The sequence below is a fragment of the Pseudomonas sp. C 49-2 genome (assembly GCF_003970195.1).
Lineage (GTDB): Bacteria > Pseudomonadota > Gammaproteobacteria > Pseudomonadales > Pseudomonadaceae > Aquipseudomonas > Aquipseudomonas canadensis.
In genome coordinates, this window is record NZ_RXYG01000002.1 from 115,344 (window position 1) to 172,646 (window position 57,303).

At 60.6% G+C, this 57,303-nt stretch carries 51 protein-coding genes and 2 tRNA genes (2 of these 53 running past the window's edge); 17 read left to right on the plus strand and 36 right to left on the minus strand.

What is annotated here, in order from left to right; all coding sequences use genetic code 11:
• The 3 genes from EJ576_RS04090 to EJ576_RS04100 form a co-directional block, all read right to left on the minus strand.
• Positions 1–604, minus strand: partial view of an AI-2E family transporter gene (locus EJ576_RS04090; protein WP_016976954.1) — the 5' portion only. Its footprint begins 410 nt before the window's first position; the window shows 604 of its 1,014 coding nt (coding positions 1–604); the start codon lies at positions 602–604; its stop codon lies beyond the left edge, outside the window.
• Positions 605–745: 141 nt separating this feature from the next.
• Complete coding sequence (locus EJ576_RS04095) at positions 746–1,045, minus strand: PsiF family protein (RefSeq protein ID WP_016976953.1); 300 nt, start codon at positions 1,043–1,045, stop codon at positions 746–748.
• A gap of 71 nt (positions 1,046–1,116) precedes the next feature.
• Positions 1,117–1,905 carry a helix-turn-helix transcriptional regulator gene (locus tag EJ576_RS04100; RefSeq protein ID WP_126569618.1) on the minus strand — a complete coding sequence of 263 codons (789 nt, stop codon included), beginning with the start codon at positions 1,903–1,905 and terminating at the stop codon, positions 1,117–1,119.
• A gap of 97 nt (positions 1,906–2,002) precedes the next feature.
• On the opposite strand from EJ576_RS04100, the gene EJ576_RS04105 reads away from it, so the two are divergent.
• Positions 2,003–2,872 carry a DMT family transporter gene (locus tag EJ576_RS04105; protein WP_126569619.1) on the plus strand — a complete coding sequence of 290 codons (870 nt, stop codon included), beginning with the start codon at positions 2,003–2,005 and terminating at the stop codon, positions 2,870–2,872.
• Here EJ576_RS04105 and EJ576_RS04110 read toward each other — a convergent pair.
• Positions 2,869–3,759 (minus strand): triacylglycerol lipase, encoded by an 891-nt coding sequence (locus EJ576_RS04110; protein WP_122730619.1) that lies wholly within the window; start codon positions 3,757–3,759, stop codon positions 2,869–2,871. The two genes, EJ576_RS04105 and EJ576_RS04110, sit on opposite strands and share 4 nt — an antisense overlap.
• A 168-nt stretch (positions 3,760–3,927) precedes the next feature.
• Here EJ576_RS04110 and EJ576_RS04115 point away from each other — a divergent pair, with 168 nt between their 5' ends.
• The gene (locus EJ576_RS04115; protein WP_028615542.1) at positions 3,928–4,458 is read left to right on the plus strand and encodes a bacterioferritin; all 531 of its coding nucleotides are present in this window, start codon (positions 3,928–3,930) and stop codon (positions 4,456–4,458) included.
• A gap of 117 nt (positions 4,459–4,575) precedes the next feature.
• Here EJ576_RS04115 and EJ576_RS04120 read toward each other — a convergent pair whose 3' ends face one another.
• The gene (locus EJ576_RS04120) at positions 4,576–6,645 is read right to left on the minus strand and encodes an AsmA family protein (protein WP_126569620.1); all 2,070 of its coding nucleotides are present in this window, start codon (positions 6,643–6,645) and stop codon (positions 4,576–4,578) included.
• Positions 6,646–7,004: 359 nt separating this feature from the next.
• Here EJ576_RS04120 and EJ576_RS04125 point away from each other — a divergent pair, with 359 nt between their 5' ends.
• Positions 7,005–7,457, plus strand: coding sequence for a hypothetical protein (locus EJ576_RS04125; protein ID WP_068935285.1), 453 nt, complete (start codon positions 7,005–7,007; stop codon positions 7,455–7,457).
• A 151-nt stretch (positions 7,458–7,608) separates the two neighbouring features.
• Positions 7,609–8,241 carry a TetR family transcriptional regulator gene (locus EJ576_RS04130; RefSeq protein ID WP_025857330.1) on the plus strand — a complete coding sequence of 211 codons (633 nt, stop codon included), beginning with the start codon at positions 7,609–7,611 and terminating at the stop codon, positions 8,239–8,241.
• A 5-nt stretch (positions 8,242–8,246) separates the two neighbouring features.
• Here the strand turns inward: EJ576_RS04130 and EJ576_RS04135 are convergent, their stop codons facing one another.
• Positions 8,247–8,744: a C40 family peptidase gene (locus EJ576_RS04135; RefSeq protein ID WP_028615539.1), complete on the minus strand. Its 498-nt coding sequence runs from the start codon at positions 8,742–8,744 to the stop codon at positions 8,247–8,249.
• Between the two features lie 277 nt (positions 8,745–9,021).
• Between EJ576_RS04135 and ureE the strand changes: the two genes are divergently transcribed.
• From ureE to EJ576_RS04160, 5 genes are all read left to right on the plus strand, one after another.
• Entirely contained in the window at positions 9,022–9,522 is a 501-nt protein-coding gene (gene ureE, locus EJ576_RS04140) for an urease accessory protein UreE (protein WP_016976942.1), read from the plus strand.
• Entirely contained in the window at positions 9,519–10,193 is a 675-nt protein-coding gene (locus EJ576_RS04145) for an urease accessory protein UreF (protein ID WP_126569621.1), read from the plus strand. Before ureE ends, EJ576_RS04145 begins: the two co-directional genes overlap by 4 nt.
• A gap of 13 nt (positions 10,194–10,206) precedes the next feature.
• Positions 10,207–10,821: an urease accessory protein UreG gene (gene ureG / locus EJ576_RS04150; RefSeq protein ID WP_126569622.1), complete on the plus strand. Its 615-nt coding sequence runs from the start codon at positions 10,207–10,209 to the stop codon at positions 10,819–10,821.
• A gap of 22 nt (positions 10,822–10,843) precedes the next feature.
• Complete coding sequence (locus tag EJ576_RS04155) at positions 10,844–11,416, plus strand: HupE/UreJ family protein (protein ID WP_028615536.1); 573 nt, start codon at positions 10,844–10,846, stop codon at positions 11,414–11,416.
• Positions 11,417–11,585: 169 nt separating this feature from the next.
• Positions 11,586–12,704 carry an AGE family epimerase/isomerase gene (locus tag EJ576_RS04160; protein ID WP_122730613.1) on the plus strand — a complete coding sequence of 373 codons (1,119 nt, stop codon included), beginning with the start codon at positions 11,586–11,588 and terminating at the stop codon, positions 12,702–12,704.
• Here the strand turns inward: EJ576_RS04160 and EJ576_RS04165 are convergent.
• The 9 genes from EJ576_RS04165 to EJ576_RS04215 all read right to left on the minus strand — a co-directional run bounded on the left by EJ576_RS04165 (position 12,676) and on the right by EJ576_RS04215 (position 23,749).
• Positions 12,676–13,581, minus strand: a complete 906-nt coding sequence (locus EJ576_RS04165) for a cation diffusion facilitator family transporter (protein ID WP_122730611.1) — start codon at positions 13,579–13,581, stop codon at positions 12,676–12,678. The two genes, EJ576_RS04160 and EJ576_RS04165, sit on opposite strands and share 29 nt — an antisense overlap.
• A gap of 184 nt (positions 13,582–13,765) precedes the next feature.
• The gene (locus EJ576_RS04170) at positions 13,766–14,533 is read right to left on the minus strand and encodes an SDR family oxidoreductase (RefSeq protein ID WP_028615533.1); all 768 of its coding nucleotides are present in this window, start codon (positions 14,531–14,533) and stop codon (positions 13,766–13,768) included.
• A 743-nt stretch (positions 14,534–15,276) separates the two neighbouring features.
• Positions 15,277–15,993 (minus strand): ABC transporter ATP-binding protein, encoded by a 717-nt coding sequence (locus EJ576_RS04180; RefSeq protein ID WP_010213569.1) that lies wholly within the window; start codon positions 15,991–15,993, stop codon positions 15,277–15,279.
• A complete protein-coding gene (locus EJ576_RS04185) occupies positions 15,990–16,865 on the minus strand; it encodes an ABC transporter ATP-binding protein (protein ID WP_028615532.1) in 876 nt (291 codons plus the stop codon). The genes EJ576_RS04180 and EJ576_RS04185 overlap by 4 nt, the downstream gene beginning before the upstream one ends.
• Positions 16,862–18,139, minus strand: a complete 1,278-nt coding sequence (livM, locus tag EJ576_RS04190; protein WP_016976932.1) for a high-affinity branched-chain amino acid ABC transporter permease LivM — start codon at positions 18,137–18,139, stop codon at positions 16,862–16,864. The genes EJ576_RS04185 and livM overlap by 4 nt, the downstream gene beginning before the upstream one ends.
• 2 nt (positions 18,140–18,141) lie before the next feature.
• On the minus strand, positions 18,142–19,056 hold the full coding sequence (locus EJ576_RS04195; RefSeq protein ID WP_003188099.1) for a branched-chain amino acid ABC transporter permease: 915 nt from the start codon (positions 19,054–19,056) through the stop codon (positions 18,142–18,144).
• 234 nt (positions 19,057–19,290) lie between these two features.
• On the minus strand, positions 19,291–20,427 hold the full coding sequence (locus EJ576_RS04205; RefSeq protein WP_126569623.1) for a branched-chain amino acid ABC transporter substrate-binding protein: 1,137 nt from the start codon (positions 20,425–20,427) through the stop codon (positions 19,291–19,293).
• Between the two features lie 374 nt (positions 20,428–20,801).
• Positions 20,802–22,085 (minus strand): FAD-binding oxidoreductase, encoded by a 1,284-nt coding sequence (locus tag EJ576_RS04210; protein ID WP_126569624.1) that lies wholly within the window; start codon positions 22,083–22,085, stop codon positions 20,802–20,804.
• 173 nt (positions 22,086–22,258) lie between these two features.
• Entirely contained in the window at positions 22,259–23,749 is a 1,491-nt protein-coding gene (locus EJ576_RS04215) for an aldehyde dehydrogenase family protein (protein ID WP_126569625.1), read from the minus strand.
• 154 nt (positions 23,750–23,903) lie between these two features.
• On the opposite strand from EJ576_RS04215, the gene EJ576_RS04220 reads away from it, so the two are divergent.
• The 3 genes from EJ576_RS04220 to nadE all read left to right on the plus strand — a co-directional run bounded on the left by EJ576_RS04220 (position 23,904) and on the right by nadE (position 27,028).
• Entirely contained in the window at positions 23,904–24,797 is an 894-nt protein-coding gene (locus tag EJ576_RS04220; RefSeq protein ID WP_126569626.1) for a LysR family transcriptional regulator, read from the plus strand.
• A gap of 185 nt (positions 24,798–24,982) precedes the next feature.
• Positions 24,983–26,197, plus strand: a complete 1,215-nt coding sequence (gene pncB / locus EJ576_RS04225) for a nicotinate phosphoribosyltransferase (RefSeq protein WP_012721934.1) — start codon at positions 24,983–24,985, stop codon at positions 26,195–26,197.
• A 3-nt stretch (positions 26,198–26,200) separates the two neighbouring features.
• Positions 26,201–27,028 (plus strand): ammonia-dependent NAD(+) synthetase, encoded by an 828-nt coding sequence (gene nadE / locus EJ576_RS04230; protein ID WP_126569627.1) that lies wholly within the window; start codon positions 26,201–26,203, stop codon positions 27,026–27,028.
• A gap of 136 nt (positions 27,029–27,164) precedes the next feature.
• On the opposite strand, the gene azu is transcribed toward nadE, so the two are convergent.
• Complete coding sequence (gene azu / locus EJ576_RS04235; protein ID WP_126569628.1) at positions 27,165–27,611, minus strand: azurin; 447 nt, start codon at positions 27,609–27,611, stop codon at positions 27,165–27,167.
• Between the two features lie 332 nt (positions 27,612–27,943).
• Here azu and EJ576_RS04240 point away from each other — a divergent pair, with 332 nt between their 5' ends.
• A complete protein-coding gene (locus EJ576_RS04240; RefSeq protein ID WP_016976924.1) occupies positions 27,944–28,126 on the plus strand; it encodes a hypothetical protein in 183 nt (60 codons plus the stop codon).
• Between the two features lie 46 nt (positions 28,127–28,172).
• Here EJ576_RS04240 and EJ576_RS04245 read toward each other — a convergent pair whose 3' ends face one another.
• The 15 genes from EJ576_RS04245 to rnr form a co-directional block, all read right to left on the minus strand.
• On the minus strand, positions 28,173–29,063 hold the full coding sequence (locus EJ576_RS04245; RefSeq protein ID WP_016976923.1) for a transglutaminase family protein: 891 nt from the start codon (positions 29,061–29,063) through the stop codon (positions 28,173–28,175).
• Entirely contained in the window at positions 29,063–31,549 is a 2,487-nt protein-coding gene (locus EJ576_RS04250) for a circularly permuted type 2 ATP-grasp protein (RefSeq protein WP_033897400.1), read from the minus strand. The genes EJ576_RS04245 and EJ576_RS04250 overlap by 1 nt, the downstream gene beginning before the upstream one ends.
• A gap of 147 nt (positions 31,550–31,696) precedes the next feature.
• Positions 31,697–34,987, minus strand: coding sequence for a DUF2126 domain-containing protein (locus tag EJ576_RS04255; RefSeq protein WP_126569629.1), 3,291 nt, complete (start codon positions 34,985–34,987; stop codon positions 31,697–31,699).
• Positions 34,988–35,174: 187 nt separating this feature from the next.
• Positions 35,175–35,624 carry a hypothetical protein gene (locus EJ576_RS04260; protein ID WP_123474050.1) on the minus strand — a complete coding sequence of 150 codons (450 nt, stop codon included), beginning with the start codon at positions 35,622–35,624 and terminating at the stop codon, positions 35,175–35,177.
• Entirely contained in the window at positions 35,621–36,553 is a 933-nt protein-coding gene (locus EJ576_RS04265) for an NAD synthetase (RefSeq protein WP_126569630.1), read from the minus strand. The genes EJ576_RS04260 and EJ576_RS04265 overlap by 4 nt, the downstream gene beginning before the upstream one ends.
• Before the next feature lie 225 nt (positions 36,554–36,778).
• Positions 36,779–37,237: a hypothetical protein gene (locus tag EJ576_RS04270; RefSeq protein ID WP_100491617.1), complete on the minus strand. Its 459-nt coding sequence runs from the start codon at positions 37,235–37,237 to the stop codon at positions 36,779–36,781.
• Entirely contained in the window at positions 37,234–38,154 is a 921-nt protein-coding gene (locus tag EJ576_RS04275; protein ID WP_123474052.1) for an NAD synthetase, read from the minus strand. The genes EJ576_RS04270 and EJ576_RS04275 overlap by 4 nt, the downstream gene beginning before the upstream one ends.
• A gap of 211 nt (positions 38,155–38,365) precedes the next feature.
• Positions 38,366–40,669, minus strand: coding sequence for a YgiQ family radical SAM protein (locus EJ576_RS04280; protein WP_028615522.1), 2,304 nt, complete (start codon positions 40,667–40,669; stop codon positions 38,366–38,368).
• Between the two features lie 96 nt (positions 40,670–40,765).
• On the minus strand, positions 40,766–42,163 hold the full coding sequence (gene dnaB / locus EJ576_RS04285) for a replicative DNA helicase (protein WP_016976916.1): 1,398 nt from the start codon (positions 42,161–42,163) through the stop codon (positions 40,766–40,768).
• Positions 42,164–42,273: 110 nt separating this feature from the next.
• On the minus strand, positions 42,274–42,720 hold the full coding sequence (rplI, locus tag EJ576_RS04290) for a 50S ribosomal protein L9 (RefSeq protein WP_016976915.1): 447 nt from the start codon (positions 42,718–42,720) through the stop codon (positions 42,274–42,276).
• A gap of 18 nt (positions 42,721–42,738) precedes the next feature.
• Entirely contained in the window at positions 42,739–43,632 is an 894-nt protein-coding gene (locus tag EJ576_RS04295) for a hypothetical protein (RefSeq protein ID WP_028615521.1), read from the minus strand.
• Between the two features lie 36 nt (positions 43,633–43,668).
• Positions 43,669–43,899, minus strand: coding sequence for a 30S ribosomal protein S18 (gene rpsR / locus EJ576_RS04300; protein ID WP_002551829.1), 231 nt, complete (start codon positions 43,897–43,899; stop codon positions 43,669–43,671).
• 28 nt (positions 43,900–43,927) lie between these two features.
• The gene (gene rpsF, locus EJ576_RS04305; protein WP_003236224.1) at positions 43,928–44,350 is read right to left on the minus strand and encodes a 30S ribosomal protein S6; all 423 of its coding nucleotides are present in this window, start codon (positions 44,348–44,350) and stop codon (positions 43,928–43,930) included.
• A gap of 305 nt (positions 44,351–44,655) precedes the next feature.
• Positions 44,656–45,417 (minus strand): 23S rRNA (guanosine(2251)-2'-O)-methyltransferase RlmB, encoded by a 762-nt coding sequence (gene rlmB, locus EJ576_RS04310; protein WP_003188074.1) that lies wholly within the window; start codon positions 45,415–45,417, stop codon positions 44,656–44,658.
• A complete protein-coding gene (rnr, locus tag EJ576_RS04315; protein ID WP_126569631.1) occupies positions 45,414–48,041 on the minus strand; it encodes a ribonuclease R in 2,628 nt (875 codons plus the stop codon). Before rnr ends, rlmB begins: the two co-directional genes overlap by 4 nt.
• Before the next feature lie 225 nt (positions 48,042–48,266).
• On the opposite strand from rnr, the gene EJ576_RS04320 reads away from it, so the two are divergent.
• The 4 genes from EJ576_RS04320 to EJ576_RS04335 all read left to right on the plus strand — a co-directional run bounded on the left by EJ576_RS04320 (position 48,267) and on the right by EJ576_RS04335 (position 51,341).
• Positions 48,267–48,353 (plus strand) — tRNA-Leu (locus EJ576_RS04320).
• 152 nt (positions 48,354–48,505) lie between these two features.
• Positions 48,506–48,592, plus strand: a tRNA-Leu gene (locus tag EJ576_RS04325).
• A 158-nt stretch (positions 48,593–48,750) separates the two neighbouring features.
• The gene (locus EJ576_RS04330) at positions 48,751–49,776 is read left to right on the plus strand and encodes an iron ABC transporter substrate-binding protein (RefSeq protein ID WP_122730581.1); all 1,026 of its coding nucleotides are present in this window, start codon (positions 48,751–48,753) and stop codon (positions 49,774–49,776) included.
• Positions 49,776–51,341, plus strand: a complete 1,566-nt coding sequence (locus tag EJ576_RS04335) for an iron ABC transporter permease (protein ID WP_122730579.1) — start codon at positions 49,776–49,778, stop codon at positions 51,339–51,341. The genes EJ576_RS04330 and EJ576_RS04335 overlap by 1 nt, the downstream gene beginning before the upstream one ends.
• Positions 51,342–51,449: 108 nt before the next feature.
• Here EJ576_RS04335 and EJ576_RS04340 read toward each other — a convergent pair whose 3' ends face one another.
• The 5 genes from EJ576_RS04340 to hflK form a co-directional block, all read right to left on the minus strand.
• Complete coding sequence (locus tag EJ576_RS04340; protein WP_028615518.1) at positions 51,450–53,384, minus strand: methyl-accepting chemotaxis protein; 1,935 nt, start codon at positions 53,382–53,384, stop codon at positions 51,450–51,452.
• Positions 53,385–53,523: 139 nt separating this feature from the next.
• Positions 53,524–54,813 carry an adenylosuccinate synthase gene (locus EJ576_RS04345; RefSeq protein WP_003217505.1) on the minus strand — a complete coding sequence of 430 codons (1,290 nt, stop codon included), beginning with the start codon at positions 54,811–54,813 and terminating at the stop codon, positions 53,524–53,526.
• Between the two features lie 54 nt (positions 54,814–54,867).
• The gene (locus tag EJ576_RS04350; protein WP_028615516.1) at positions 54,868–56,055 is read right to left on the minus strand and encodes an ATP phosphoribosyltransferase regulatory subunit; all 1,188 of its coding nucleotides are present in this window, start codon (positions 56,053–56,055) and stop codon (positions 54,868–54,870) included.
• Between the two features lie 294 nt (positions 56,056–56,349).
• Positions 56,350–57,216 (minus strand): protease modulator HflC, encoded by an 867-nt coding sequence (gene hflC / locus EJ576_RS04355; RefSeq protein ID WP_010213607.1) that lies wholly within the window; start codon positions 57,214–57,216, stop codon positions 56,350–56,352.
• Positions 57,216–57,303, minus strand: partial view of an FtsH protease activity modulator HflK gene (gene hflK, locus EJ576_RS04360; RefSeq protein WP_028615515.1) — the end only. The gene runs 1,088 nt beyond the window's last position; 88 of the gene's 1,176 nt are visible here — the last part of the coding sequence; the start codon falls outside the window, past its right edge; the stop codon is at positions 57,216–57,218. Before hflK ends, hflC begins: the two co-directional genes overlap by 1 nt.

Here is a 57,303-nt window from a genome sequence, read left to right on the forward strand (position 1 = left end):
GGGCGAAAACGATATTGCGAAAGGCCTGGACCAGCAGGTGCAGGCGGTCGAACAGCGCGGCGGCCAAGGGTTTGCGTTTGGTCAGGTCGGGGACGCGTTGCAGAGCGATGATGGCGCCAAGCACCATGCCGATCAGCAGGGTGACGAACATGTGGGCGGCGTCTTTGCCGACCAACTGCAACTCGCTCAGGTGCTTGCTTAGCCAATCGCCGATGGCCACGCGGAACTCGGCGGCGCTGGCAGGCAGGTAAGCGTCGAGGAACGGCGGCAACTGGCCGCGCGCGCGATCAACCACACCCATGAATTTATCGAGAGAGGCCCCGGGATTTTCCGCTTCGTGGAGCAGAAAGCTGATGGCGCCGGCGAAGATCAGGGTCAGCACGCTGACGATCAGGGTGCCGAGCAAGGCGACCGCCAGCCAGCGCGCACGCCGTCCTTCGATCAGCCGTTGCAGTTGGGGGGTCAGCATGTTGACCAGCTCGAACACCAGCAGGCCAGCCAGCAAGCTGGGCAGCAATTTGAGCGGCAGTACCAGCAGCAGGCCGCCGAAAATGATGATGTAGCTGGCCAGCAATATCACATGACGCTGAGAAAACGTTGGCATACAGCCTCAAAACGAACGGCGTTAAAAGATGTGTAGGAGCCGGCTTGCTGTGGCGAGGGAGCTTGCTCCCTCGCCACACACTTGCCGCGCGCATACAGGGGGCTGTGTGCGAGTGTCGCAGCCTTCTATGGCCTGGGGCTATTATTTCTTCAGGCAGGTGCTCATAAAGGTTTTACGCGCGTCGCCGGTCAAGGCTTTGGTCTTGGCGTCCGCATTGCAATCCTTCATCTTCTGCTGCTGTGGCGTAAGCGTCTTGGCGTCATTGGCTGCTGGAGCAGACAGACAGGTCTTCATGAAGGCCTTGCGGTCATCACCTTTAAGCGTCTTGGTGGTGGCTTCGGCGTTACAGGTGGTCATTTTATTTTGCTGAGCGGTCGCAGCAAAGCCTTGGGAACACAGCAGCAGGCCCATCATCAACAGCGGGATTCGCAGCATCTTCATGGAGTTTTCTCCCTGTTACCGCACCGAAGGGCACGGACTACCCAGCAGTGTAGTCAAAGCCTGTTACAACTTCACCGGGTACGGACATGCGTCCGTCGATACTGCTCCGGCGTACAGCCCGCCTGGCGCTGGAACATGGCGATAAAGGCCGAGGCGGTGCTGTAGCCCAGGTCAAACGCCACATGTTGCACGCTGCGTGGGCTGTCGAGGGCTTCGATGGCCGCCAGGTAGCGCAGACGCTGGCGCCATTCGCCGAAGCTCATGCCCAGTTCCCGCACAAACAGGCGCGCCAGGGTGCGTTCGCTCACGTGGACTTGTTCGGCCCAGTGCGCCAAGGGGCGGTTGTCGGCGGGGTCGGCCTGCATGCCTTCGAGTACGCCGAGCAAGCCAGGGTGGCGGGCGTATGGCAGGAAGCATTCATGGATCGGCGCCTGCTTGAGCTGGTCTACCAGCACCTGGGCCAGGCGGATGTCGGACTCGGTCTGCGGCATGTTCACGTCACGCTGGGCAAAATCGCTGAGGATGGCCTTTAGAATGTCGCTGATGGCGAGGGTGCAAGGCTGCTGGGGCAGCTGCTCACAAAGTTCCGGCGCCAGCCCCACCGAGTGATAGACGATCGCCTCGGCATTGTAGGAGCTGTGTTCGGTGTGAGGTGGCACCCACACCGCGTATTGCGGCGGCGACATGAAGCGGTTGCCGGCCACTTCCATGCGCATCACGCCGCTGGCCGAGTAATCCAGCGAGCCCCAGAAATGCTGGTGCGGCGTGCATTCGGTGTCAGGCGCGAAATCCGAATAACGGAAGTACACCGGGCTCGGCAACCGGGGGAAATCCGCAAGACGTACGTTGTGCTTGGCCATATTGTCTGGATACAGAGGTGGTTTGTCTGGATCGCAGTATAGGCTTCGATCCAGACAATGGATAATCCTGCCTCATCAACACACTTGGTTACTTTCGATGCAATACGCTTATCCCTTGCTGGCCATTTTCATCTGGGCCGGCAACACCGTCGTCAACAAGCTGGCTGTGGGCGCACTGTTCCCGGCGGAAATTGGCTTTTACCGCTGGTTGCTGGCGGCGCTGCTGTTCACGCCGTTCATGATCAAGCCGGTGATCGCCAACTGGGCGCTGATCCGTCCGAACCTGGGCAAGGTGTTCATCCTCGGCGTGTTGGGCATGGCGGTTTACCAAAGCCTGGCGTATTACGCCGCGTCGCTCACCACCGCGACCAACATGGGCATCATCCTGTCGTTGATGCCATTGATGGCACTGACGGCGGCGATCATCAGCCTCGGCCAACGCCTCACCTACGGCGCGATGACCGGTGCCGTGCTGTCATTCGCTGGCGTGGTGGTGGTGGTTTCCGTCGGCAGCCTCGACGCACTGCTGCAGCACGGGGTCAACCTGGGGGACGGCATGATGCTGGTCGCGACCCTGGCCTACGCGGTCTACAGCACTCTGCTGAAAAAATGGCAGCTGCGCCTGCCGCCGCTGGTGTTGCTGTATCTGCAGGTGCTGGTGGCGGTGGTGGTGCTGTTCCCGCTGTTTCTGTTTTCGGCGAAGGCTGGCTTGGGTTGGGCGAACACTCCACTGGTGCTGTATGCGTGCCTGTTGGCCTCGATGGTCGCGCCGCTGGCGTGGATGCATTCGGTGAAGACCTTGGGCCCGAGCCGCACCACGCTGTTTTTCAACCTGCTGCCATTGATCACCGCGCTGATTGCGGCGGTGGTGTTGAAGGAAGAGTTGGCGCTATACCACCTGGTGGGCGGCCTACTGACCTTGGGCGGGGTAATTCTGTCGGAGCGTTGGACCACGCCGGTGCGTTAAACCCCGGCCTCCTTCAGGCGCCGGGCATGCTCGACAAACAGTCGGATCGGCTCGGCGCCCTTGCCCACCAGCCCCAGGGACTGGTTGACGATATCGAAGTGGTCCAGGGGGTAGTCATCGCCGATCACCAACCCCAGGTGTGAACTGTAGCGCCCGACCATGCCGTCACACTGGCCCTTTTCGCGCACGAAGCTGCGGGCGAACAGGCGGCAACTGCGGTTCGTACCGTCGAACAGGTTACGACCGCGGTCGGTAATGCCCGGCTGCAAGGTGCCGGACCATGAGTAATAACGCACGCCATTGACCTCTTCGGGCCCCTGCCCACCCCATGTCTGCGGCAGCCCCTGTGGATAATGCTGATTGAACAGCGCCACGCCCGCACTGGTCAGCGAGTGATGGGAGGCCTGCAGATCCGCCTTGAAGCGTGGCCCGCGATAGCCGGTTTCCAGCACGCCCATCAGCCAGGCGACTCCGTGAAACAGCGCGCTCATGATCCGCCCCTTCACGCCATCCACCGGGTAATTGAGGTGAATGTGGTCCGCCAACTCCGAGCCGTGGTTGGGCCCGGCCACGGACGTCACCGACGCCACCCATTCCGGGCGCTTGGCCGCCGCATACCTGGCGGTGAGCGAGCCCTGGCTGTGGCCGATCAAGTTGACCTTGTCGGCCCCCGTTTCACGGCGGATGCGCTCGATCTGCACCAGCAATTGCTCGCCGCGCACTTCGCTGGAATCCAGCGGCGCCACCTGCACGGGAAACACCTGCGCCCCGCCCGCCCGCAGCGCGGGGACGATACCGTACCAATAAGGAAACCACCCCAGGCGCACGAACCCGAGCATGCCAGGGACCAGCACCAGGGGGTAACGCGTGGCTAACGACTGCGGCATGGGCCGAACGTCCTTGATCAGGAAAGATTCACCAGAGGCTAGCCCAGTCCCGCGACGCAGTGATGACATAAATCCGATAAAACTTTTTGCGTGACGCAGGACTCACAACTTGGAGCGATCACGCCGGCAGAGCGTGGCGCAAAACCGGATTAGTACCAGGAGATTGAGATGACCGAAGCAAACTTGACTGACGTTGCGACCCTGCGCAGCCGCGCCCGCCAGAACGTGGAAAACGGTGCAGTGACCGAGGGTTATGACGCCGACCGCGAAGAAATTATCCGCCTGCTCAACGCATCGCTGGCCACCGAACTGGTCTGCGTGCTGCGCTACAAGCGCCACTACTTCATGGCCAGCGGCATTAAGGCTGCAGTCGCCGCGCAGGAATTCCTCGAGCACGCTACCCAGGAAGCCGAACACGCCGACAAGCTCGCAGAGCGCATCGTGCAGTTGGGCGGTGAGCCGGAGTTCAACCCGGACCTGCTGTCGAAGAATTCCCACGCACAGTACGTGGCAGGCAATAACTTGAAGGAAATGGTCTACGAAGACTTGGTAGCCGAGCGCATTGCCGTGGACAGCTACCGCGAAATCATCCAGTACATTGGCGATAAAGACCCGACCACGCGCCGCCTCTTCGAAGAAATCCTGGCCCAGGAAGAAGAGCATGCGGACGATATGGCTGACATCCTAGAAAGCCTGTAATCCCGCGACATGCAATCCCATGTGAGAGGGGGCTTGCCCCCGATAGCGGTGGATCAGTCAATTGAGATGTCGACTGGTCTGCCGCCATCGGGGGCAAGCCCCCTCCCACATTTGCAGTTAGCCTTTCACAGTCTTGGGCGCCTTGCCTTCCTTCATCTGCTGCAGCAACGGCGCACATTCATTCGGCTCACCGCCACTGGGCGCAACCAATGCCAGCAACCCGGCCGCCGGCCCGGCGATGACACCCAGCGCCACCATGCCAGCCCCCCGCAGCGCCAGCGGAATGGCTTTCACACCCGCATTCGGCTTGATAAACGGTCCATTGACGTACAGCGGTGAACGCAGGGAGAACAGGCGAAAGCCTTTCGATTCCGGGGTAATGGTCAGGTCCAACTGCTCTGTGGCCATGTTCGCCGTGCCGTCGATGTAGATGATGGCGTTCTCGGTGTCGAACAGAAACAACCGAGTGGTCGCCAGGCCTGTCTTGATGCCGAAGTCCGCCGCCGCGCAGTTGATCTTCACTTCCTTGTCACCGAACAGTCGGCCTACCACGTAGTTGCCCACGTTGAGCCCGGCGATTTCCATCAGGCTGCGGCTGATGGCACCGTCGTTGATCAGCATCTTCAGGTCACCGTTGGAGCTGCCCAACAGGGCCGCCACGGAGTTGCCGCGACCGGCAATATCCGCGTCGCCATTGAGCTCACCAAAGCTGGTTTTCATCGGTTCGAAGGTTGGGAACAGCTGCTTGAGCTTGAAGTTGCGCGCGGTAAGTTTGGCGCGGCCTTCCATTGGCGTGATGCGGCCGTTGAGGCGGATCTGCGCATCCAGCTTACCGCCGGCCACGCCGAAACGCAGGGGTTCGAGGCTCAGTTCGCCGTCATTCAGCACCAGGTGGGTGTAGAGGTCGGTAAACGGCAGATCGGCACTGTGCACGATGCGCTTGCCGGTGAATTCCACGTCGGCATCCATGACGCGCCAACGCTCGGTGCGGAATTCTTCCACCGGCAACACTTTGGTCGCCGGCTGTTTGCTGTCGCCGCCACGGGCTTTTTGTTTGGCGTTGGAGTCGGCGCCGATCAGCGGTGCGAGGTCGGTCATCAGCAGTTGGTTGGAGACCAGCGCGCCGCTGAGCTTGGGCCGTGGCTGGCTGGCGACGTAGGCAAGGTTGCCGTGGATATCGCTGTTGCCGATCTTGCCGTTGAAGTTGTCATAGCGGAAGGACGCGCCATTGGCTTCGTGCAGCTTGGCGATCAGATGACCATCGGTGGAGTAGGCCGGCGAATCCGGCAGGGTCACGCCAGTCAGGGGGTAGAGATTGCCCAGGCTGGAACCGGCGAGTTTCAGGCGCAGGTCGAGCGCGCCCAGGTTCAGCGGGTCGGTCAGGGTGCCGGCCAGGGCGATGCTGGTGTCGGCAATCTTGACCTGGGCTTGCAGCGGGAACGGCTTGGCCGCGTCCTGCAGGGCCAGCAGGCCACCGATCTTGCCGCTGCCGTCGAGTTTCTGGCCGTGATACTGGCCTTTGACCTTGAGGCCGAACGCATAATCCTGCGGTGCGGAGCCTTTCTCCAGGGCCTTCTTGGCATCGGCATCGCCGACGATTTCGCCGAACGGGATGGGTTTGCCCAGCGGGTCGATGATCACATCCAATTGGGTCTTGAGGGTTTGGTCGTCGAGGGTCACGTGGCCTTTGTCGAAGCCGATGGCACCGATGTCCACCACCCAGTTGGAAGGCTCGGCGTTCGGGTCCTTGGGGTCGAACGTGAAAGTCCAGTTGGCGCGGCCATCGGCCAGGCGCTGCAACTGCGCGCTCGGCTCGGTGAGGTCGATACGCGGGATCACCACGCGCTGCACCAGCAACGCCAGGGGCGAAATGCGCAGCTCCACCTTCTTGAGGGTGACCATTTGCGGGTTTTTCGACCAGTCCGGGTTGCCCAGGGTCAGGTCTTCGGCAATCACATGCGGCCACGGCACCCAAGCGCGCCAGCCGCCTTCATCGGGCTCACGCGCCCACACCACCGCCAGGTTGCCGTTGATGGCAAACGGTCGATGCAATTCTTCGGAGACCTTGGCATTGAGGGGCGGCTTGATGCGGTTCCAGTCAAAGAACACCAGGACCAACACCACCACGGCGATTAACACAACGAAGCTGGCGCAGCTCCAAGCGACGATTTTACGAGTGCGCGTCATTGCACAGGACTCCTGAATACGACTGGCTGGGTGACAGCCTTTAAGGACAGCTTATAGAACTACGACTGGCAAACCGCCTGGGGGTTTAACCCGATCCCCGATTTGCCTGGAAAAACCTCAATTTCTGACCACTTCGACAGATTCCTCCTACCACGGCGCACCATTGTTACCCACGCGCGTGTCGAAAATACCCACACCAGTGCAAAACCGCGTGCTTGAGAGGCCCGTTCTAGAGCCTCCGCCTAGAACAATCAATTCTGTTGATTATTACCATTGTGTTTATGAACTTTTATATCGACTTATCGAGAGTAGCATTAGTCCTGTACCCACTTTATCGCCCTCCCAAGGAGCAACCCATCATGAAACGCCAATTACTCGCTACCGCCCTGTTATCCATCCTGGCTTCCAGTGCCTTTGCCCTGCCAGCCGCCGAACAAGCCACTCCACAAGTCAAAGCTGACGCCGTTCCTTTCAGCCAGACCGTCGCTCGCAGCGGTTCGCAAGAAGAAGAGAACCGTGACTACGCCAAAGGCGCTGTAGCTGAAAATGGTTCGGAACAAGCTAACAAACGCGCTTACACCGAAGGCCTGACCGAAAACGGCCGTAACCGCCTGGAAGAAAAAGGCCTGGTTGAAGGTGGTGCTGATCGCCTGCTGGAACGCAACGCTGTTGCCGAAGGTGGCCGTGATCGTCTGGAACAGAAAGGTCTGGTCGAAGGCGGTGCTGAACAAGCCAACAAACGCGCCTACACCGAAGGCGTTGCTGAAGGCGGTGCTGACCGTCTGCAAGAACTGCATCAAGCACAGAGCTAACCCCGTGGTGGCCGAGAAAAAAGCCCGATCTGTCGATCGGGCTTTTGCTTTCCTGTAGATCGCGTCACGCCCGTCCCCCGCCAAGTTCGACGCCAACAGACCTGTTTTGCTAGAGTGCGTCGCTGTACTTGCCAACAAAGCCCGCCCGCCAATGCTGCCCCGCGCCGAACAGAAGCAACAGACCCGCCTCGCCCTGATGGACGCAGCCCGCCATTTGATGGAGTGTGGCCGTGGGTTTGGCAGCCTGAGTCTGCGTGAAGTGGCGAAGACCGCCGGTATCGTGCCCACCGGTTTCTATCGGCATTTTGCCGACATGGACCAGTTGGGGCTGGTGTTGGTGAGTGAAGTCGGCCAGACCTTCCGCGCCACCATCCGCCTGGTGCGCCATAACGAATTCGTGATGGGCGGCATTATCGATGCCTCCGTGCGGATCTTTCTCGATGTGGTCTCGGCCAACCGTTCGCAATTCCTGTTCCTGGCCCGCGAGCAATACGGCGGCTGCCTGGCGGTGCGCCAGGCGATCGGTGCTTTGCGTGAAGACATCACCCGCGACCTGGCGGCCGACCTGACGTTCATGCCAAAACTGCAGCACCTAGATGCCGAAGGCCTGCATGTGATGGCCGACCTAATCGTCAAAAGTGTGTTCGCCACCCTCCCCGACATCATCGATCCGCCGGCCCAGGCCCTGCCTGACCACCTCACGCCGCAGGCGAAAATCACCCAGCAATTGCGCTTTATCTTTATCGGCCTGAAGCACTGGCAAGGGCTTGGCAGCACCGAATAAAGCCATCAGCCTGCCGTGTGAAAACGTTTAGCAGTGGTGTAGTGCTTGTTCCAGTAGCTGTTGCTTAATGAATCGATGCGGATGTTCTTGCCCGTACGTGGCGAATGAATGAATTTGCCTTGGCCTATATAAAGCCCCACATGGCTGACTTGACCGCGCCCGTTTGCCTTGAAAAACACCGCATCGCCGGGCTTGAGTGCGTTGCGCTTGATGGTCGGAGCCGTGGAGCGGTGCATGGCGGCGGTGGTGCGTGGTATCTGGATATTGGCTTCGGTCTTGAACAGGTAAACCAGGAAGCTGCTGCAATCGAAGCCTTGCTGCACCGAAGAGCCACCCCACTTGTACGGCGTGCCGAGCAGTTCATGGGCACGGTCAACCACATCGTCAATGGCGGCTTCTTGGACTGAAGCGCTGAACGTGGGGCGGGGCTGCAGAGAGGCTGAAGCTGATGAAATGGCAAAAGACAGGCTGACAATGACTAAACAACACAATGATCTAAACATGATAAACGTCGCAGTGGGTTGAACACGGCGCACAGACTAAAGACACAGCAGGTAACTACTTGAACGGCGAATCCTCAACCTACGTAGGAAAAATCCGAAAACGCCCATAGCGAGTGCGTCAGCCCAGCCAGCGCACCATCTTTGCTCACACCAAAAATCTTCCTACGCCCTATTTAGTGGCGTTACCGTCCCTGCTGACAGGGAATTCCTACTCTCCCGCCGGGTTGGCAAGCCCCTTGCTCTAGCACTTGCATCGCTCATAGCTGGAAGCTTCCTGATGCTGGTGATCCACCGCCGAATCGCCCCCCAAGCCCTCTGGGCCGCCGAGTTGCTACTGAATTTCGAAGCACGCAGCAAAAGCCGCCTGCGCTGTTTCAGTGCCGACGGTGAAGACGTCGGCCTTTTCCTGGAGCGCGGTCAGCCACCGCTGCACGATGGCGAATTCCTACAGGCTGAAGACGGACGAGTCGTACGCGTGTGCGCCCGGCCTGAACAACTGCTGCATGTCACCTGCAGCAGCGCATTTGAACTGACGCGCGCGGCGTATCACCTGGGTAACCGGCACGTGGCGTTGCAGGTGGGCGATGGCTGGCTGCGCCTGCTCGATGACTATGTGCTCAAGGCCATGCTCGAACAGCTGGGCGCGCAGACGCAGACCATCGAAGCGCCGTTCCAGCCGGAACATGGCGCGTACGGCGGCGGGCATCATCACTCGCGCCATGGCGATGAAGATTTCAACTACCCGCCCAAGCTGCACCAGTTCGGCGTGCGCCTGTGAACCCAGCCTGGGCGCTGTTGCGTCTGGCCAGTCCGCAATTGCCGATTGGTGGCTACAGCTATTCCCAGGGCTTGGAAATGGCGGTGGAGAACGGTCGCGTCAACGACGCTGCCAGTGCGCGACGCTGGATCAGCGATCAGTTGCTGCTCAACCTGGCGCGCTTCGAAGCGCCGGTGTTGCTCGCCCATTGCCAAGCAGCCTGTGAGGCCGATTGGCCGCGCCTGACCCAGCTGTGCGAAGAACATCGCGCTAGCCGTGAGACCCGCGAGCTGTATCAAGAGAGCCGACAGATGGGCTACTCCCTGCAACAGTTGCTCAATGGTTTGCCGGAACTGGACGGCGGCGCCCGCGAATTTCTTGAGCAGTGCAGCGAGCCCCATCTCGCCCTGGGCTGGGCCCTCGCCGCACGCGCATGGAACATCAGCCCCGCCGACGCCCTCGCCGCCTGGCTGTGGAGCTGGCTGGAAAACCAATTGGCCGTGCTGATGAAAACCCTGCCCCTGGGCCAACAAGCCGCCCAACGCCTGACCAGTGAACTGCTGCCGTTGCTGCAACAAGCCCAGCAGGACGCCAGCCGCATCGAACCCCACCATTTCGGCAGCGCCGCGTTTGGCCTGTCCCTGGCCTGCATGGCCCACGAGCGCCAATACAGCCGCCTATTCCGTTCCTAGGAGAAAAGCACATATGAACACACAACCTTTGCGTGTCGGCATCGGCGGCCCGGTGGGCTCCGGCAAGACGGCCCTGACCCTGGCCCTGTGCCTCGCGCTGCGTGATCGCTACAACCTCGCGGTGGTCACCAACGACATCTACACCCGCGAAGACGCCGACTTCCTGGTGCGCAACCAGGCCCTCGCGCCGGAACGCATCATCGGCGTGGAAACTGGCGGCTGCCCGCACACCGCGATCCGCGAAGACGCCTCGATCAACCTGGAAGCCGTCGACCAGCTCAACCGCCGCTTCCCCGGCCTGGACCTGATTCTGGTGGAGTCCGGGGGCGACAACCTCTCGGCCACCTTCAGCCCGGAGTTGTCGGACCTGACTATCTACGTGATCGACGTGTCCGCCGGCGACAAGCTGCCGCGCAAGGGCGGGCCTGGCATCTGCAAGTCCGACCTGCTGGTGATCAACAAGATCGACCTGGCGCCCTTGGTCGGCGCGTCGCTGGAGCTGATGAACAGCGACACCACCCGCATGCGCAACGGCAAACCCTTTGTGTTCAGCAACCAGAAAACCGGTGTCGGCCTGGATGAAATCGTCGCCTTCATCGAACGCCAAGGCCTGCTGAGCGCCGCCTGATCAACCCATAAGGAACCTGTCCATGAGCCTCAAGAAACTCTTCACCGCCGCCGCCCTGCTGCTGGCCCCAGCCCTGGCTTTCGCTCACCCGGGCCATGGCGACAACGGCCTGGTGGCCGGCATCAGCCATCCCCTGGGCGGCATCGACCACTTGCTGGCCATGGTCGCCGTCGGTTTGTGGGCCGCCCAACAAAAAGGCGCCGCACGTTGGGCCCTGCCGTGCACCTTTGTCGGCACCATGTTGATTGGCGGCGTGTTGGGTTTTGAAGGCCTGGCGTTGCCGGCGCTGGAAAGCGGGATTGCCGCGTCGGTGTTGGCCCTGGGCCTGGCGGTGGCGCTGGCGGTGCGTCCGCCGTTGTTCATGGCGGTGGGGGCGACGGCCTTGTTCGCGCTGTTCCATGGTGTGGCGCATGGTCTGGAGCTGCCGGACATGTCCAGCCCGTGGGCGTATGCCGCGGGGTTTGTCGGTGCGACTGCCGTGCTGCACGCGGCCGGTTACGCGGTGGTGCGCTTCCTGCCGGCTGCGGCGGCGCCGTTGGTGCGGATTGCTGGGGCGGCTTCGGCGGCGACTGGGGTCTGGTTGTTGGCAGGCTGATTTGCGGCGTATTTGACGGCCTCATCGGGGGCAAGCCCCCTCCCACCTTTATTTGTGAACATGGTCGAATGTGGGAGGGGGCTTGCCCCCGATAGCGCTAGACCAGACACCACAGAACCCAAGCCTGATACCATGCGCGCCTACACCCCTGCCGTGACGACGCCAGCCAATGCCCAGCGCTTCCCAACCCTCCTTGAACACCGTGCTTACGCACTTCCACAGCCTGATCGTGCCGCTCTGGCAAGGCCCGGGCTGGAATGCCGACCTGGCATTGCCCTATGAAGCGCTGGACGCCGACCATCACCCGCTGCCCCCGCAACGCTACCGCGCCATGGCCTGCGCCCGGCAGTTGTACTTGTTTGCCAGCCTGATCGGCGAGCCCGGCGCAGCCTTCGCGCAAGAGCGCGCAGCGGCACTGTTCCGCTCCCTGCAACGGCACTTCCACGACGCCGAACACGGCGGCTGGTTCTACAGCATCGACCCGTCCGGCCAGCCGCTGGACAAGCGCAAAGACCTCTACACCCACGCCTTCATCATCTTTGCCTGCGCCCATTACTGGGCCAAGGTGCGCGAGCCATTGGTGGAGTCGGTCCTCAATGCCGCCCTGGAAGTGGTCGCCGAGCGATTTTCCACAGGCGACGGCCTGTACGAAGCCGTGCTGGAACGCAACTGGTCATCGCTCAAGTCAGGCCCGCTGCAAAACCCGCTGATGCACCTGGCCGAAGGTTTCCTTGCCACCCTCGCGGTGCGTGAAGACGCCAACGTGCAAGCCGCCCTGCTGACGCTGGCGACAGCCATGCAGCAGCGTTTCATCGACCGCCAGCACGGCGTGATGATGGAAAAACCGCTGGACGCTGTGGATAACTGGTTCGAGCCGGGGCACCAGTTCGAATGGTTCTTTTTGCTGGAGTCTTCGGATGTGCTGCACGGTACGCCGCTGCATGCGTCGCTGACCCGGGCTTTCGCCTACGCAGAACTCAAGGGTGTGGATAACCTCAGCGGTGCAGTCAGCGGCATGCTGGCGCTGGACGGTACGGTGCGCGACGGCACCCAACGCATCTGGGCACAGGCCGAATACCTGCGGGCACTGACCTTGCGACCCAACAGCGAAGCGGTGCTGCAACGCCAATTGCTGGCGCTGCAACAACATTTTCTGCATGCAAAAGGCTGGAATGAATGCCTGGATGCCAAGGGCGCCGTAAGCCGACGGGACATGCCGTCGACCACGCCGTATCACTTGGCAACCTGTTACCAGGGCCTTATGCGATCCACTTGCGATCTCCGGTAAAGCTGATCGTCAGCCAACGCGCTGCATCCGGAGCGCCGAGCCCTGTGGATATCTCTTCGCGCAGTCCGTCCAGCGTCGCGACGTTATCCACCGGGTAGTCCGCCGGCAACACCACATGAATCTCGATAAACCGCGCCCGCCCGTGCTTTTGCACGTACGACACATAGTCGTCGAAACCATGTTTGGCCTGCGCCGCTTCCATCACCTCGCGCACTTTGTCGTCCAACTGGTCCGGCGCGATTCCCAGCACCTCGCGCAACGCTGGGCGCAGGATCTTGAACGCCGGTGCCAGCATGCTCAGGGCCAGCAGGATCAGGATCAATGGGTCGACATACACCGCCCACTCGCCGTAGCCCTGGGACTTGAGCAACAGCGCCGCCAGGAAGCTGATCAGCAAGCCCACCGACAACATCGCGTCCACCAGCCAACTGATGTTGTCGAACTGGATCAGCGATGATTTCAGCCGGCGATTGCGATAACGCACGTAGAAGAAGTAGGCGAACTCGACGACGGTAAACACCGCCGCGTAGATGATCACCAACCCCAACTCGATCTCCCGGCCGCCATTGATAATGCCGAACACGCCGTTGAGGAACGCATAGATGGCGATCAGCAAGAGGAAACTGCCTTCAATCAGCAGCACCATCGGCTCCAAGTGCCAATAGCCGAACTGGAAACGCTCGTTGCTTTTCTTGGCGATCAGCTTTGCCGTGATCAGCATCAACACCTTGATGGCGGTGGCGATCAGCGAGAAAAAGCCGTCGAACAGAATGGATTGGGCGCCAGAAATCACACCCGTGACAATCCCGGCGATCGCTACGGCGAACATCAGGATGGTCGATTGTTTGAGCAGTGCCTGCTCACCTCGGTTACTCACATTTCCTCCCGTCAAAACCTTAAATCCGCACGGTGCGGAGGGGTTTTACCGGGTGGAGTGTACCTTATGTCGTGTTTTGGCCGATTTGCCGCATGATTACCGGTAAAAACCTGATCCTGTGGTGAGCGGGCTTGCCCCGCGCGAGGCAAGCTCGCTCACCACAAAAAAACAGCAGGACGGAGCGTCAGCCCTTGGCACCACGTTCAATCGCAAACCCGGCCCAGGTCTGGCTCACCGGCATCAACTCCAACCGATTGATATTCACATGCGCCGGCGTATTCATGACCCAGAAGATCGTGTCGGCAATATCCTGCGGCTGGATCGGCTCGGCACCCGCATAAGTCGCGTCATACCGCGCCTGGTCACCGCCAAAGCGCACCAGCGAGAACTCGCTCTCACACAGGCCCGGTTCGATGTTGGTCACGCGCACGCCTGTGCCTTGCAGGTCGCAACGCAGGTTCAGCGAGAACTGCTTCACGAATGCCTTGGAACCGCCATACACGTGGCTGCCCGGATAAGGGTAATTACCCGCGATTGAACCCAGGTTGATGATGCCCGCACCACGACCGTGAGCGATCAGGCGTGGCAGCAGCAGGTTAGTGGTGGTCAGCAGGCCCTTGATGTTGGTGTCGACCATGGTTTCCCAATCGTCGAGGTTGCATTTGGGCGCAGGGTCGGTGCCCACGGCCAGGCCGGCGTTGTTGATCAGCCCGCGCAGCTTGGCGAACGACGGAGGCAGGTTGGCGATGGCGTCTTCCATGCCTTTGCGATCCCGCACATCCACGACCAGGCCATGCACTTCAGTCTGCTTGGAAAGCTCTTCGACCAGCGCATTCAGGCGGTCGGCACGACGACCGGTGAGCACCAGTTTCCAGCCGGCTTCGGCAAAACGACGGGCGCAGGCTTCGCCGAAACCTGAGGTTGCGCCAGTAATAAACAACGTGTCGGACATGGTGTTCTCCTTGCGGGCATCGGAAAAAAATCAGCCAGCAGAATGCCCTTACGCCGCGATGGCGGCAACCGCTAAGCACACAACTTGATACACGCCTGATCATTTTTTAACCATATTCCGCAAAGCCATACAAACCGTGGCTTGTAGCCATATGCACGCAGGTTATCCACAAGTGCGCCCACAGTCTTTGGGGGCAAGTACACAATGCTTCAGGCCGCTATACACAAGGGCTGCAGGCAGTTTTAGAAAGTTTTTTGCTTGACCTTGGTCGGGACGTATGTAGGCCTGTCGCCGATCGCAAAATCAGAACGATGGCTCCAGGCCAGTCAATCCGGCCGCTGCGGCGGTCTTTCCAGAGTTTAGTCACAGACTTATCCACAGGCTGGCGGGACATATTTCGGTCATATACCTGTGTCTTTAAACAGGTTGACAAAGGGCCCGACTGGCAACCAAAAACCCACTGATCAAAAAACAACCACTGCGCTGCAAGCCACGGATTCATTGGCTTCCAGCCAGCTACTCCCACGTTACCCACAGCCGGTTCCACAGCGGATGGGGACAAGTCAAAACTGTGACAAAACAGGGATTTGCGGCGGCTATATGTCGCGCTTTGGAGGGAGGCTGGATTTGTTTTCCACAATTTGGCATCGGCCTTGTGAAACCCACAAAAACAAATGTGGGAGCAGGCAAGCCAGCTCCCACATACAGCAGGCACCTACAGCAGGCCTGCATCAAGTTTTACATCAATGCCCGCCGAGGTAGGCGTTGCGCACTTCCTCGTTCACCAGCAACTCCTTGCCGGTGCCGGTCAGGCGAATCTCGCCGTTAACCATCACATACGCGCGGTCCGACAAGCGCAGCGCATGGTTGGCATTCTGTTCCACCAGGAAGATGGTCATTCCGGTGGAGGCCAGCTCGCGCAACGTCGAAAAGATCTGCTTCACCACAATCGGCGCCAGGCCCAGGCTCGGTTCATCCAGCAGCAACAGCTTGGGCCGGCTCATCAGCGCGCGGGCGATGGCGAGCATTTGCTGCTCGCCGCCGGACATGGTCATGGCGCGCTGGTTACGCCGCTCCTTGAGCCGTGGGAACAGCTCGAACATGCGCTGCATGTCTTCCTGGGCAAACTTGTCGCCAATGGGGATGGTGCCCATCAACAGGTTTTCCTCGACGGTCATGTCGGGGAACACCCGCCGGCCTTCCGGCGACTGCGCGATGCCGTTGGACGCGATGTAGTGCGACGACTTGTGGGTAATGTCGACACCGTTGTAGAGAATCTGCCCCGACTCGGCACGTGGCTGGCCGAAGATCGACATCAGCAGCGTGGATTTGCCCGCGCCGTTGGAGCCAATCAGGCTGACAGTTTCGCCTTCATTGATGTGCAGCGAGACTTTTTTCAGGGCCTGGATCGGGCCGTAATACACGTCCAGGTCCTTCATTTCGAGGATAGGTGCACTCATACCAACTCCTCTTCGTCAGCGCCCAGGTAGGCGGCAATCACTTTCGGGTCGTTGCGGATCGCATCCGGGCCACCCTCGGCGATCACGTTGCCGTGGTCCAGCACCACGATGTGGTCGGAAATACTCATTACCATGCCCATGTCGTGTTCGATCAGCACCACCGTGAGGTCGTGTTCGTCGCGCAGCAGGCGAATCATCGCGCTGAGCGCTTCGGTTTCCTGGGGGTTGAGGCCCGCAGCGGGTTCGTCCAGACAGATGATCTGCGGCCGCGTGCACATGGCGCGGGCGATCTCCAGGCGGCGCTGCTGGCCGTAGGAGAGTTCACCAGCCAGGCGGTTGGCGCAGTCCACCAGGTCCACCACTTCGAGCCAGTAGAACGCGTGGTCCAACGCGTCGCTTTCGGCCTTGCGATAGCCCTTGGTATTGAGGATGCCCGCGAGCATGTTGCGGTTGACCCACATGTGCTGGGCCACCAGCAGGTTTTCCACCACCGACATTTCCTTGAACAGGCGAATGTTCTGGAATGTCCGCGCCAGTCCGGCGCGGTTCACCAGGTGGGTGCCGCCGAACATCTTGTAGTACACCCGGCTGAGGAAGCTTTTGGGCGACACGAAGTCGGTGGGCTGGAAGCGCTCGCCGAGCAACTGGATCACGTCGGTCTGCTTGCCGCGAAGGTTGAGTTGGATCTTGCCGCCGCTGGCTTTGTAGAAGCCGGTGAGGCAGTTGAACACCGTGGTCTTGCCGGCGCCGTTGGGGCCGATCAGCGCGAAGATCGAGTTGCGCTCGACCTTAAGGCTCACATCGCTCAAGGCCTTGATGCCACCGAAGTGCATCATCAGGTGCTCTACGGAAAGGACGACTTCCTTGCTCATGGCGCCACTCCTTTACGTGGGGTCACACCGGTACGGCTGATGCGGATCAGGCCGCGTGGTCGCCAAATCATCATCACCACCATCAACACGCCAAACAGCAATACGCGGTACTCGGAGAAGCTGCGCAGCAGTTCCGGGGCAACGGTCAATACGAATGCCGCAATCACCACACCCACCGTCGAACCCATACCGCCCAGGACCACGATGGCCAGGATCAACGCCGACTCGAAAAAGGTGAACGACGACGGGTTGACGAAGCCCTGGTAGCTGGCAAAGAACACCCCGGCCAAGCCCGCCGTCGAGGCACCGATGGTGAACGCCGAAAGCTTGACCAACACGTGGTTCAGGCCCATGGAGCGGCAGGCGATTTCATCTTCGCGCAAGGCTTCCCAGGCGCGGCCTACCGGCATGCGGGTCAGGCGATGCTTGATGTACAGCACGGCCAGCACCACCAGGAACAGCACGATGTAGATGAACAGGAATTTGATGTTGGGGTTGTAGTCGATGCCGAAGAACTCATGGAAGGGAACCCCGCCATCCTTCGCACGCTTGCCGAACTCCAGGCCGAGGAAGGTCGGCGAGGGCACCGGCATGCCGTTGGGGCCGCCGGTAAACGACAGCCAGTTGTTGAGCACCAGACGGATGATTTCACCAAAGCCCAGGGTCACGATGGCCAAATAGTCACCGTGCATTCGTAGCACCGGGAACCCGAGTATGCACCCCGCCAACGCTGCGGCAATGGCCGCCAGCGGCAGCACCGTCCAGAACCCCAGGCCGAGGTATTGATAACCCAATGCCAGGCCGTAGGCGCCGATGGCGTAGAACGCCACGTAACCCAGGTCGAGCAGGCCTGCCAGGCCGACCACGATGTTGAGGCCCAGGCCGAGCAACACGTAGATCAGCCCGAGGATCACCACGGTGAGCAGGTACTTGTTGGCGAAGATCGGGAACACGATGGCGATCACGATCAGTGCCGGGATGATCCAGCGCAACCGCGACTTGTAGTCCGGCGCCAGGACGTGCACGCCAGAGCCGGTGCTCTCAAAACCCTGCAGGATCTTCAGGCCCTTGGGCGTTTGCAGGAACAGGCTCATGGCAAAGCGGCCGACCATCACGATGGCCACCAACAGGGCCACGCGGGCCGGTTCCAGGTTGAAGCTGTAGCCGTCGAGGACCACGCCGACGATCGGACCGAACACGACCAGTGAAATCAGCCCGGCGAGGACTGTATCGACCACACTTTTCTTGATATCGATGGGTTTGGCAGCAGACATGTTTACACCTTCGCCACAAGTGGGCGACCAAGCAGGCCCTGGGGACGGAAAATCAGAATCACCACCAGCAGGGAGAAACTGAACACGTCTTTGTAATCAGAGTTGATCAACCCCGAGAACAACGACTCGGAGATACCGAGGATGATCCCGCCCAACATCGCCCCAGGCAGGGAGCCGATGCCGCCGAGTACCGCTGCGGTAAACGCCTTGATGCCGATGATGAAGCCGGCATAGAAGTCGAAGGTGCCGTAGTTGAGGGTGATCAACACGCCAGCCAATGCCGCCATGGCGGCGCCGATGACGAACACATAGGAGATCACCCGGTCGGTGTTGATGCCGAGGATCGACGCCATCTTGCGGTCTTGCTGGGTGGCGCGGCACATGCGGCCGAGCTTGGTGTATTTGATGATGTAAGTGAGCAACGCCATGCCGGCAAACGCCGCCACGAGGATGAACACCTTGGTGTACGTCAACTGAACGAAGCCTGTGCCGATATCGACACGCCAGGCCCCGGCCAGCAGGGTGGGAATGCCTTGTTGCTTGGCGCCCTGGGCGATCTGCGCGTAGTTCTGCAGGATCAGCGAGATACCGATGGCGCTGATCAGCGGTGCCAGTCGGGTGGAGTTGCGCAGCGGTTTGTAGGCGACACGCTCGATGACCCAGCCGTACACCCCAGTGACGACGACGGTGAAGATCAAGGTGCCGAGAATGAGCAGCGGGAAGGATTCGATGCCGAAGTAAGCCAGCAGTGCCAGACTGATCGCCGCGAGGTAAGCGGAAATCATATAAACCTCGCCGTGGGCGAAGTTGATCATGCCAATGATGCCATAGACCATTGTGTAGCCGATGGCGATCAGGCCATAGACCGACCCGAGGGTCAGGCCGTTGACCAGTTGCTGCAGGAAAATACCATCCATAACGCAATCTCACGCGGTGAGCACCTGCACACCGGTGGGTGTGCGGCGCTTCTGGAGGAAAAAACAGAGTCGTTGCTGGACACGATGCAGTTGGCAACCTCGATCCCCTGTGGGAGCTGGCTTGCCTGCGATAGCGGTTTCACATTCAACACAGGTGTCGACTGTCAGTCCGTCATCGCGGGCAAGCCCGGCTCCCACAGTGGCTCTGTGGTGCCTGCGTGGTCGCGTTAATGCTTACTTCTGTTTTTCCAGCTGGTGGTATTTGCCGTCTTTATCCCACTGGTAAACCACGTAGTCGGAGATCTTCAGGTCACCCTTCGAATCCCAGGCTTTTTCGCCCATGACGGTGTTTACCGGGTGAGCCTTGAGCCACTTGGCGGCGTCTTCGCCTTTGTTGGACTTGGCGCCGTTGAAGCCGGCGGCCAGGGCCTGGACCGACGCGTAGGCGTACAGGGTGTAGCCTTCCGGCTCGGTGCCGTTTTTGCGGAACTCTTCCACCACGGCCTTGCTGTCTGGTAGCAGGCGCGGGTCGGCGCCGAAGGTCATGTACACGCCATCGACGTATTGCTTGCCGCCAGCAGTGGCAACCAGTTCGTCGGTTACTACGCCGTCATCGGACATGAACTTGACGTCTTTCAAACCGGCTTCACGGATCTGGCGAACCAGTGGACCGGCTTCCGGGTGCAGGCCGCCGAAGTACACGACGTCAGCGCCAGTAGAACGGATCTTGGTGACCAGGGCGCTGAAGTCTTTCTCGCCACGGGTCAGGCCTTCTTCCAGCACCGGCTTGACGCCGCGCTTGGTCAACTGGGCAGCGGTGGCGTCAGCCAGGCCTTTGCCGTAGGTGTCCTTGTCGTTGATGACGGCGACTTTCTTGCCCTTGAGCACGTCAACGATGTAGTCACCGGCGACGATGCCTTGCTGGTCGTCACGCCCACACATGCGGAACATGGCGGCCAGGCCGCGTTCGGTCACTTGTGGGTTGGTGGAGCCTGGGGTGATAGCGATGATGCCAGCTTCGTCATACACCTCGGAGGCCGGGATGGTGTTGGAAGAGCAGAAGTGCCCGACCACGCCGATCACTTTGTCCTGGTCAGCCAGGCGGTTGGCCACGGCCACGGCTTGTTTGGGTTCGCAAGCATCGTCACCGGCCACCAGCACGATTTTTTCGCCGTTGATGCCGCCGGCCTTGTTGATCACATCGGCTGCCGCCTGGGCACCCTTCATGTACTGCTCACCGAAAGCGGCGTTGGCGCCCGTCATGGGCCCCGCGACGCCGATCTTCACATCAGCTTGAACAAACGTAGAAACACCCAGCGCCGCTGCAACGGCGAGGGCCAGAAAACCTTTCTTGTAAAACGTCTGGGACATGAGTGGTGCTCCGATATTTTTGATTTTTGGCACGACAACTTGCGTTCAAACTTTTCACTGAAAGCCCAGAGCAAGGCGCGTGCCATTACGTTTTTATTCTTCAAAAAGACACGGTGTCATTGTTATTGCAGGCGTTTCGCCTCCATTCGCCAGGACGTGCAACCCTCTAGCATCAGAAGGTGCAACCAATGGATCCAAAAAGTACAACCGCGACAGGTCGCACCTGCAACCAAAGCTATAAACGACAGTTCCTACAGCTGTAACAGACGGCGTAACGGAACTGCACATTTACAGTGCGTGATTGCTACGACTTGCACCAATACAGATTAGTAGCCTGCTAAGAAAATGCAGGCTTTTGAGCGGTATTTCGCTGATCAGATCACGATCCTCAGGCATTGGCCGGCGTGATACAGCGAGAAGCCGGCTTCATACAGACAGCTGCGCAGGCCCACTCCGGCCAGCGGTTGCATGGGAGCGAACGGAATCGGCAGCGCCTGGGGATTCTGGTGACACAGGTAGTCGGCAAATGCCTTGCCGACCACACTGCCGGTGGTTACGCCGCGGCCGTTATAGCCCGTCACTGCTACGAGGCCGGGCGCTGGTTCGAACAGGCGCATCAAATGGTCTGGGGTGAAGGCGATACAGCCGGTCCAGGTGAACTCCCACTGCACCGATTTGAGGTACGGGAAGTAGTGCTGCTGCACCCGATCGGCCCACGCCTTGAGGAACCAGGCGGGTTTCTGATTGCCGTTGCCCAGGCTGCCGAGTAACAGACGGCCATCGGCATCGCGGCGAATGCTGCTCAGCACCTGGCGCGTATCCCATGAACCCTGGCCACCGGGCAGGATCTGTTGGGCGGCGTCGCCCGTGAGCGGAGCCGACGCGACCTGATAGTAATAGCCGGGGAAAAAATTGCGCCGCAACTCGGTCCATTCGCCCTCGGTGTAGGCGTTGGAGGCGATCACCACCTGTGCAGCCTGCACTGAACCCTGGGCGGTCTGCACCGACCAGTGCGAACCTTGGCGCTCAAGCTGAGTGACCGGTGAGTGATCAAACAACTGCCCGCCAAGCCCGGCAGCAGCATTGGCCAAGCCACTGGTGTAGGCCATCGGGTTCAAGGTGCCAGCGCGCCGGTCCAATAAGGCGGCGGCGATCTTTTTGGTGCCGGTGGCCTGTTCGCAAGCCTGGCCGGTAAGCAGCTCCACTGGCGCGCCCCGGCGTTTCCATTGTGCTTCACGACTGCGCAAATCCGCCTCGCCACGGGCGTTGTGCGCCATGTGCAAGGTGCCTTCACGGCGCAATTGGCAATCGATGGTGTATTTGTCGATCAGGCTGAACACCAGGGACGGCGCCGCACCCAACATGCGGTTGAGCTGGCTGCCCACCGCCTCGCCGAAACCGGCTTCGATCTCGTCCGGCGGGATCCACATGCCGGCGTTGACCAGCCCCACGTTGCGCCCGGAACCACCATGGCCGGTGCGATGGGCCTCCAGCACGGCGACGCTTTTGCCCTGTTCCAGCAAATGAATGGCCGCCGACAAACCGGTGATCCCGGCGCCGATCACGCACACATCCACCTTGACTTCGCCCTTGAGCGCGGCACGGTCCGGCCGGCTGGGGGTGAGGTGCTCCCACAAACATGTTTCGCGTAGTGCCATTGCCAGACTCCGGGATGAAACCTAACAAACAACTGTTATTTTGAATTGCAAACCCAATCAAATGTGGGAGCTGGCTTGCCTGCGATGCAGGCACCTCGGTGTATCAGGTACCCCTGGGTGATGCTATCGCAGGCAAGCCAGCTCCCACATTGACCGCGCTTCGACTTGAGGAATCAGTCGAACGTGATGCCCTGTGCCAGCGGCAACTCCAGCGAGTAGTTCACAGTATTGGTCTGGCGACGCATGTACCCACGCCACGCATCCGAACCCGATTCACGCCCGCCGCCGGTCTCTTTCTCACCGCCAAACGCGCCGCCGATTTCCGCGCCGCTCGGGCCGATGTTGACGTTGGCGATGCCACAGTCGCTGCCCACTGCCGACATGAATTGCTCGGCTTCACGCACGTCGGTGGTGAAGATGCACGATGACAGGCCTTGAGGCACGGCGTTGTTCAGGCGCAGGGCTTCGTTGAAGTCGGTGTAGCCAATCACATAGAGGATCGGGGCGAAGGTCTCGGTGCACACCACGTCGCTTTGCTCGGGCATTTCCACAATCGCTGGCGACACGTAGTAGGCATTCGGAAACGTGTCTTCCAGTTGGCGCTTGCCGCCGAACACCTTGCCGCCTTCGCTCAAGGCTTGCTCCAGGGCGTCCTGCATGTTGTCGAAGCCGTGCTTGTCGATCAGCGGGCCGATCAGGTTGCCTTCCAGCGGGTGGCCGATGCGCACTTTGGAATAGGCGGCCTTGAGGCGGGCGACGATTTCTTCTTTCACCGACTCATGGGCGATCAGCCGACGCAGGGTGGTGCAGCGTTGGCCGGCAGTGCCGACGGCGCTGAACAGGATGGCGCGCACGGCCATGTCCAGGTCGGCGCTCGGACCGAGGATCATCGCGTTGTTGCCGCCCAGTTCGAGGATGCTGCGGGCAAAACGTGCGGCGACTTTCGGCGCCACTTCGCGGCCCATGCGGGTGCTGCCGGTGGCGCTGATCAGGGCGACACGCGGGTCGTCCACCAGTGCAGCCCCGGCATCGCGGCCGCCGATGATCACTTGGCTCAGGTATTCCGGGGCGCCATCGAATTTCTTCAGCACGCGCTCGAACAACGCCTGGCAGGCCAGCGCAGTGAGCGGGGTCTTTTCCGAGGGTTTCCAGATCACGGCGTTGCCGCATACCAGCGCCAGGGTGGTGTTCCACGCCCACACGGCGACCGGGAAGTTAAAGGCACTGATCACGCCAACCACGCCCAGCGGATGCCAGGTTTCACGCATATGGTGGCCTGGGCGCTCGGAGGCGATGGTCAAGCCGTACAACTGGCGCGACAAACCGACAGCGAAGTCGCAGATGTCGATCATTTCCTGCACTTCACCCAGGCCTTCCTGGGTGATCTTGCCGGCTTCCCAGGACACCAGCTCGCCCAGGTCGGCCTTGTATTCGCGCAATACGTCACCGAACTGGCGCACCAGTTCGCCACGGCGCGGTGCTGGCACTTTGCGCCAGGCCTCGAATGCATGCTCGGCGCGACTGACCTGTTGCTCCACCTCGGCGGCACCTTCCCAGTGCACACTGCCGATACGGCTGCCATCAATCGGCGAATGCACGGGCTGCTTGCCCGACTGGTACAGCGCCGGGTTTACCCCGAGACGATCAAGCAATGCGGCAACCATGGGTCACTCCTTCAATCTCAAACAGAAAATTCGCGCCGCTGGCGACACGGCGATCCAGAGCTTATTTGTAGCTGGCCCAAGACTTGCCAACAAACGACGATTAGGCGAGATATCATTCCGTTTATTCATGCAAAGAATAAAAAAGAGGCGTGCCGTGCTGAACAAAAGACATTTGCCTTCGATCACCGCCTTGCAGTGCTTCGAAGCCGCCACCCGCCACCTGAGCTTCACCCGCGCCGCCGAGGAACTGAACCTCACGCAGAGCGCGGTGAGCAAGCAGGTGGCGCAGTTGGAAGAGTTGCTGCAGCACTTGCTGTTCCGCCGCGTGCGCCGGCGCTTGCAGATGACCCCAGCGGGTGACTTGTACCTGGTGGAGGTGCGCAAGATCCTCACGCAGGTGGAGATGTCGACTCACTACCTGCGCTCCTACGGTGGCGAAACCGAAGTGCTGCGGGTCTCCACGCCCTACACCTTCGGCGCGCGCTGGCTGGTGCCGCGCCTGAAGGGCTGGCGACTGCGTCACCCGCAGATCCACCTGGACCTGTGCAATGAACAGGAGCCGGATGAGTTGCTGCAAGGCAAGGCCGACATGGCGTTCTACTTCGGCCAGGGTTCACGCCCCGGCACCGAGAGCCTGAAACTGTTCAGCGAAGAGCTTGTACCGGTGTGCGCGCCGGAGAGCCTGCCGGCGCAGCCATTCTCTGACCCCACGCAATTGAGCAACCTGGTGCTGCTGCAAAACGCCTCGCGCCCCCAGGGCTGGCATGACTGGTTCGCCAGCCAGGGCTACCAGACCGAGCACAGCTATCACGGGCCGCGGTTCGACACCTTTTATATGTGCATCCGTGCCGCGCAGGTGGGTTGTGGCGTGGCGCTGCTGCCGCGCTTTCTGGTGGAAGAGGAACTGGCCGATGGCAAGCTGGTGATCCCCTGGCAGCATGCGCTGCCCAGTCAGGATGCATATTACCTGGCGTATCCGGAGCATTCGGCGGAGGTGCCCAAGGTGCGCGATTTTGTGAAGTGGATGATGGAGCAGGTGGATGGCTGACTACCGCCATCGCCGGCAAGCCAGCTCCATATTTCAAGGTAGGAGCCGGCTTGCCGGCGATAGCGCCAGTAGCCTCGACAAAAAAATCACTGGCAAACCGACCCGCGTCTATGCGCCACTAGCCCCCTTCCTTAATTGTGCGTAAAGGTCGGCGCCCATCGCCGACCCGTCTGGAGATTCCCGTTATGAGCGAGAGTGTGTTTGCCGATCGCATCGTGCAGAACTTGCTCGACACCGACTTCTACAAGCTGACCATGATGCAGGCGGTGCTGCACAACTACCCCAACGTGGAAGTTGAATGGGAGTTCCGCTGCCGTAACAGCGAAGACCTGCGCCCTTACCTGGCGGAGATCCGCTACCAGATCGAACGCCTCGCCGAGCTGAGCCTGAGCCCCGACCAGTTGGGTTTCCTGGAACGCATCAGCTTCATGAAGCCGGACTTTTTGCGCTTCCTCGGGCTGTTCCGCTTCAACCTGCGCTACGTACAGACTGGCATCGAGAACGGCGAACTGTTCATCCGCCTGCGCGGGCCGTGGCTGCATGTGATCCTGTTTGAAGTGCCGATGCTGGCCATCGTCAGCGAAGTGCGTAACCGCTACCGTTACCAGACCGTGATCCTCGAACAGGCGCGGGAGCAGCTGTACCGCAAGTTCGACTGGCTGACGGCCAACGCCAGCAGCGATGAACTGTCGGAGCTGCAAGTGGCCGACTTCGGCACGCGTCGGCGCTTTTCGTACCGGGTGCAGGAAGAAGTGGTCAGCGTGCTCAAGCACGACTTCCCCGGCCGTTTCGTCGGCACCAGCAACGTGCACCTGGCCCGCGAGTTCGATATGAAGCCGCTGGGCACCATGGCCCACGAGTGGATCATGGCCCACCAGCAACTCGGACCGCGCCTGATCGACAGCCAGATCGCCGCGCTCGACTGCTGGGTCCGCGAATACCGTGGCCTGCTGGGCATCGCCCTGACCGACTGCATCACCACCGACGCGTTCCTGGGCGACTTCGACCTGTACTTCGCCAAGCTGTTCGACGGCCTGCGCCATGACTCCGGCGATCCCGTGCAATGGGCAGAAAAAGCCATCGCCCACTACCACAAGCTCGGCATCGAGCCGATGAGCAAGACGTTGGTGTTCTCCGACAGCCTGTCACTGCCCAAGGCCCTGGAGATATTCCGCGCCCTGCGTGGTCGCATTAATGTGAGCTTCGGCATCGGCACCAACCTGACCTGCGACATTCCAGGTGTTGAGCCGATGAGCATCGTGCTTAAAATGACCGCCTGCAATGGCCAACCCGTCGCGAAGATCTCCGATGAAGCGGGCAAGACCCACTGCACCGACCCGAATTTCGTCGCCTATTTGCGTCATGTTTTCAAAGTACCTGCCATCTCTAGCAAGGAGTGAATCATGCAAGCCGTACAGCGTGAGATTGCTGAACAGCTCAAGGTCCAAGCGCCGTTCAACGACCAAGCCGCCCTAGAGGCCGAGGTTGCCCGCCGCGTGACCTTTATCCAGGACTGCCTGCGCAATTCCGGGCTCAAGACGCTGGTGCTGGGCATCAGCGGTGGCGTCGACTCCCTGACCGCAGGCCTCTTGGCCCAACGCGCGGTGAAAGAATTGCGTGAGAACAGCGGTGATGAGGCTTACCGCTTTATTGCGGTGCGCCTGCCTTACGAAACCCAGTTCGACGAAATCGATGCCACCGCCTCGGTGGACTTTATCGAGCCGGACGAGCGCCACACCGTGAACATCGGCCCGGCGGTCAAGGCGCTGGCCAATGAAGTGGCAGCGTTTGAGGGCAAGGCTGCGGTATCCCGGGATTTCGTGCTGGGCAACACCAAGGCGCGCATGCGCATGGTGGCGCAGTACACCATCGCAGGCGCAGCCGGTGGCCTGGTGATCGGCACCGACCATGCAGCGGAAGCGGTGATGGGCTTTTTCACCAAGTTCGGTGATGGCGCATGCGATTTGGCGCCGTTGAGCGGCCTGGTGAAGAACCAGGTGCGTGCGATTGCGCGGCACTTTGGCGCGCCGGAGTCGTTGGTGGAGAAGATTCCGACTGCCGATCTCGAAGACCTGTCGCCAGGCAAGCCGGACGAAGCGTCACATGGCGTGACCTACGCCGAGATCGATGCGTTCCTGCACGGCGAGCCGGTGCGTGAGGAAGCGTTCAAGATTATCTGCGACACCTACCGCAAGACCGAGCACAAGCGGGTCATGCCATTTGCGCCATGAGGTGAGACAGGTAGTTTTGTATTGATTGCCTCATCGCCATCGCAGGCAAGCCAGCTCCCACAGTTGACCTAGTTCCAGCATGAGAATGCGGTCAACTGTGGGAGCTGGCTTGCCTGCGAAGAACGATAACGCGGTGTTACTTCAGGGTCACAGTGCCTTTCATCATCGAGTTGTGGCCTGGGAACGAGCAGAAGAATGCGTACTCAGTGCCCGCCTTCAACTTCGACACATCGAAGGTCACCGAATCTTTCTCGCCAGCACCGATGATCTTGGTGTGGGCGATGATGCGTGCGTCGCCTTCCTTCAGGTAGTCCTTATCGATACCGGCAGCCATGCCGTCGGTGGCAACCGGCTGCATGTCAGCGGCGCTGGTCAGCACCCAGTTATGGCCCATGACGTTTTTCGGCAGGTTGCCGGAGTGAGTCAGCTCAACGGTGAACGTCTTGCAGCTCTTGTCGATTTCAATGGCTTTGGTGTTGAAGGACATTTGGTCGGTGGAGTCGACAGTGACCTTGCACTCTGCAGCAAGCAACTGGCCGCTCGCCAGAGTCAGCAGGGAAACAGCAACGAGTTTGGCAAACATGTGAATCTCCAAGGCAGGGTTTAAAAAACGCGTATTGCGACAAGGGTGCCTGAATCAGGCAGGAATTCTTATGATCTGAATCAACAGATTGTATACAACTTTAGGCTATCAGACTTATCAACACAATCTACCAGCCAAAGTACAACCCCCTGACTATGATCGACTCATCACCCATCGGAGTCCGAGCCATGCACCTCAACCAACTGTTCAACGGCCTGCTGGCCGCCTACGCCTGCGGTAAGTGAAGGCCAAGCGCACCCTGAAGCTGCTACCATGTCGTCCCAAGGCAGCTGCGCGCCGCCACCCTCACCTTCGACCCTAGAGGATCGCCCATGGCCAAACCTAATTACTCCTTCGCCAAACGTCAGAGAGACTTGGCCAAGGAGCAGAAGAAAGAGGAAAAACTGCAACGCAAGAAAGCCGCTGCAGAAGAAGAGGCCAATGGGCTGAACGCCGATGTTGATGGTGAAGAAACGAGCGACGAGACCGAAACACCAAAAGATCCGGCTGAATAAATTCCTTTGTGCTGAGCCGGCCCGCCCGGCTCGGCACAATCCACCGTTATTCCAGCGGCATCACCGTTACCCTCACCTCCGGGTCATGGCTCCCTCCCCCCAGAATCACCCCTCGCAACGGCGACACATCGGAAAAGTCCCGGCCCCAGGCCAGGGTGATGTGCTCCAGTGCCGGCTGCACATTGTTCGTCGGATCGAAATCCACCCAGCCCGAAACCGGGCAATACACCGAGACCCACGCGTGGGACGCATCGGCGCCGATCAGCCGTGGCTGGCCGGGCGGTGGCTGGGTAAGCAGGTAGCCGCTGATATAGCGTGCCGCGAGGCCCCGCGAGCGTAGGCAGGCGAGCATCAGGTGGGCGAAGTCCTGGCATACGCCGCGACGGCGCTCCAGCACTTCCACCAGCGGCGTGGCGACTTGGGTGGCCTCGGCGTCGAAGGTAAATTCGCTGAAGATCTTTTCCATCAGCGCCTGCACGCCCAGCAGCAGCGGTTTGCCGGGAGGAAAGCAGCTTTCGGAAAATTCGACGAAGGTTTTCTTCAAGTGCACGTAGGGCGATTCGAAGCGGTAGCGGCAGGCTTCGATCAATTCACCGGACATAGGCTGGCTGCTGTAGGTCAGGCTGTCGCGGGTCTGGTCCCAGGCGGGCGACTGCTGGAAATCCAGCGCCGGCCGCGCCAGCACTTCCACGGTCAGCCCGGCGTTCACCAGCAATTCATCATGAGGCCGCTCGAATGCCAGGCGCGTGATCGGGTTGCCGAACACGTCCAGCTCATCGCGGCGCGAGGTCGGTTCCGGGCTGATATCCAGTTGCTGCAAGCTGCAACGCTGCCAGGCGCACGGCCGTGGCCACAAATGCGCCAACTGCTGGGCCAGGGACACCGGGCTGTCATAGTGGTAATGGGTATCGTGGAAAATCTGGTAGCGCGCACTCATCACACCGACACCGTTTGCTGACTGACATCATCCACATGGGCAAAGTGACGCAAGGCCAGGCGGTCCGACACTTGCCCACTCTCATCGGCGACTGCTTGCAGCAGGTCCGCCAGGCCGTCCAGCGCGGCACGTACGCTGGATTCGCCGAACAACGGGTTCTCCAGGCAACCCAGGTCGAACCGCGCCAGGCGCTCCACCAACGGGCCGAGACCGGTTTCACGTGGCACACCAAAGTCGTCATTGAGACGCCGCAGCGTGCGGCTCACCAACTTGAGCTGGAACAACACCGCATGGGGGTTCTGCTCGTCCAGCAACAGCAGGTCGAGTACCGGGATCAACTGCGGCACCGCCAGGTAACGCGAACGGTAGGTGATGCTGCTGTTGCCCAGTTCCAGCAACCACTCCAATCCCGCCTGGTCAAACACCGCCACGCCGCGCAGGAACGCCGCCAGGCTGCTGCTCAGGAATTGCAGGCGCTCGATACGCCGGCCCATCATCAAAAAGCGCCAGCCTTCGTCACGGGTCATGTCGTCCAGGGCAAACCCGGACAACGCCGCCAGGGACATCACCAGACGGTTGAGGAAGTCCAGCAACTCGCCAAAATCCGGTGACTCGCTTTCCAGCTCCATGGCTTCGCGCTGCAACTCCACCAGGGCCTGCCAGTTCTCCCGGGACAGCTTGCCGCGTACCTGGGACGCCGCCCACTGCAAGCGTTGCAGGTTGGCGCGCAGGCTCGACGGCCAGTCATCGCCGAGCAGCGCCGCCAGCAGGCGTTCGGGCAACTCGCCCTCTTCCGGCAGCAGCCGCAGGTTTTCACCCAGCTCGACAGCCGCCTGCAGGGCCAGCGGGTCGTCGCCATCCACATAACGCGCCAGCACGATACGCAGCCAACGCGCGCTGTCGTCGCAGCGTTCGCAGTAACGGCCAAACCAGAACAGATTTTCCACCACGCGGGACGGCAGATAGGGATCGCGGCGTACCAGGTCATGGGCGCCAATCGCACGCTGTGCACGCCAGTGTTCGCCACCGGCGGCGCGTTCGCCGAGCACCCAGGTGTCCTTGCTCGCACCGCCGCGTTGCATCGACACCACTTCGGCGTCGGCCTCGGCTGCCACCCGCGTCAGGCCACCGGGCAGCACACGGTAACCGTCGTCACTGGCCACGGCGTATACGCGCATGCCGATGGCGCGGTGTTGCAGGTGGTCATCCACGGTGTGCCATACCGGCGCCTGGGACAATTGAGCCAGCTCCTGGGCGACGTAGGCGTAGGGCCGCGCGCGCATGCGCTCGGCCAGGGCCTGGCGTTGTTCGTCGTTGAGGTCGCGGCCGAATACCGGCGCAAAACTCTGCGACGGAAACGCGGGTTTGATCAGCAACTCCGGCAGTTTCTCCAGCGCTTCGGCCAGCACCGGCGCCTCACCGCACCACCAGGTGGCGATGGACGGCAGAATCAGTTTTTCGCCAAACAGGAATTCGTTGATCTTCGGCAGAAAGCCCAGCAAACCGGGGGATTCCAGCACGCCGCTGCCCAGGGCATTGGCCACCAGCACATTGCCTTGGCGCACGGCATCCAGCAAACCCGGTACGCCGAGGGCCGAGTCAGTGCGCAGCTCAAGCGGGTCGCAGAAATCATCGTCGAGGCGACGCATGATCGCGTGCACCCGGCGTAGGCCGCTGAGGGTTTTCAGGAACACAGTGCTGTCGCGCACGGTGAGGTCGCCGCCCTCCACCAGCGGGTAGCCGAGCTGGCGGGCGAGGTAAAGATGCTCGAAGTAACTTTCGTTGAAACGGCCGGGCGTCAGCAGCACGATCAGGGGCGGCTGGTCATCACCGGGCGCCTGGCGGGCCAGGGTTTCCTGCAAGGTGCGGAAGAACCCGGTGAGGTGCTGCACCTGCAAGTCACGGTAAAGATCCGGGAAGGCGCGGGACACGATGGTGCGGTTTTCCAACGCATATCCGGCACCGGACGGCGCCTGGGTACGGTCGGCGGTGACCCACCAGCGACCATCCGGCGTGCGCGCCAGGTCCACGGCATAGAGGTGCAGGAACGCACCGTCCGGCGGCTGGATGCCCTGGCACGGCCACAGGAAATTGTTATGTCCGAATACCAGCTCAGCCGGCAGCAAGCCTTCCTTGATCAGGCGTTGCGGGCCATAGAGATCGGCCAGTACGGCATTGAGCAGGCGGGCACGTTGCGCGATACCCGCTGACAGGTGCTGCCATTCATCAGCGGCCAACACATGGGGCAGTAGGTCCAGCTCCCACGGGCGGTCGGCGCCCTTGGGGTCGGCGTAGACGTTATAGGTCACGCCGTTTTCCTGGATCTGCCGGGTCAACAGCGCCTGGCGCTGGGCCAGTTGCGCGGGCGTGCTGCGTTGCAGGTGATCCAGCAAGCGCCGCCAATGGGCACGCACCGCGCCGCTGTCATCCAGCAGTTCGTGATAAGTGCCCGCGGTCAGCGGGTAACGGTCGAGCAAGTCGGACATGGAACGCTCGGCAGAGGCAAGGGGGCTCAGATTAACTCAACAAACACTGCAAATCCCCTGTAGCCCCAGGCTTTTGTGGTGAGCGGGCTTGCCCCGCGCGAGGCAAGCTCGCTCACCACAAAAGCTAGCGTCCACAGGGGATCGCATTCAGTCATTTTTATTGGGGAAACGCCGTAGATCCAGGGTCATCGGCAATTCGTCGTTAATGACAACCGTCGGCACGTCGAGCTTCCCTGGGCTATGCCCCAACCGGAAAAACCGCGCCATGCGCCGGCTCTCTGCCTCGTTGGCATTCACCGGCAGGCTGTCGTAGTTGCGCCCACCCGGATGGGCGACGTGGTATTGGCAGCCGCCCAGCGAACGCTGCATCCAAGTGTCCAGCAGATCGAACACCAGCGGCGCATGCACCGGGATGGTCGGTTGCAGGCAGTTAGCCGGTTGCCAGGCGCGGTAACGCACGCCAGCGACGAACTCACCGACTCGCCCAGTCGGTTGCAGCGGCACCGGGACGCCATTGCAGGTCAGCAGGTAGCGCTGCGGGGGCAGCCCGGTCAATTTGACTTGCAGGCGCTCAAGGGATGAATCCACATAACGCACTGTGCCGCCGACCGCGCCCTCCTCGCCCAGGACGTGCCAGGGTTCCAGAGCCTGACGCAGCTCCAGCTCGATCCCGCTGACGGCGTAGTCACCCACTTTGGGGAAACGGAATTCCAGGTGCGCGGCAAACCACTCGGCGCGTAGCGGGTAGCCGGCGCTGTTGAGTTCGACGATCACGTCGGCAAAGTCTTGCTCGATGAAATGCGGCAGCAGGAAACGGTCGTGCAGCTCTGTGCCCCAACGTGCCAGCTTCGGCGGCGCGTAGGGTTCGCGCCAGAATCGCGCGACCAAGGCGCGCAGCAGCAATTGCTGGGTCAGGCTCATGCGGGCATGGGGCGGCATTTCAAACGCGCGCAGTTCCAGCAGGCCGAGGCGGCCGGTGGCGCCGTCCGGCGAGTAGAGTTTGTCGATGCAGAATTCGGCGCGGTGGGTGTTGCCAGTCACGTCGATCAGCAGGTTGCGCAGCAAGCGATCCACCAACCACGGCGGGCATTCCTCACCGGGTTCTGGCATTTGTGCGAAGGCGATTTCCAGTTCGTACAACGCGTCATTACGCGCCTCGTCCACCCGTGGAGCCTGGGAAGTCGGGCCGATGAACAGGCCGGAAAACAGGTAGGACAATGACGGATGGTTGTGCCAGTAGCTGATCAGACTGCGCAGCAGATCGGGTCGGCGAAGGAACGGTGAGTCCTTGGGCGTTGCACCACCGAGTACAAAGTGATTACCGCCGCCGGTGCCGGTGTGACGCCCGTCGATCATGAATTTTTCGGTGGTCAATCGCGTTTGCCGCGCCTCTTCGTAGAGAAATTCGGTGCGTTCCACCAATTCGTCCCAAGTGGCGGACGGCTGCACGTTGACCTCAATCACACCCGGGTCCGGCGTGACGCGGAAGTTACTCAGCCGCGTGTCGGCCGGCGGCTCGTAGCCTTCCAGCAACACCGGGCAGTGCAGCTCTTCGGCAGTGGCTTCAATGGCTGCCACCAGTTCCAGATAGTCTTCGACGCGCTCCAGGGGCGGCATGAACAGATAGAGGCGCCCTTCCCGTGCCTCAGCGCACAGAGCGGTGCGAGTCAGCCAGTCGGCGGACTCGTCCACCTTGGGCACACGCTCCTCGCTCGGCGCGGCCTCACCATGGTGTTGCAGTTGCACAGTGGACGGCAGCTCCGGCTGATCCTGATTCGGGTCAGTCGGGTGCACAAACGGATACTCCGCCGCCGTCACCCACGGCTGCGAGGCCAATGGCAGGCGATAACCCAGCGGCGAATCCCCCGGCACCAGGCGGCAGTGGTTGTCGCGCAAATACCAGCGCCCGCTTTGCCAGCGGTCATTGGCTGCCGTACGCGCCAACGGCAGCACTTGGCCGATGACTTTATCCAGGCCCTGGCTGAACACCTTGCGCAGGCGTTCGCGCTCCAGATCGTCGCTCAGCCGCGGATCTTGGGCGGTGACGTTCTGCGGCAGCGCACCCTCGCGCCACAGGTAGTAGAAGTTGTCTTCGAACGCCGGGAACACAAAGCGCGCCGGTAATTTGAGGCGCTCTGCGACGCTGGCCAGGAAACGTCCGGCCAGCGCACCGTCAGCGCCGTAGTCCGCCTGCTCATCGGCAATCAACGCGCTGTTGTGCCAGATCGGCACACCGTCGCGGCGCCAGTAGCAGTTGAGCGACCAACGCGGCAGTTGCTCGCCGGGGTACCACTTGCCCTGGCCGAAGTGCACCAACCCCTTGGGTGCGTAGTGCTTGCGCATGCGCTGGAACAGCTCGGCAGACAGTCGGCGCTTGTCCGGACCTAAGGCGGCGGTGTTCCACTCGGCGCCGTCGGGATCGTCGATGGAAACGAAGGTCGGCTCGCCGCCCATGGTCAGGCGCACATCGTCCTTGAGCAGGTCGCCATCGATCTGACGGCCCAAGGCCTGGATCGCCAGCCATTGTTCTTCGGTGTAAGGCTTGGTGACGCGTGGGGCTTCCCAAATCCGCTCAACCGACATTTCGTGGGTGAATTCGCACTCGCAAGGCTCCACCAGCCCACTGATCGGTGCGGCGGACGATGGATCGGGACTACACGCCAACGGAATATGGCCTTCACCGGCGAACAACCCGGACGTGGCATCCAGGCCAATCCAGCCGGCGCCGGGCAAATACACTTCGCACCAGGCGTGCAGGTCGGTGAAGTCCACTTCGGTGCCGGAGGGCCCATCGAGGGCTTTGACGTCAGCCGTGAGCTGAATCAGGTAACCGGACACGAAACGTGCTGCCAGCCCCAGATTGCGCAGAATCTGCACCAGCAACCAGGCCGAGTCGCGGCATGAGCCAGAGGCGTTTTCCAGGGTGAACTCTGGGGTTTGCACGCCTGGCTCCATGCGGATCAGGTAGCCGATATCGGCCGCCAAGCGCTGATTGAGGCCCACCAGAAAGTCCACGGCCGGCAAGGGTGTGCGGTCGATACCCGCCAGGTACGCGGCGAACTTCGGCGTCAGCGGCAGGGTTTCCAGGTACGGCGCCAGCTCACGCTGCTCGTCGGCGGCGTAGCTGAAGGGGATTTTCTCGGCATAGGGCTCGAGGAAAAAGTCGAAGGGGTTGAACACCGCCATTTCAGCGACCAGGTCGACTTCGATGCGCAGCTCGTCAGTCTTTTCCGGGAACACCAACCGCGCCAGGTAATTGCCCTGGGGGTCCTGCTGCCAGTTGATGAAATGCTGCTCAGGCAGCACTTTCAGCGCGTAGGACAAAATCCGCGTGCGGCTATGGGCTGCTGGGCGCAACCGCACGATTTGTGGGCCGAGCTCGACAGCGCGGTCGTAGCGGTAATGCGTAACGTGGTGCAACGCGACATGAATCGACACGGCGGCCTCCTGCGAGCCAGGGCATGGGAACAAAGCGCGCAAGACTTATGCCAGAGCGGCGGTCATTGCGCTTTATCGTAAGACCCGGTGCAGTACAGCACCAAAACGGCGCCAACGGCGGTGCCATGGTGCAAGTGACGCACATATTTGTGGCGCCGGTGTGAAGGCGGGTGGGGAATCTACCCAATCAGCCGGTTTTGCGCTTGGCGATCGCGGCTTGGCGCAGGTGGCGGATCTCAAGCAGCTTCTGGCGCATTTCGCGATGGCGCTTGCTGTTGAGCAGCAACAATCCAAGCAGCGGGAAGAGCACAGCCGAGCCATAGACCAGAGTGTGCAGGTCGTATTGAATCATTGGCAGTACGAACAACAGGCAAGCGCCGAGATAGCCCGCCACCAGTTTCGTCGCCCACGGATAGCCGCGCGCGATCATGACGTTGCCAAATACCAGCACCGCGACCAGCATCAGGATCGCAGCGCCCGAACAGCCGGATTTAAGCGCGGGATCAGTGTCGCGCAAATAGGTTACGCCCGCCGTGGAAACCGCAGCGGAGCCGGAAAAGATCGCCATGAAAATCGTGCCCATGAACACGGGGAAATAGCGCGCGAGAAAACTGCCCATGTCGGGAAAGCCTTTCATTCCGTCAGGTCCTCGTACAGGCCGATGGCAATGGTCTCGGCAGTGCCGACGTGACCTGTTCGATGGCTGCCCCATATTCCCAAGAGCCCGCCCAAGGCATCCTTGAGTTGGGTCAGGGTGGCATGGCGGATCTCCGTAGAGCTGTAGCTCTTGGTGAGCTTGCCGGCGCGTTGCTGCAATTTGAGTAGCTTGGGCGTCAGGCTGGGGTCCCGAAGGCTCAGCAATTCCTTGGTCAATTTCTTGCGCTCCTGGCGGCTCAAACCCTTGAGCAGCTCGTACCAACTCTTGCCCAATGCCGCGGCCTTATTGGCCTTGAGCAGCCTTACGGTGGTCAGCGCGCCCGTGCCGATGCCCACTAATGAGGCCGCATCCAGGATGGGTGAAACTGCGCCATACCACTCGGCGTCGTCCATGCGGTCGTTGGCATCCGGATCCAGTATTTCGTTATAGGTGCGCGCCACGCCGAACCCGCATTGTGCGCTACTGGCCAATGCCGCCGTGACACCAATGCCCACCACAAACGCACTGGCGCCGGCCGTGAATGGTACGGCTACGCTACCGCTGAACACCACAACCCAGCCGATGATCGCTGCGCCGCAAGAAAGCCCCATATCAAAAGCCTCTTTTTGAAGACGCCCTTCACGGGGGTCAGTCTTCACCTGCTCTACAAACTGCGCAGGCGAGATGTACTTCTGCGCCTCGCGCAAGATGATGCGCTTGGGTCTGATACTGCAGATGGGCTTGAATTCGCGCAGGGTGACCACGTTGAAATCAGCGTCAATGTACACGACGCCCGCGCCAACAATGGCGGGGTCGGCGTCGATCGCCGCGAACAGGCGTGGCAGGTTGATCTGGCTTTCGATGCGCTGGCGCGCCATGAACTGAGAGCGGTTGGAGTCCATGCCGATGCCAGCAAGGGGGTTACCCATGAGTGTTCTTCCTTGAAGTCGAGGGCGGCCAGACTGGCCTCATCGCGGGCAAGCCCGGCTCCCACAGTTGACCGGGTTTCAATGCTGGAATGCGGTCAACCGCGGGCTTGCCTGGGATGGCGACAACATCATAGCCCAAGCGGGAATTGGAGGAGATCACCATCAGATCGTCCCCATGAACTGGAAAATAGCGCGCGAAAAAACCGGTTATCGACGGCGACTCCTTCACATGCGGCTACTCGACCCAACGGTTGATTTGACAGATTGCCGAATGCGACGGATTCCCACCAGTTTTGCACGCATCTCTCGTTGAACCTTGCTGTTAAGTATCAACAATCCAAGGAACGGGAATAACAGCGCCAACCCATAGAGAACTTTATGAGGCTGGTACTGAAGCATTGGGACGACAAACAGTAGACAGGCGACGTAGATGCCGACCATCACCCACACCCAGGAGGGGCGGCCCCGCAAAATCATAAAGTTGCTATGGACCGTCAATAGAATGAGCAGCGCCCCGGCAGACATGATCTTGAGCCCCACTTGAGCAATGGGCGCATCACGAAAATAGGTGATGAACGCCAGCGCCACAGCCAACGCCAAAGAAAAACACGCAGCAAATACGCCGCCCATAAACGTCAGAAAGTATTGCCTGAAAAAGTCGCGTAGCGTCATTAACTCGTTCATTCGTTTATTTCCTCGTACAACCCAATCGCGATGGTATTGACGTTTCCGGAGTACGCACTCCCGCCAAATCCTATGGTTGCGCCGAGGACGTCTTTGATCTGGGTAGTGGTGCTGTGCTTGAGCTGCGTAGGGGTGAAACGCTTGGTGAGTTCGCCCGACGCCTGCCTCAATTTGATCATCTTCGCGGTCAAGCTGGGATGGTTGATGCTCAGCAGCTCTTTCGTCAGCTTGGCTCTTTCCTGGCGATTCAAACCGCGAAGCACATCACGCAGGCTCTTGCCCGTCGATGCTTTGGCGGCCCTGACCAGCTTGACCGTCGTCAGGGCCGAAGCGCCCACGCCAGCCAGTGATACGGCGTCCAGCACAATGGACGCATTCTGGTACCAGCCTTCACTGTCGAGCGAATCCTTGACCTCAGGTTTGGCGACTTCCAGCGCTGTTCGGGCAATGCCGTTAAAGCACTGAAGCATACTCGCGCCGGCAGCCGCATACCCCACTACAACGATGACGGAACTGGCGCCAGCGCTGAAAGGCACCAGAATGGTTCCACTGGCAATCGCAGCCCAACTGATGACAGCCCCAAAGCAGGAGATTCCGGTATTTACGGCCTCGCCAATCAGTCGGGACTCTCGAGGATTGCTCACGACATGTTGAGCAAACTGCGTTGGCGCAATGTACTTCTGCGCTTCACGCAAAATGATGCGCTTAGGCTTGATGCTGCAGATGGGCTTGAATTCGCGCAGGGTAATGATGTTGAAGTCAGCGTCGATATACACCACGCCTGCGCCGACAATCCCGGGGTCGGCGTCGATAGCCGCGAACAGGCGCGGCAGGTTGATCTGGCTTTCAATGCGCTGGCGCGCCATGAACTGCGAGCGGTTGGAGTCCATGCCGATGCCGGCCAGGGGGTTACCCATGGGGTGTTCTTCCTTGAAATGGGTGGTGACTGAACTGACGCCTTCGCGAGCAAGCCCGCTCCCACATTTTGATTTGCGAATACATTCAAGTGTGGGAGCGGGCTTGCTCGCGAAGGCGATTTAATGGTCGCCACCTTAACAAACAGGCTCGCCACCGAATAGAAAGCAAAACGCCAGCACACGGCTGGCGTTTTACATGTTCAGACTGCGATCAACGCGGCACGACCGGCTTGCGCGCAGGCTTGCCGCCCTTGCCCTTGGCCGCATCGGCGCGCTCCTTGGCGGCCTGCTTGTTGCGCGCCTGGGCCGCGGCCTTGGCTTGCTCACGCTTGTCCCACGGGTTGCTGCCGTCGCTACCGCGAGGAGGCAAACCGGTGTGCTGGGTGAGGATCTTCGTGGTGGTTTCCTTGGCGACCTTGTGGCTGCCGGCCGGCGTCGAATTCTTGCGACGCGCGCTCTGGTAGCTGTCGGTGCTCGGCTGGTGCAGCGGGATCAGTTGGTCCTTGCCTGGCCCGATCAAGTCGGCACGGCCCATGCGGGTCAGTGCTTCACGCAGCATTGGCCAGCCTTTCGGGTCGTGGTAACGCAGGAAGGCCTTGTGCAGACGGCGCTGCTCTTCGCTCTTGACGATGGTCACCGCGTCGCTCTTGTAGGTGACCTTGCGCAGCGGGTTCTTGCCCGAGTGGTACATCGCGGTGGCGGTGGCCATCGGCGACGGGTAGAACGCCTGCACCTGGTCGGCGCGGAAGCCGTTGCCCTTGAGCCACAGGGCCAGGTTCATCATGTCTTCATCGGTGGTGCCCGGGTGGGCGGCGATGAAGTAAGGAATCAGGTACTGCTCCTTGCCCGCTTCCTTGGTGTACTTCTCGAACATGCGCTTGAACTTGTCATAGCTGCCAATGCCCGGTTTCATCATCTGGTTGAGCGGACCTTCCTCGGTGTGTTCCGGGGCGATCTTCAGGTAACCACCGACGTGGTGGGTGACCAGCTCTTTCACGTATTCCGGCGACTCGACGGCCAAGTCATAGCGCAGGCCGGAGGCGATCAGGATCTTCTTCACACCCGGCAATGCACGCGCGCTGCGATACAGCTGGATCAACGACGAGTGATCAGTGTTCAGGTTCGGGCAGATACCGGGGAACACGCACGATGGCTTGCGACACGCGGATTCGATTTCCGGGCTCTTGCAGGCGATGCGGTACATGTTCGCGGTCGGGCCGCCGAGGTCGGAGATCACGCCGGTAAAGCCCGGCACTTTGTCGCGGATCTCTTCGATCTCGCGGATGATCGACTCTTCGGAACGGTTCTGGATGATGCGCCCTTCGTGCTCGGTGATCGAGCAGAAGGTGCAGCCACCAAAGCAGCCACGCATGATGTTCACCGAGAAACGGATCATGTCGTAGGCCGGGATCTTTTCCTTGCCATACGCCGGGTGCGGGACACGTGCGTAAGGCATGCCGAACACGTAGTCCATTTCTTCGGTGGTCATCGGAATGGGCGGCGGGTTGAACCACACGTCCACTTCACCGTGCTTCTGCACCAGGGCACGGGCGTTGCCTGGGTTGGTTTCCAGGTGCAACACGCGGTTGGCGTGGGCGTAGAGCACGGCGTCGCCACGGACCTTCTCTACTGAAGGCAGACGGATCACGGTCTTGTCGCGGGTCATGCGCGGGCTGGCGAGGATCTGGACGACCTTGGCTTCTTCCGGGTCATCCACCGGCCCCTTCTCTTGCTCGATAGCGCAAGCCTGGGTGTCTTGAGTGTTGACGTACGGGTTGATGATCTTGTCGATCTTGCCCGGACGGTCGATCCGCGTGGAGTCCACTTCGTACCAGCCCACCGGCGTATCACGGCGAATGAACGCGGTGCCACGCACGTCAGTGATGTCTTCGATCTTGTGGCCCCACGACAGGCGCTGGGCGACTTCGACAATCGCACGCTCGGCGTTGCCGTACAGCAGAATATCGGCGGTAGCGTCGATCAGGATCGAGTTACGCACGCGGTCCTGCCAGTAGTCGTAGTGGGCGATGCGGCGCAGGGAGGCTTCGATGCCGCCAAGTACGATCGGCACGTTCTTGTAGGCTTCCTTGCAACGCTGGCTGTACACCAGGCTCGCGCGGTCCGGGCGTTTGCCGGCCATGCCGCCGGGGGTGTAGGCGTCGTCGGAACGGATTTTCTTGTCGGCGGTGTAGCGGTTGATCATCGAGTCCATGTTGCCGGCCGCGACGCCGAAGAACAGGTTCGGCTCGCCGAGCTTCATGAAGTCGTCTTTGGACTGCCAGTTCGGCTGGGCGATGATCCCGACGCGGAAGCCCTGGGACTCCAGCAGCCGGCCGATGATCGCCATGCCGAACGACGGATGGTCAACATACGCATCACCGGTGACGATGATGATGTCGCAGGAATCCCAGCCAAGCTGATCCATCTCCTCCCTGCTCATCGGCAGGAATGGCGCTGGACCGAAACATTCGGCCCAGTACTTGGGATAGTCAAATAACGGCTTGGCTGTTTGCATGACGGTGACCGGTGTTGAGATGGAAAATCGCGGGCGCGGAATATAGCACAAATTTTGACCAATTCCGACGGTAATGGTCGGAATTGAGCAGACGGGTTATTCGTCGTCGTCGAAGTTGTAGCTACCTGGTGCGAGGTTTTCGAAGCGGGTGTACTTACCAATGAACGCCAGGCGGATAAAACCGATCGGCCCGTTCCGCTGCTTGCCGATGATGATCTCGGCGATGCCTTTGTGCTCGGTTTCGGGGTGGTATACCTCGTCGCGGTACACGAACATGATCACGTCGGCGTCCTGCTCGATCGCACCCGATTCCCGCAAGTCGGAGTTCACCGGACGCTTGTTGGGACGTTGCTCCAGGGAACGGTTGAGTTGGGACAGAGCCACGACCGGGCAGTTGAACTCCTTTGCCAAGGCCTTCAGGGACCGGGAGATCTCGGAAATCTCGTTGGTCCGGCTGTCACCGCTGGAACCCGGGATCTGCATCAACTGCAGGTAGTCGATCATGATCAAGGCGATATCGCCGTGTTCACGCACCAGGCGGCGGGTGCGTGCACGCATCTCCGAGGGGCTGATGCCCGCAGTGTCGTCGATGAACAGCTTGCGGTCATTGAGCAGGTTGACCGCCGAGGTCAGGCGCGGCCAGTCGTCATCTTCCAACTGGCCGGAACGCACCTTGGTCTGGTCGATACGGCCGAGGGACGAGAGCATCCGCATGATCAGCGATTCACCGGGCATCTCCAGGGAGTACACCAGGACGGTCTTGTCGCTGCGCAACACGGCGTTTTCCACCAGGTTCATCGCGAAGGTGGTCTTACCCATGGAGGGACGACCGGCGACGATGATCAAGTCGGACGGCTGCAGGCCGCTGGTCTTCTCGTCGAGGTCGGCGTAGCCGGTGGAAATACCGGTGATGGCCGCGTCGGTGTTGAACAGCGTGTCGATACGGTCGATGGCCTTGGTCAACAGCTCGTTGACGCCTACCGGGCCGCCGGTTTTCGGGCGGGCCTCGGCGATCTGGAAGATCTGGCGTTCGGCTTCGTCGAGGATCTCTTCGGCGGTGCGCCCTTCCGGGTTGAAGGCGCTGTCGGCGATCTCGGTGCTGATACCGATCAGTTGGCGCAGCGTGGCCCGTTGGCGAACAATCTGAGCATAGGCCTTGATGTTGGCGACGGACGGCGTGTTCTTCGCCAGTTCACCGAGGTAGCCAAGGCCGCCGACCTGGGAGGTCTGGCCTTCCTTGTCTAGCTGCTCGGCCAGGGTCACCACGTCGATCGGTGAGTTCTGGTCGGCCAGCTTGGCGATGGCACGGAAGATCAGGCGGTGGTCATGGCGATAGAAGTCACCGTCCGAGACTTGATCCAGCACGCGTTCCCAGGCGTTGTTGTCCAGCATCAAACCACCGAGCACAGCCTGTTCGGCCTCGATGGAATGCGGCGGCACCTTCAGGGCAGCGGTTTGCAGATCGTATTGCTCAGGAGCTGAAATATCGTTCATGGCCACTTGGAATTTGGGGTGTGTAGAAAAACAAAAGGCACGACCTGTAAACAGGATCGTGCCCGATGTTAACTGGCTGACACGCGAGGTGCCAGTCAGTTAGGTGCTGCTTAAGCTGCTACCACGATAACGCGTACGGTGGCTTCAACTTCGGCGTGCAGGTGCACGGCTACGTCGAATTCACCTACGTTACGGATGGTGCCGTTCGGCAGACGAACTTCGCTCTTCTGCACTTCAACGCCGGAGGCGGTCAGTGCATCAGCGATGTCGTGAGTGCCGATCGAACCGAACAGCTTGCCTTCGTCACCGGCGGTGGCAGTGATAGTCACTTCCAGCTCAGCCAGTTGGGCAGCGCGAGTTTCGGCCGAAGCTTTTTTGTCTGCTGCTGCTTGTTCCAGCTCAGCACGACGCTCTTCAAACGCAGCCAGGTTGGCAGCGGTTGCAGCGGTGGCTTTGCCGTATGGCAGCAGGTAGTTACGACCGTAACCGGCCTTAACGTTCACTTTGTCGCCCAGGTTGCCCAGGTTGGCGACTTTTTCCAGAAGGATCAGTTGCATGTGAAAATCCTCTAACTTTTAACCTTCACCGTTCGCGTTATCGGCGTCTTTCGGCGCCAGACGACCGCGAAAATCAATCAGGCCGTCGACAATGGCCAAAACCACGAGTAACGGATAGATCAGTTGCATGAACACCAGCATCGTTACGTACATCCCCACCAGCCAGAACTTGGCCAGGCGCTTCTGCGCGACCAGCCCATGAATCAGGGCCAGTCCGGAAAACACCAGCGGTACGCTGCAAAACAGCATCAGCAAGGTGGCTTGTGAACCGAAGTACGGTCCGACCACCATGAGTGCCAGCAGCAACATCGCCGGGCCCACGGGGATTCTGATACTGCGAAATTCGCGACCAAAACCACCCGGGTTGTACAACAACGCCTGCCAATAACGCCCAAGCATCAGGCTCAGCAAACTGACGATCTGCATCATTACCGCCATCAGGCCGATCAGGGCCGGTGCAATCAGCGTTGCCAGTCGCGCTCGCTCTTCTACCGACAGCTGTTGGTAGAGTTCCCCGAGGGCCATCGGCAGGATCTTGACGATCTCTTGCGACAGCGCCTCGATCTGCGGGCGGAAAGCCGCGTCAATCAACACCGAAAACACCAACCCCAACGCCACGCTGACCAGCAGCGTGCGGACCCAGGACTCACTTGCGCGCAAAACCAACGCAAGGCTCGACGACCCCAGCAGCACCAGAAGCACTTTGGGTTCGCCCAGTTGCAACCACCAGATCAAGGCGGCTACGACTCCCAGGGCCAGGATGCCAACGGCATCCTGCAAACCGCGCCGCAGGAGCACAAGGCATCCAGCGGCGGCAGCCAACCAATACAACAACGGCAATGCTGCACATCCAGCCACTACCAGAGTGGCCTGCACACGACCGCGCATGATGAACTCAGCTAAGGCGCGCATGCATTCAATCCCTTACTACTTGTCGACTGCCCGGTCTCAGCGGCCGTGGCTGTCGGTGTAGGCCAGCAGGGCCAGGAAGCGGGCGCGCTTGATAGCGGTGGCCAGCTGACGCTGATAACGTGCTTTGGTACCGGTGATACGGCTTGGAACGATTTTGCCGGTCTCGGATACGTAGGCTTTCAGAGTGTTGAGATCTTTGTAATCGATCTCTTTCACGTCTTCAGCGGTGAAGCGGCAGAATTTACGACGACGGAAGAAACGTGCCATTTGATAGGCTCCTTAAAAGGTCCGTGGATTACTCGTCAGCGTTATCGCTGTTGTCGCTGTCATCACTATCAGCGCTATCAGCGCCTTCGTGCTCAGGACGGTCGCGACGCTCACGGCGCTCACTGCGGTTTTCTTCAGCCTTGAGCATCTCGGATTGGCCGGTAACGGCTTCTTCGCGACGGATGACCAGGTTACGGATCACAGCATCGTTGTAGCGGAAGTTGTCTTCCAGCTCGGCCAGGGCCTTGCCAGTGCACTCAACGTTCAGCATCACGTAGTGAGCCTTGTGAACATTGTTGATTGCGTAGGCCAGTTGACGACGGCCCCAATCTTCCAGACGGTGGATTTTGCCGCCGTCTTCTTCGATCAGCTTGGTGTAACGCTCAACCATGCCGCCGACTTGCTCGCTTTGATCCGGGTGGACCAAAAAGATGATTTCGTAATGACGCATGAATGCTCCTTACGGGTTGTAGCCTGCCGCTCAAAAACGGTCAGACAAGGAGTGAATGACACTTATGGATCTTGCCGCAGGGAGGCACATCGGTGCCTGCCAGGAAGGCAAGGGGCGCAATTGTAGAGAAGGGGGAGGAAGCGTGCAAGGTGATTGGTGATTATTTGAACAATCTCCCAAACACCACAAATCAAATGTGGGAGTCGGGCTTGCCCGCGATGCAGGCACCTCGGCGTATCAGTGATACCGAGGTGATGCTATCGCAGGCAAGCCAGCTCCCACATTTTGACCTGAGCCAGACTTGGCTACTTCTTCGGCTTGGCCTTAGCTTTGGCGCCACGCTGACGCTGGGCTTCAAACAGGCACACGCCGGTGGCAACCGACACGTTGAGGCTGCTGACGCTACCGGCCATCGGCAGATGTACCAGGTAATCGCAATGTTCGCGGGTCAAGCGACGCATACCTTTGCCTTCGGCGCCCATGATCAGGATGGTCGGGCCGGTGAGGTCCTGGTCATAAATGCTGACCTCGGCCTCGCCTGCCGTACCCACGACCCACAGGCCACGCTGCTGGAGTTTCTCCAGGGTGCGCGCCAGATTGGTCACGGCCACCAGCGGAATCACTTCCGCCGCGCCACAGGCGACTTTACGCACGACCGGCGTCAAGGTCGCGGACTTATCTTTAGGCACGATCACCGCCAGCGCGCCGGCAGCGTCGGCCGAACGCAGGCAAGCGCCGAGGTTGTGCGGATCGGTCACGCCGTCCAGCACCAGCAGCAACGGCGCACCTTCGGTACGGTCGAGCAGCTCGTCGAGCATCGCTTCGCCCCAGACCTGGCTCGGGCTGACGTCCGCGACCACGCCCTGGTGGACGCCTTCGACCCACACGTCCATTTCGCGACGCTCGGCCTGGCCGATGGCAACCTTGTTCTGGGTCGCCAGTTCAACCAGCGCTTGTACACGCGGCTCGCTGCGGCCTTCGGCCAGCCACACTTGCTTGACGCGTTTCGGGTGGTGACGCAGCAGTGCTTCTACGGCGTGCACGCCGTAGATTTTTTCCAGACTCATGACTTGGCCTTAGGTTTGCGCGACCCGCCGCTCTTGGCAGGGCCCGAACCCGCTTTTGGCGGGCCTTTACGGTGTTTACTTGGCTTGCTCGACGGCTTTTCCGCCCCGTGGGACTTTCCCCCAGACGCCGCTTTACCACCGCTTTTGGCTTCGTTGAGCAACTGCTGCTTCAACTCGCGGCTCTTGCGCAGCTCGGCGTTTTTCGCCGCAGCATCGCTTGGGCGGTAGGCTTCAGGGGCCTTTTCCTTGGTTGTCGGGCGACGGCCAGTTTTGGCTGGCGCAGGCTCGGCGGTCGCTGCTTTCGCAGGCGCGGCTTTGCCTTTGCTGGTCGGTTCACTGCCACGTTTTTTACGGCTGCCCGGCGATTCGGCTGGCTTGTCGGACATGCCGAAGTCGATCTTGCGCTCGTCGAGATCGACGCGCATGACCTGCACTTCCACGGTATCACCCAAACGGAAGCTGCGACCGGTGCGCTCGCCCGCCAGGCGGTGGTGCACAGGGTCGAAGTGGTAGTAGTCACCCGGCAAGGCGGTGACGTGCACCAGGCCTTCGACGTAGATGTCGGTCAGTTCGACAAACAGGCCAAAACCGGTCACGGCAGTGATCACGCCAGGGAAAGTCTCGCCTACACGATCCTTCATGAACTCGCACTTGAGCCAGTTCACCACGTCGCGCGTGGCTTCGTCGGCACGTCGCTCGCTCATGGAGCACTGCTCGCCCAGCTGTTCCAGGGCCGCTTCGTCGTACGGATAGATCCGTGCTTTCGGAATGCTCATGGCACCGGCGCGCTTGACGTGCGGGGTGTTCTGCTTGGAGTGGATCACGCTGCGGATTGCGCGGTGCGTGAGCAGGTCCGGGTAACGACGGATCGGCGAGGTGAAGTGGGTGTACGCCTCGTAATTCAGACCGAAGTGGCCCTGATTGTCGGCGCTATACACCGCCTGGCTCAGTGAGCGCAGCATGACGGTCTGGATCACATGGTAATCCGGACGGTCCTTGATGCTGGCGAGCAGCGCCTGATAGTCCTTCGGCGTCGGGCCGTCCTTGCCTTTGTGCAGGGACAGGCCGAGCTCGCCGAGGAAGGCGCGCAGTTTTTCCAGACGCTCCGGCGGCGGGCCATCGTGCACGCGATAAAGCGCAGGAATCTCATGCTTCTTCAGGAATTCCGCGGTGGCCACGTTGGCCGCCAGCATGCATTCCTCGATCAGTTTGTGCGCATCGTTACGCGTGGTCGGGGTGATCGCAGCGATCTTGCGCTCGGAACCAAAGACAATCCGGGTTTCCTGGGTTTCAAAATCGATAGCGCCACGCACGTGACGAGCGCCCAGCAACACCTTGTATAGCGCATAAAGCTGCTTGAGGTGCGGCACCACGCCAGCGTATTCAGTACGCAGGGCCTTGGCTTCGCTGGTCTTCGGCGCTTCCAGGATAGTGCTGACCTTGTTGTAGGTCAGGCGCGCCTGGGAGTGGATCACCGCTTCGTAGAACTGGTAGTCGGTCATTTCGCCGGTTTTCGAGATGGTCATCTCGCACACCATGGCCAAACGGTCGACTTTCGGGTTCAGGGAGCACAGGCCGTTGGACAACTGCTCAGGCAGCATCGGGATCACGCGCTCTGGGAAGTACACGGAGTTGCCGCGCACTTGGGCCTCGTTATCCAGGGCCGAACCGATCTTCACGTAGCTGGATACGTCGGCAATCGCGACGAACAACTTCCAGCCACCGGAGAACAGACGCAGCTTGCCCGGCTTGGCTTCGCAGTAGACCGCATCGTCGAAGTCGCGGGCATCTTCGCCGTCGATGGTGACGAACGGCAGATGGCGCAGGTCGATGCGTTTTTCTTTGTCTTTCTCTTCTACTTCAGGCTTGAGCTTGCCGGCTTCTTTGAGCACAGCTTCAGGCCAGACGTGAGGAATATCGTAGGTGCGCAGCGCAACGTCGATTTCCATGCCCGGCGCCATGTAGTTGCCGACCACTTCAACGATATCGCCCTGGGGCTGGAAGCGCGCCGTTGGCCAGTGAGTGATCTTCACCTCGACGAATTGGCCGACCTTGGCGGCGCCATTGCGGCCCGGGGTGATCAGCACTTCCTGCTGGACCTTCGGGTTATCCGGCACGACAAAGCCAATGCCGCCTTCTTCGAAGTAACGGCCGACGATTGACTCATGGGCACGGGACACCACTTCGACGATCACGCCTTCACGGCGACCGCGACGGTCCAGGCCGGAAACGCGCGCCAGGGCACGATCGCCATCGAACACCAGGCGCATTTGCGCCGGGCTCATGAACAGATCATCGCTGCCGTCGTCCGGGATCAGGAAGCCGAAACCGTCACGATGGCCGGCAATGCGGCCCAGGATCAGGTCGAGCTTATCCACAGGCGCGTAAGTGCCACGGCGGGTGTAGATCAGTTGAGCATCACGCTCCATGGCACGCAAACGGCGGCGCAGGGCTTCGAGTTGGTCTTCGGTGGTCAGACCGAATTCTTCAACCAACTGCTCGCGGCTAGCAGGCGAACCCCGATCGGCGAGGTGCGCCAGGATCAGTTCGCGGCTAGGAATAGGGTTTTCATATTTTTCCGCTTCACGAGCGGCCTCGGGATCGAGGGACTGCCAATCGGCCATTAGAGAGTTTTCACCTTGTCTATATGCGGGTTAGTTTGGCATACGCGTATTGAAACGGGAAATTTCAGACGCCAACAAGCCTTTTAAAGCCCTTTGCAGCCCCCGGCGGACACCTTGCACGACCATTGGCGAAATTTTCCAGGCTTTTTTCATGGCAGGGCTTTACAGCTTAAAATCCCCTCCGTATAGTGCGCGCCATCGACGACGGCAACGTTGTCTGATAATGCCCAGGTGGTGAAATTGGTAGACACGCCAGCTTCAGGTGCTGGTGATCGCAAGGTCGTGGAAGTTCGAGTCTTCTCCTGGGCACCAAATTCAGATCAAACCCGCGAAAGCGGGTTTTTTCGTTTCAGGCCTTTGATTTTCAACGGAAAACTTGATTTATTTTTTCGAATCAGGGGTTTACAGATCAAAAAGCCCTCCGTATAGTTCGTCCCATCAACAGCGCAAGCGCTGCTGATAATGCCCAGGTGGTGAAATTGGTAGACACGCCAGCTTCAGGTGCTGGTGATCGCAAGGTCGTGGAAGTTCGAGTCTTCTCCTGGGCACCAAATTCAGATCAAACCCGCGAAAGCGGGTTTTTTCGTTTCCGGGGTTTGAAAAGCCTGACCTGAATCTTTCCCAGCGATTTGCCCCCTCGCCCGCACCTGAGAAACTTTATCGTTTATCCTTGTAAGTATTTGTTGCATACAAGTGAGGAACAACCCGGATGATGATCCGCGATACCCATCTCAAGACATCCCTTCTGCGCGGCCTGACCATCACTCTGCTCGGCCTGACCCTGCTCTCGCCCACCGCCTACTCCGCCGACAAGGTTTCCCTGACCCTGTACAACGGCCAGCATAAAGAAGTCGGCGATGAACTGGCCAAGGCCTTCGAAGCCAAGACCGGTATTCACGTCAACGTGCGCAAAGGCAGCAGCAACCAGCTCGCCAGCCAAGTCGTGGAAGAAGGCGACCGCTCGCCTGCCGACGTGATCTACACCGAAGAATCGCCACCGTTGAACAAACTCGGCGAACAAGGCCTGCTGGCCAAGATCGACGCCAGCACCCTCGACGTATTGCCCAAGGATTATGTCGGCACCCATGGCGACTGGATGGGCGTGACCGCACGCACCCGCGTCGTGGCGTTCAACCCGAAATTGATCGCGGAAAAAGACCTGCCGAAATCGGTGCTGGATTTTGCCGGCCCCGAATGGCAAGGCAAGGTCGGCTTCGTACCTACCAGCGGCGCCTTCCAGGAACAGGCCGTGGCGATCATCAAGCTGCACGGGCGTGAAGCCGCCGAAGAATGGCTGACCGGCCTGCGTGCCTTCGGCAAGGTCTACAGCAACAACATGGTCGCCCTCAAAGCCGTTGAAAATGGCGAAGTGGCTACCGTGCTGGTGAACAACTACTACTGGTTCGCCCTGAAGAAAGAAAAAACCAACCTGGATTCCCAACTGCATTACTTCACCGATGGCGATGCCGGTGGCTTGATCACCGTATCTTCGGCGGCGGCGCTGAAATCCAGCAAGCATCCGAAAGAAGCCCAGCAACTGCTGGCGTTCATGGCCAGTGAAGAGGGCCAGCGCGTCATCACCAACACCTCGGCTGAATACCCGCTGCGTAAAGGCATGGAATCCAGCCGTGGCCTCAAGCCGTTCAGCGAGTTGCAACCGCCGAAAGTCACCCCCGCAGACCTGGGCAACGCCGAAGAAGCCCTGGACCTGGAACGTGATGTTGGCTTGAACTGATGAACCCATCGTTACCCGCCCCCGCCCTGCGCGGGGGTTTCAGCCCAAAGCGCAAGCGCCCGTCGATCTGGTTGTTGCTGCCCGTACTGTTGCTGGTCGGCTTGAGCTTGCTGCCGCTGGCCTATGTCGGGCTCAAGGCGTGGCAAGCCGGTTGGGCGGAGGCGGTGCACCTGCTGTGGCGGCCGTATGTGTTCGGGTTGCTGCGCAATACCTTGGCGCTGATGATCGGGGTGACGGTGACGTGTGGCGTGATCGGCCTGTCCCTGGCCTGGCTGCTGGAGCGCAGCAATCTGCCGGGACGACGTATCTGGGGCGTGATCCTGTGCCTGCCGTTTGCGGTGCCGGCGTTTGTCAGCAGCTTTACCTGGGTATCGCTGAGCGCCAGTTTCGAAGGGCTTGGCGGGGCCATCCTGGTGATGAGCCTGTCGAAATACCCGCTGGTGTTTCTGCCGGTGGCAGCGACCCTGCGCAATCTTGACCCGTCCCTGGAAGAGTCGGCCCGCACCCTCGGATTGAATCGCTGGGGCGTGTTCTTTCGCATCACCTTGCCGCTGCTGTGGCCTTCACTGCTGGCCGGAGCATTGTTGATTGCGCTGCATATGCTGGTGGAGTTTGGCGCGCTGTCGATCATCGGTTTGCAGACCTTTACCACCGCGATCTACCAACAGTTCGAGCTGGAATTCAGTAACGCGAATGCCGCGATGCTCTCGGCTGTGCTGCTGGTGATGTGCCTGACTCTGCTGTGGCTGGAGTTGCGCGTGCGCGGCAAGGGCCGGCATGTGCGTATCGGCCAGGGCGCGGCGCGACATGCGGAGCAGGTTCGACTGGGGAAGTGGACGCCATTGGGTCAGGTTTATTGCCTGGCGCTGGCGATCATCGGCAGCGGGATTCCGCTGGGGATGCTCGGTTATTGGTTGGCAGTGGGATCTTCTGCCGCCTTCCCAGTAGCAGAGATCGGTGAAGCGTTGCTGTCCTCGTTGGCGCTGTCCCTCGGAGGCGCCGCGCTTTGCCTGGTGCTCGCGGTGCCGGTCGGTCTGCTGGTGGTGCGCTACAAAGGCCAACTGGCGATCTGGGCCGAGCGCCTGCCGTACCTGCTGCACGCCCTGCCCGGCTTGGTGATTGCGCTGACCCTGGTGTATTTCGCCCTGCACTACGTGCCGGCGCTGTACCAGACATCAGCGCTGCTGTTGATTGCTTATGCGCTGCTGTTCTTGCCGCTGGCCCAGGCGCCGATTCGCACCGCGCTGAACAAGGCAGCGCCGCAGCTTGAAGAAGCTGCGCGCACGCTGGGGGCTTCGTCGTTCAGTGCGTTTTGCCGGGTGACCTTACCGATTATTTTCCCGGCATTGGGGGCGGCGTTTGCGCTGGTGTTTCTGGATGCGATGAAGGAATTGACGGCGACATTGCTGCTCAGTCCGACAGGGTTGAATACATTGGCGACAGCGGTGTGGGCGCACACCTCGAATGTGGAATTCGCGGCGGCGGCGCCTTATGCGGCGCTGTTGATATTGGTGTCGGGGTTGCCGGTTTACCTGCTCACAACACGGATGTATTTGAGCCGCTGAAACCGCTATCGGGGGCAAGCCCCCTCCCACACTTGCCTGCATTCCAACATTGGAACTCGGTCATCTGTGGGAGGGGGCTTGCCCCAGATGAGGTCGGTACAGGCGATACTAGGCCCTGAACTGCCCCAGGCTCGCCTTCAACTGCGCCGCCAACCCATCCAGTACCTTGCCACTGGCGGTGGTCTCAACCACCGCCTGGGCGGCACGTTCGGCCTGAGCATGGATTACCTCAACCCGCCCACGCACCGCATGGGCACCCTGGGCCTGATGCTCAGCGGCACGGGTTGCCAAGCCTATCGCGGCATGCACCTGCTCCACCGAAGCCTGCACCGTCTGTTGCAGGCGCACGCTGTCGCGCAGCACCAGCAAACCTTCACTGGCCTGGCGCCCGGCCTTGCCGATGGTTTCCACCGCCTCCCGCGCGCCTTGCTGCAGCGCCACGATATGCGCCTGAATATCGCCCGTGGAGCTTTGCGTCTTGCTGGCCAGCGCACGCACTTCATCCGCCACCACCGCAAAGCCGCGACCGGTCTCACCAGCACGCGCCGCCTCGATGGCCGCGTTGAGCGCCAACAGATTGGTCTGCTCGGCGATGCCGTGAATCACGGTCAGCACCACCTCGATCTGCTGGCTTTGCTGGGCCAGGCGCTCGATGACCGTGGAGCCCGCTTGTACTTGGCCCGCCAGCGCCTCGATCAAACTGCCGACCTCAGCCGAGGTCCGCGAGTTCTCATCCGTGGCCTGGCGAATATCCACCACCTGCTGCAACGCCGCCTGCATCGCATGGCTCTCGGCCTGCGCCTCGTCGGCCATCTGCGACAGTGCGCGCAAGCTCTCGGCCACTTCATCGCGCTGTAAACCGGCTGCAGCGTCAGCACCAGCATTGCGCAAGGTCATGGCGCCGATTTCCACGCCAGTACGCTGGGCCACATCCCCCGCCTCGCGCACGATGGGCTGCAACTTATCGACAAAGCGATTGACCGCCGAAGCCATGTCGCCGATTTCATCCTTGCTGCTGATTTGCACACGCTTGGTGAGATCACCCTCGCCCGCCGCCAAGTCGTCCATGGCCGCGATCAGCAGCTTCAGGCGATTGACCACACGGCGCCCGAGCACGATGGCGATCAACAGCAACACGCCCAAACCGACCAGCGCCAGGCCCATGCCGATGCGCCAGCGCAAGGTGCCGGCGGCGTCCTGGACGGCGCTGGTGGTGTTGGCGGTCATCTGTGTAGCGGTGGCTTGCGCGGATTGCAGGCGCGCGCCCATGGCGGCAGCGCTATCGGCCGCTGCGCCCTTGAGGCTGTCGCCCACCAACTGGTCACCGCTGGCGATCAGTGCGGCGAAGCGCTTATCCAGCGCGGCCAGATCAGCCTCCACTGCGGTCGTGGACACCCCCATGCGCACCTTACCGATCTCCACGCCGTTGGGGCTGATGGACGCTTCAACATAGAACACCGAAGGGTCATCTTTCGCCGCATCCAACACTTTATCCAGGGCGCGGTCACCCTTGCCTTTTTCCAACAGCGCCTGGTTAATCGGGTTTTCACGGTTGAGGTAGCGGGTCAGATGCTCACCCGCCGCGTCGTCATAGACCACGAACAGCACGTTGGGGTTGCGCTGGGCACGCCGGGCGAACTCCGACAGCGTCGGCACGTCGCTGTCCCACATAGCGCGGGGCGCCACCGAGGCCAGCAGTTGCGCCATGTCATTGGCAGAGTCTTTCAGGTCTTTTTCCAGGGTCGCACGCAGTTGCTTCTGCTCTTCCTGCAGGCGGGTTGAAAGCCCCGCTGTCAGACGCTGACGGGTACTCGTCGACAAGCTGTCCAGGCTGGACGTGACTTCTTTACCGGCCTGGGCCAATTCACCCGACAGTTTCTGGCTGTCGATACCCAGGCGATTACCCAAATCAGCTTCCAACGCTGTGACGGTGCTTCGCGTCAGGGCGACGGCAACCAACACTTGCACCAAAAGGGCGATACCTAGGGTAACGAACACCGGCCGCAACAGACGGCTTTGTAACAATGAGAGAACGGCAGACATCGGGAATCCCTCCACCACGGGTGCCATTAATTTGATAGCACCGCGAAAGAAAGAACCAAAGCAAGGGTCGTGCCGCCCAGGCGACAGAAACGACAAAGGGCTCCCGAAGGAGCCCTTTGCTTTTTACATCAACAGCTTATTAAGCGAACGGGTGACGCAGAACGATGGTTTCGTTGCGGTCCGGACCTGTCGAAATAATGTCGATCGGCGCACCGATCAGCTCTTCAACTCGCTTGATGTAGGCACGGGCATTAGCTGGTAGCTCTTCCAGGGTCTTGGCGCCCACGGTCGATTCGGTCCAGCCCGGCACTTCTTCGTACACTGGCTGCAGACCTACGTAGCTGTCGGCGTCGGTCGGAGCAACGTCCTTGCCTTCGGCATCTTTGTAGCCGATGCAGATATTGATGGTTTCCAGGCCGTCGAGTACGTCCAGCTTGGTCAGGCAGATGCCCGAGATGCTGTTCACATCGATAGCGCGACGCAGGATGACGGCGTCGAACCAGCCGCAACGACGAGCACGGCCGGTGGTCGCGCCGAATTCGTGACCTTGCTTGGCCAGGTGAGCGCCGACGTCGTCGAACAGCTCAGTCGGGAACGGACCCGAACCTACACGAGTGGTGTAAGCCTTGGTGATGCCCAGGATGTAGTCCAGGAACATCGGGCCAACGCCCGAACCGGTCGCAACGCCGCCAGCGGTGGTATTGGAGCTGGTCACGTACGGATAGGTGCCGTGGTCGATGTCCAGCAGGGAGCCTTGGGCGCCTTCGAACATGATGTCTTTGCCGGCACGACGCAGGTCGTGCAGCTCCGCAGTCACGTCCAGCATGAGTGGCTTGAGCAGCTCAGCGTATTCCTTGCACTCGGCCAGGGTCTTTTCGAACTCGATGGCTGGCTCTTTGTAGTAACCGACCAGCATGAAGTTGTGGTAATCCACCAGTTCACGCAGTTTGTCTTCAAAGCGCGGCATGTTGAGCAGGTCGCCCACACGCAGGCCACGACGTGCAACCTTGTCTTCGTAGGCCGGGCCGATGCCGCGACCGGTGGTACCGATCTTCAGCTCGCCACGGGCCTTTTCACGGGCCTGGTCCAGCGCAACGTGGAACGACAGGATCAGCGGGCAGGACGGGCTGATACGCAGGCGCTCGCGCACCGGCACGCCTTTCTCTTCCAGCTTGGTGATCTCACGCAGCAAGGCGTCAGGTGCAACCACCACGCCGTTGCCGATCAGGCACTGCACGCCTTCGCGCAGCACGCCCGATGGGATCAGGTGCAAGACGGTTTTTTCGCCATCGATGACCAGGGTGTGGCCAGCGTTGTGGCCACCTTGGTAGCGCACTACGGCGGCAGCATGTTCGGTCAGCAGATCAACGATCTTGCCTTTGCCCTCATCACCCCATTGGGTGCCCAGGACTACGACATTCTTACCCATAACACTTGTCCTCATTCGCGCAAACTTGGTGCCGGCGATGGCCGGCAGGAAAACTCAAGAAGCCAGTGGCGATACTTGCCAAAGCCCGTTCTGCAGAATCAATTGCCGGTCGCAGTCCGCATCACGGGCGGCGGCCAATGGCTGCCCAGGCAAAGCCTGGACGACACGCTGACCCTCACTGCGCAACTGGCAAACCTGCTGCCAGAGTGCTGCGTCCGTACTGTCGGGCATCCAAATGCCACCAGACGGTAGCTCGACCTCAGCACGCCCCAGGGTCACCAGGGTTTTCAAATCGGTGGAGAAACCAGTGGCCGGACGCGCACGACCAAAGTCGGCGCCGATATCGTCATAACGACCACCCTGGGCGATGGCTTGGCCAACACCCGGTACAAATACAGCGAACACCACACCGGTGTGGTAGTGGTAGCCGCGCAACTCACCCAGGTCAAAGTACAGCGGCAGCTCCGGGAAGCGCGCCGACAACTGCTCGGCAATCGCCAGCACGTCGTCCAGCGCAGCCAATACCGGCGCTGGCGCCTTGGCCAGGCGCTCACGGGCAGCCACCAACACTTCACGGCCGCCGCACAGGTCGACCAGTGCACGCAGCATGTCAGCCAGATCGGCAGGCACACCCGCCGTCAGGGCAATCACTTCATCGATGGCCTTGCGTTGCAGGGCATCGAACAGCTGTTGTTCCACTTCACCAGACAAACCGGCCGCACGGGCCAGGCCACGGTAGATACCGACGTGACCCAGGTCCATGTGGACATCTGGCACGTCGGCCAGTTGCAGCATGGCCAGCATCAAGCTGATCACTTCAACGTCGCTGCTCGGGCTGGCATCGCCGTACAACTCGGCGCCCAACTGAATCGGGCTACGGGACGACGACAAGGCACGCGGCTGCGCATGCAGCACACTGCCGGCGTAGCACAGGCGGCTCGGACCTTCTCGGCGCAGGGTGTGCGCATCGATGCGCGCCACTTGCGGCGTGATGTCGGCACGGAAACCCATTTGCCGGCCCGATTGCGGGTCGATGACCTTGAAGGTGCGCAGATCCAGGTCCTGGCCCGCGCCGGTCAGCAGGGATTCCAGGTACTCGATATGGGGGGTCACGACAAACTCGTAACCCCAGCTCTGGAACAGATCCAACACCTGGCGGCGCGCTACTTCAATGCGCGCAGCTTCTGGTGGCAGTACTTCTTCGATGCCATCTGGCAGCAGCCAGCGGTCTACCGTTGCCATTACGCCATTCCCCTTTGATCCGGGCGGCCAGCCCTCGGCCGAGCCTTGAGTGAAGCAGAAAACACCCGCCCCCTGCATAAACCACGCGCAAGAGCGACGTGACGAACGGCCTGTAATCGGCCTCGTCGGGCACTTTCCTCGAAAAACCTGTCACGCCTGCCGAATCAAACATGCAGACGCAAAAAAGCCGGGAATTTCCCGGCTGCCGCATCATACACCCGTTTTCTGAAAGGATCACCCCGCCAGGCGTTTTAGCCGCCCGACGGGAGTGAAACCTACAGAATCACAGGCCGGTTACTTGGACTTTTCCAGGTAGCGGAAGAAGTCGCTGCTTGGGTCCAACACCATGACGTCGGTTTTGTTTGCGAAGCTTTCACGGTAGGCGCGCAGGCTACGGTAGAACGCGTAGAACTCCTGGTCCTGGCCGTAGGCCTTGGCGTAGATCGCCGCAGCTTGAGCATCACCATCACCACGGGCCTCTTCAGACTCGCGATAAGCTTCGGCCAACAGTACACGGCGCTGACGGTCGGCATCCGCACGGATACCTTCTGCCAGCTCGTTACCCTTGGCGCGGTGCTCACGGGCTTCACGCTCACGCTCGGTGCTCATACGCTCGAACACGCTGCGGTTCACTTCCTTCGGCAGGTCGATCGCCTTGACCCGGACATCAACCACTTCGATGCCCAGCTCTTTTTCCGCCATCGTGTTCAGCGACCGCGTGATGTCAGCCATCAGCGCGTCGCGCTCACCGGATACCACCTCATGCAGGGTGCGCTTACCAAACTGGTCACGCAGACCCGATTCCAGACGGCGCGACAAACGCTCGTCGGCAATCTGCTTGAGGCCGGAGGTCGCGGTGTAGAAGCGCTCGGCATCCTTGACGCGCCACTTGGCGTAGGCGTCAACCATCACGGCTTTCTTTTCCAGGGTCAGGAAGCGCTGTGTCGGTGCATCCAGGGTCATCAGGCGGGCGTCGAACTTGCGCACCTGATTGACGTAGGGGACTTTCACATGCAGGCCCGGCTGGACATCTGCCTGGACCACGCGACCGAATTGCAGCAGCACCGCACGCTCGGTCTGAGCCACGATGTAGAAGCAGTTCCAGGCAGCGATGACCACGACGACGCCCACAATCAGGGCGGTCAGCGATTTATTGCTCATCAACGACTCTCCCTGGTACGTGTTTGCTGTTGCAGCAAGTCAGCGGCCGCACGGGCGCTCGCTTCGTTGGCAGCGGCATTGGAACCG

What these genes read in the sequence shown, in the direction of transcription:
- EJ576_RS04295 (WP_028615521.1), bottom strand. Translation starts at nt 43,632, where the DNA reads ATGCGCGCCTTAGCTGAGTTCATCATGCGCGGTCGTGTGCAGGCCACT.
- EJ576_RS04245 (WP_016976923.1), bottom strand. Translation starts at nt 29,063, where the DNA reads ATGAGTGCGCGCTACCAGATTTTCCACGATACCCATTACCACTATGAC.
- EJ576_RS04170 (WP_028615533.1), bottom strand. Translation starts at nt 14,533, where the DNA reads ATGTCCGACACGTTGTTTATTACTGGCGCAACCTCAGGTTTCGGCGAA.
- ureG (WP_126569622.1), top strand. Translation starts at nt 10,207, where the DNA reads ATGAACACACAACCTTTGCGTGTCGGCATCGGCGGCCCGGTGGGCTCC.
- EJ576_RS04215 (WP_126569625.1), bottom strand. Translation starts at nt 23,749, where the DNA reads ATGGTTGCCGCATTGCTTGATCGTCTCGGGGTAAACCCGGCGCTGTAC.
- EJ576_RS04125 (WP_068935285.1), top strand. Translation starts at nt 7,005, where the DNA reads ATGAAACGCCAATTACTCGCTACCGCCCTGTTATCCATCCTGGCTTCC.
- EJ576_RS04110 (WP_122730619.1), bottom strand. Translation starts at nt 3,759, where the DNA reads ATGCCGCAGTCGTTAGCCACGCGTTACCCCCTGGTGCTGGTCCCTGGC.
- EJ576_RS04240 (WP_016976924.1), top strand. Translation starts at nt 27,944, where the DNA reads ATGGCCAAACCTAATTACTCCTTCGCCAAACGTCAGAGAGACTTGGCC.
- EJ576_RS04350 (WP_028615516.1), bottom strand. Translation starts at nt 56,055, where the DNA reads ATGGCAACGGTAGACCGCTGGCTGCTGCCAGATGGCATCGAAGAAGTA.
- EJ576_RS04185 (WP_028615532.1), bottom strand. Translation starts at nt 16,865, where the DNA reads ATGAGCAAGGAAGTCGTCCTTTCCGTAGAGCACCTGATGATGCACTTC.
- EJ576_RS04180 (WP_010213569.1), bottom strand. Translation starts at nt 15,993, where the DNA reads ATGAGTGCACCTATCCTCGAAATGAAGGACCTGGACGTGTATTACGGC.
- EJ576_RS04115 (WP_028615542.1), top strand. Translation starts at nt 3,928, where the DNA reads ATGACCGAAGCAAACTTGACTGACGTTGCGACCCTGCGCAGCCGCGCC.
- EJ576_RS04270 (WP_100491617.1), bottom strand. Translation starts at nt 37,237, where the DNA reads ATGAACGAGTTAATGACGCTACGCGACTTTTTCAGGCAATACTTTCTG.
- EJ576_RS04205 (WP_126569623.1), bottom strand. Translation starts at nt 20,427, where the DNA reads ATGTCCCAGACGTTTTACAAGAAAGGTTTTCTGGCCCTCGCCGTTGCA.
- EJ576_RS04260 (WP_123474050.1), bottom strand. Translation starts at nt 35,624, where the DNA reads ATGAAAGGCTTTCCCGACATGGGCAGTTTTCTCGCGCGCTATTTCCCC.
- rplI (WP_016976915.1), bottom strand. Translation starts at nt 42,720, where the DNA reads ATGCAACTGATCCTTCTGGAAAAAGTCGCCAACCTGGGCAACCTGGGC.
- pncB (WP_012721934.1), top strand. Translation starts at nt 24,983, where the DNA reads ATGAGCGAGAGTGTGTTTGCCGATCGCATCGTGCAGAACTTGCTCGAC.
- EJ576_RS04330 (WP_122730581.1), top strand. Translation starts at nt 48,751, where the DNA reads ATGATGATCCGCGATACCCATCTCAAGACATCCCTTCTGCGCGGCCTG.
- EJ576_RS04130 (WP_025857330.1), top strand. Translation starts at nt 7,609, where the DNA reads ATGCTGCCCCGCGCCGAACAGAAGCAACAGACCCGCCTCGCCCTGATG.
- EJ576_RS04210 (WP_126569624.1), bottom strand. Translation starts at nt 22,085, where the DNA reads ATGGCACTACGCGAAACATGTTTGTGGGAGCACCTCACCCCCAGCCGG.
- EJ576_RS04275 (WP_123474052.1), bottom strand. Translation starts at nt 38,154, where the DNA reads ATGGGTAACCCCCTGGCCGGCATCGGCATGGACTCCAACCGCTCGCAG.
- EJ576_RS04120 (WP_126569620.1), bottom strand. Translation starts at nt 6,645, where the DNA reads ATGACGCGCACTCGTAAAATCGTCGCTTGGAGCTGCGCCAGCTTCGTT.
- EJ576_RS04105 (WP_126569619.1), top strand. Translation starts at nt 2,003, where the DNA reads ATGCAATACGCTTATCCCTTGCTGGCCATTTTCATCTGGGCCGGCAAC.
- EJ576_RS04340 (WP_028615518.1), bottom strand. Translation starts at nt 53,384, where the DNA reads ATGTCTGCCGTTCTCTCATTGTTACAAAGCCGTCTGTTGCGGCCGGTG.
- EJ576_RS04155 (WP_028615536.1), top strand. Translation starts at nt 10,844, where the DNA reads ATGAGCCTCAAGAAACTCTTCACCGCCGCCGCCCTGCTGCTGGCCCCA.
- azu (WP_126569628.1), bottom strand. Translation starts at nt 27,611, where the DNA reads ATGTTTGCCAAACTCGTTGCTGTTTCCCTGCTGACTCTGGCGAGCGGC.
- rnr (WP_126569631.1), bottom strand. Translation starts at nt 48,041, where the DNA reads ATGGCCGATTGGCAGTCCCTCGATCCCGAGGCCGCTCGTGAAGCGGAA.
- nadE (WP_126569627.1), top strand. Translation starts at nt 26,201, where the DNA reads ATGCAAGCCGTACAGCGTGAGATTGCTGAACAGCTCAAGGTCCAAGCG.
- rpsF (WP_003236224.1), bottom strand. Translation starts at nt 44,350, where the DNA reads ATGCGTCATTACGAAATCATCTTTTTGGTCCACCCGGATCAAAGCGAG.
- EJ576_RS04195 (WP_003188099.1), bottom strand. Translation starts at nt 19,056, where the DNA reads ATGGATGGTATTTTCCTGCAGCAACTGGTCAACGGCCTGACCCTCGGG.
- EJ576_RS04095 (WP_016976953.1), bottom strand. Translation starts at nt 1,045, where the DNA reads ATGAAGATGCTGCGAATCCCGCTGTTGATGATGGGCCTGCTGCTGTGT.
- EJ576_RS04280 (WP_028615522.1), bottom strand. Translation starts at nt 40,669, where the DNA reads ATGCAAACAGCCAAGCCGTTATTTGACTATCCCAAGTACTGGGCCGAA.
- EJ576_RS04135 (WP_028615539.1), bottom strand. Translation starts at nt 8,744, where the DNA reads ATGTTTAGATCATTGTGTTGTTTAGTCATTGTCAGCCTGTCTTTTGCC.
- livM (WP_016976932.1), bottom strand. Translation starts at nt 18,139, where the DNA reads ATGTCTGCTGCCAAACCCATCGATATCAAGAAAAGTGTGGTCGATACA.
- EJ576_RS04265 (WP_126569630.1), bottom strand. Translation starts at nt 36,553, where the DNA reads ATGGGTAACCCCCTTGCTGGCATCGGCATGGACTCCAACCGCTCTCAG.
- ureE (WP_016976942.1), top strand. Translation starts at nt 9,022, where the DNA reads ATGCTGGTGATCCACCGCCGAATCGCCCCCCAAGCCCTCTGGGCCGCC.
- EJ576_RS04160 (WP_122730613.1), top strand. Translation starts at nt 11,586, where the DNA reads ATGCCCAGCGCTTCCCAACCCTCCTTGAACACCGTGCTTACGCACTTC.
- EJ576_RS04345 (WP_003217505.1), bottom strand. Translation starts at nt 54,813, where the DNA reads ATGGGTAAGAATGTCGTAGTCCTGGGCACCCAATGGGGTGATGAGGGC.
- EJ576_RS04250 (WP_033897400.1), bottom strand. Translation starts at nt 31,549, where the DNA reads ATGTCCGACTTGCTCGACCGTTACCCGCTGACCGCGGGCACTTATCAC.
- rpsR (WP_002551829.1), bottom strand. Translation starts at nt 43,899, where the DNA reads ATGGCACGTTTCTTCCGTCGTCGTAAATTCTGCCGCTTCACCGCTGAA.
- rlmB (WP_003188074.1), bottom strand. Translation starts at nt 45,417, where the DNA reads ATGAGTCTGGAAAAAATCTACGGCGTGCACGCCGTAGAAGCACTGCTG.
- hflC (WP_010213607.1), bottom strand. Translation starts at nt 57,216, where the DNA reads ATGAGCAATAAATCGCTGACCGCCCTGATTGTGGGCGTCGTCGTGGTC.
- EJ576_RS04100 (WP_126569618.1), bottom strand. Translation starts at nt 1,905, where the DNA reads ATGGCCAAGCACAACGTACGTCTTGCGGATTTCCCCCGGTTGCCGAGC.
- EJ576_RS04335 (WP_122730579.1), top strand. Translation starts at nt 49,776, where the DNA reads ATGAACCCATCGTTACCCGCCCCCGCCCTGCGCGGGGGTTTCAGCCCA.
- dnaB (WP_016976916.1), bottom strand. Translation starts at nt 42,163, where the DNA reads ATGAACGATATTTCAGCTCCTGAGCAATACGATCTGCAAACCGCTGCC.